Below are 53,375 nucleotides of genomic sequence, written 5' to 3' on the forward strand. Positions count from 1 at the left end.
TCGGAAACTGACGGTTCTTCCCTCTTGCTGCCACAGGTCATCCTCGGAATGCCTGTCACCGAGATTATCGTGTCTCACTCGAGGGGTGCAGTCCAGCACGTCACCGTGATTTCAGCCCGGCCACACCATCATTGCTTCAACATCGCAATCGGATGATCGAGTGCGATATCGAGCGCACTGCTCACCCCCCTCGTGAGGACATCCTGAATGCGTTGCCGGCCGAGATCGGCGTGCGAACGCCCCAAAGCATCTGCCTTGTCGGCATCCCTGGCCCTGATCGCCGCGACCATGGCGATGTGCTCGGTCAGGATCGTGTTCATGTGCTTCTGATATGCAGCCTTCGAAGCAAAATGCTCGACGTCGTAGGCGAGATACGCAATCCGCAACGCGAGCGTCAGCAGATGAAGATAGTTGCGTTCGATGAGCTTGTTGCCGCAGGCGGCGGCAATGAGCGCATGAAACCGCCAATTGCTCTCGTTCATCTCATCCGCGCGACCCGCTGCTTCATGTTGTTCGAAGGCAATCCGCTCCGCTTCTATCTCCGCGAGGTGGGCTTCGGTTCGGCGTAACGCCGCCCACCTGTTGACGACCCGCTGCGCGAGATCGAGCGCCTCGAGCATCTCCCGGACGTCATCCCAATTCAGACTCGCGACGCTTGCGCCGCGGTTCGGCAGCAGCACCACCAGCGATTCCGAGGCGAGCCTGACGAGCGCTTCGTGCACGGGTGTTCGCGAGAGCCCCAGCCTTGCAGCCAGGACAGCTTCATCAAGCGGGGTCCCGGGTCGCAGGGTGAGGGAAACGATCTCGCGCCGGAGCGCCGTGTAGGCGAACTCGACGCCCTTCCCTTTACCCGGCGGCGGAGGTGGTCTGCTGGCCATCATGAAATATCTTGCCTTGCTTTATACGCCGTGCATAAACTGTGCATGCACAACATCCTATCACGGGTGCCGCGCAATGCGAGGGCGACTGCCGGGCCGTTTTCGCGCAAGCAAAGGATCTCGTCCATGAGCATCACTGCCCAAGGGCTCGTTGCCCGCATCGACCGGCTACCTCCCTCCCGTTTCCATATTCAAGTTCTTATCATTGCTGGGCTTTCACTGTTCTTCGATACGTTGGACACGGCCGTCACCGGCTTTGCTTTCGCAGCGTTTCGAACCGAGTGGAACCTCGGCCCGCTCGCTCTCGGCGTGACATCGGCGATCGGACTCAGCGGCTATCTGCTTGGATCCCTTGTCGTCGGCTTCGTCGCCGACCGGTTCGGGCGCAAGGCCGTCATGACCTGGAGCCTCGGCCTCTACTCCCTGTTCTCCGCGTCCCGCGCGCTTTCCGGCGGCATCGAGGTCTTCTGCCTGCTGAACTTCTTCACATGGATCTTCGTGGGGATGGAGAGCTGCGTGGTGCCGCCCTATCTGGCGGAGTTGTGGCCCTCGCGGCTTCGCGGCCGCTTCAACGGCTGGATGATGGCCTTCTTCGCGGTCGGCATCGCTCTGTCCCCCATTTGGGCCCTCCTGCTGATCCCGACGGTCGGCTGGCGCTGGACGCTCGCGCTCACCTTCCCGTTCGCACTCCTGATCGGCCTGATGCGGACCTTCCTGCCGGAGAGCCCGCGATGGCTGATGAGTCAGGGCCGCACCGAGGAGGCTGAACGGATTGTCGCGTCAATCGAAGCGCGGGTCGCACGGTCAACCGGCGGGACTCTTCCACCTGTCGTTCCGGTCGCGGCGCCCGTCAACACCCGGCCGGTCAGCCGGCGCGAGATCATCGCCCCCGCCATCCTGCCGGTCACCCTCATGCTTTGGCTCGTGTGGTTCACCGAATACGGCGTCCTCTACACCTTCCAATCCGTGCTTCCGACGTTGCTCGCCATGGATGGTTTCTCCATCGTGCGATCGACCGAGTTCACCGTCGTGATCTTTTCGGGCTTCATCCCCGGCTATATTGGTGCGGGCTACTTCCTCGACCTGGTCGGCCGGAAATATTGGCTGATGATCTGCTTCGCCGGGATCGGGATCTCGAGCACGCTGTTTGGCCTTGCGAACACGCCCGCCACGATCATGGCCTGTGCATGGTTCACCGCCTTCTTCCTCGGCAACGGCTCGACCTGCATCTACACCTACACACCTGAGCTCTATCCGACCGAAATTCGGACGACGGCGATGGGAATGGCCTCGGCCTGGGGACGCGTTGGCGGCATCCTCTTGCTGCTGGCGTTCGGGATCTTCGCCGTGCTGCACGGGCGGCTCGCACTCTTCCTGGTGAGCGACGGCCTGCTGATCGCGAGCATCATCGTGGTGGCGCTGGTTGGCCCCAACACGAAGGGCAAGACGCTCGAGGCAACGTCGTCTGCGCGCGACGTTGCCGCACCGGCAAACGCCGTTGAGGCACCGGCCGAATGACGCGGACAGCAATGATTGCCGGGGCCGGCTATGCCGGCCTCGCAGCGGCCGCCGTGCTCGCACGCGCAGGATGGCGCGTCTCCGTGTACGAGGCCGATCCCGAGCCAAGAAGCGTCGGCGCCGGTCTCTATGTCCACGGCTTCGTCCATGCCGCCCTTCGCAAGACTGGTGCCTACGACGATTTCATGACTGGGGCTTTCAAGCCTGCCGCGCATTGCGTCTACATCGACGGCGCGCGGCAATCGAATGCATCCACGGACGGAAATATCGTCACGACGACGCGGGCGCTGCTTCATGTCGCGCTGATCAATGCGGCGAGGCGCGCCGGCGTCGGCATCGTCGGCGGATCGAGGGCCGTTGCGGCAGATCCGAGTGGCGTGCTGATCCTCGCAGACGGCACGCGGCTCGAAGCCGATCTGGTCATCGCCGCCGACGGCGTGAGATCGACGATCGCACAAGCTCTGGAGATTCCGATCACGCGCGTCCCACACCAGGACGGCATCACGCGGATTCTTCTCGATCGCGGCGGACTGCGCGACGACAAATGGAACAGCATTCACGACTACTATGATTACCGGGGACGTCCGTTGCGGGTGCTCTACACGCCGTGCGGCCCGGATGCTTTCTATTTCTGCCTGATGGCGCCGATCACCGATATCGAGGCGACGTCCGTTCCAATTGCCGGTGCGCTTTGGACCGCGAGATTTCCTGATCTCGCGCCGACATTGCGGCGGGTTGGCAGCGCAGGCCGCCACGACCGCTACGCAACAACGACGCTTTCGACCTGGTCGAGCGGACGCGCGGCGATCGTCGGCGATGCGGCCCATGCGATGCCCTCGAGCCTGGGGCAAGGTGCCGGCGTCAGCATCGTCAACGCCGTCGCGCTCGCGGCGGCCGTTGCCCACGCTGACGACATCGATGCCGCGCTTGGCGACTGGGAAGTCGCGATGCGCCCGATGGTCGAGGGGTGGCAGCGCCGGGTCGAGGACGTCGCCAGCCAACGCAGCCTCAGTCGCGCCGTTCGCCCGTCCGAGCAGCGGCTCGTCGAGCTCTCGTCCGAGGATTCGGATCGCAAACACGCCGGACAAGAAGGGACCAACGCATGACACTCGTTCCAAGCGAATCCTGGTACACTGACATCGTCGCCGCCGTGGACCAGCAACAAGCCGGTATCAAGGATCATCTCGGTCGGCCCTGGGCGCAGCATTTCGAGCGCGTGGCGCTCCGCCTCATCTTCCGCAAACCGGACGCAACCCGCGCCCATATCGAATCGGCCCTGCTGCACGATGCGATGATGGAGCGCGGCGGCGGACGCGAGATGCTCGATACCCTCGGGGTCAGCCGGGAAGCCCGCGAGATCATCGAGATCCAGACGCCCCCTCCGAACGCGGATTATTACCGCCGCTTCCAGGATGTCGGCCCCGCCGAATGCGCGATCTATCTCGACTACATCCGCAAGCTCTGCGCCTCCGGCAATCAGGCCGCGATCCAGATGAAGCTCGCCGACATCACCGACACCATCGAGGCCTGCCGTACCGGACGCACGCCCCTGCTGATCGACCAGTTCGTCAATCGTTACGAGCCGAGCCGGAAACTGCTCGAGCAGGCGCTGGGATCGGAGTTGGGTTAGCGGGGTGATGTGGCTGGCAGGATGACATCATGCCACTGTTTTGCCCGACGCGTCAACTGAATTTCGGAAAAACATCATCCGCCAATGACTTCGCTACTGTGCATGGGGTTGTTTTCGAAATTCTTGTCGCAATCGGTCGCCGCAGCAGCCGGCAGGCATCGATCGCACGCATGCGTCACCGACGGCCGCAGGCTCCACGCCCCCGGTCCATCCACCCGACAGATGATTTGGAAAAATTGGTCGGAGCGAGAGGATTTGAACCTCCGACCCCTAGTCTCCCAGGCGAGGGGCTACCATTGTTTTTGCTCGCCTTTTTATGGCAAAGGGCAAATTTAACGGGCGCTGAATCCACTTGCCTTTCGATTTAGCATGGCAAAGATTTCGTGGCATGCCAAATGATCCTATTCCGGGCAATGACCCGAACGAAGCCTATGACCTGGTTCATATGAAGGTTGAGCCGCACGGGCTGCCGGCCGACTGGTGGACGGCACAATGTAATGGCATCCCTGTGAGACATTTTTCCCCGGTGGCCCTCCCAGACGCGGAACGCTATTGCTCCGATCCGGAGTACCGGCAAAGCCTCGTCAAAAAGAAGCTTTGGGAACGTGGCGGCCGCTGAAACGGAGATCCGGGAGTGATTGTTATCCCGCCCGAGGCCGCCAAGGCGTTCATGAACGACTTGCGCGCCTATCACGTCACGAAGGACAAGGACAAACGGACGGCGCTAGCCGCACGCCAGGCTGAGGAGCTGACAAGGCAGACACGGACCCGCGTGACGTTGGCCGAAGTCCGAGAGCTATTCCAGCTCATGAAGAGGGATGCCAATTTTGATGGTTCGTAGAGGCAACTTGGTGGTGCCTAACACCTAGACAGACGTCAGCAAAACGCCCACAATCCCCCTGTTCGGCGAAAAGCCGCCCTCGGTGGCTCGAGGACGGCTATCAATTCGCTGAACTGGCGGGTGGTCCCGCTACCAAGCCCCTGATTCGGGCCAACCGGAAGGATGGTGGTGCTTAGTGTGGAATAACCGCACGAGAAGAGCGTAACTCTGCTGCCGCTTCGGGAAACCGGAGCGGCAGTTGCGTTTCAGGCGTGTGGTTTTTTCCACTTAGCGACCTTATTACGCTTGGCAACCTTGTCAACAAATTTGGGGAAAAAACTCCCCGAACGCGATGCCCCCCCAACAAGCGTAGGGATCGGTCGCCGGCCGATGGCGCTGGATGTAGATCGCCTCGCAGGCCGCGTAGAGCGTCACAAGGATCGCGACCGACAGCAGCAACGGCTTCAACATGCAGCGCCTCAGTGCCCCGGAGGGGCGTTCAGGTAGTGGCTTGCGAGGAGCGCGAGGCCGGCGACAACGCCGCCCGAGACGGCCGCCCATGCCGCGCCGATGAAATGTCCGACACCAGCGCCGCGCTGGTGTGCAATTTCGTGCTTGTCAACGAGCGGTGCGATACGATCGACTTCGGCGGCCTTGAGCGCGAGAGCTTCGAGCCGCGCGTAAATCTCGCTCCGGCCGGTGCTGGCGCGCCCCTGCTCCGCCAGGATCGCCGTGGTTTGCGCACCGAGCGCGCCGAGCTGGTTTTGCACCTCACCCAGCTTGTTCAGAATTTGAAACGTGATGGCGTTGTCACCGTCCGACATCAGCGCGACCCATAGTCGCGTCGGACGGTCTCGAACCACCCGAGCGAAGCGCCGGCCCGCTGGCGGAGAGCCTTGTCATCGCTCACCGTCAGTCGAAGCATGGCCCGCGTATCTTTGCCCTTGCAGCCCTTCACCCCGTACCAGGGGAAATGACAGGTGGCATCGAGATACGGCACCGGGGGCGCCTTCATGATGCTAGCGGGAGCCGGCGGAAGGTCGCGCTGCGGCGTTGACGGCATTTCCGGGGCGTGAGCGCACGCCGCCAAAAGGATCGAAGGCGCAAGCGCTGTCAGCTTCCAGAGCTTCGATATAGGCCGCATCGTCTTGGTGCCGCGCATCCGTGTCCGCCTCAATGCGATTTGCTCGCATGGCTGCATCCGTGGCCGATTTGCCCGCTATTGCAATGTCAGCCTCACGCGCCGCTAAGGTTGCGCGTAGCTTTTCCATGCTTTCCCGTTCGTCAGACGTTCGGAACCCCATCAAGAAGGAAACGGCGATCAGAACCAACACCGCGACCAAGCGCGCGACCGGGACATAAGCCCCGATCGCCGGAACGTACTTGAGCAGCGGAAACCAGCCGACTACAGCCGCGGCCGCGAGCAGCAGCCCGAGCAGCGAGAGGACGAGATCCGACGCCATGATGTCCCAAATCATTTCGTCACCTCGCAGATGAAGATCCAGCAGCGAAGCCGCGCGAGCAGCGCCTTCCACCACGGCACCGGCGGAGGCTCGGCCTTGGCTATCGGCGCAAGAGGTGTCGAGGGTGGGTTCGACACCCCCACTGGAGCGGGAGCCTGCTGCGGCGCATGCGAGGGTTCGGCCACAATGACGGGCTTGGGCGGCTTATCGATGCCAGCGATGCACTTGTCAGCATCTTTATTGCGGCGATTGATGAGGCCTGGCTGAACCACAAGCGGACCTCCGGGGCCATGCGGATGCGAGCCTATGCGCCAGCCACGCATAGCGTTGCAGCCGCCGCGGAAGTCGCCCGCATTCCATCGGCGCACCATCGGGGACGCACACACCGCACCCGATCCTGCGTTCATGGCGGTGGACATAGCCATGGCTGCGGCGCTGTCCGGAAGCTGGACGTGAATGCATTCATCCAGGTGGCGGCCATAGTCCTCCCGCAGATGCTTCTCCAACAGATCCGACCAATATTTTTCGTCGTGGGTCTCACCCATCTTCACGCCGACTGTCTCACCATAACCGCCGGTCGGAAGGTTGTTGGCGAGCTTGTCGCCCTTCACTGTGGGCCAGTAGCCCTCCGACTTCTTGATGGCCGGCAGGGCAATCGCCATGGCGCCGGCCGTCACAACCGTGACGGCGGTTTTTGCCTTGTTACCCATTGGGCGCCTCCTGCTTTGCCAGGCGCGCCAACGGAAGGATAACCAGGTTCACCACCACGCAAAGGACGAGCAGGAAATACGGGTTCAGCACCTCGCCGAAGCCAGCGATCGCCGTTGCGACGCCGGTGAACACCGCGAACCCGATGGAAAAGCGAATGCTCCAGAGCCGGTGCAATTCGCTTCCCCAATTGTCGATAAATTTCATGCCCCTCACCTCTCAGGATGGAGGGGATATCCGCGCGTGATTTGGCCGGGCGCGCAACGAGGCGACGCAGGTAGCGCGCGGCTTATGCTTCCTTTCCAGTTGGCCAAACGTCGAATGTCGAAGCGTTGCTCGATCGTTTCTGCATATTGCACGATCTGCGGTTGTAAGGCATTGTCGCCAGATGCTGGCACGTATCCTCCGACTGCTCCCCACCTCCACCATTGAAGGCTACGAACATCCCGAGCTTGTTTCGGAGATTTTCGCGAAGACTGCCGCCGCAGAGCCGGCCGGCGAGTGGCCCGAGATCCGCGGCGTCGAGACCGTCTTGGACTTTGGCGGAGCCTGCGGCATCCACTACAAGCTCGCGCGGCGCGAGGCGCCCGCTATCCGCTGGGCCGTAGTCGAAACTCCCGCCATGGTGCGCCAGGCCTCGCAGCTCGCGACGGACAACCTGCGATTTTTCGAGACTGTCAGCGACGCTGCGACATGGCTTGGCGCGGTTGACCTGGTACATTCGAGCGGCGCGCTCCAATACACGCCTGCCCCGATCGATGTAGTCCGTGAGCTTGCTGGCGTCGGCGCCTCACGTATCAGCTGGAAGCGCCTATTCCTGTCAGATGAGTCCATTTCCGAGCGTCAGCGCTCAATGCTGATCGAGAACGGCCCGAGCTTCCGTTTCTCAACGAAGGCCGTTGTCTACGAGCGCAAGAGCCTCTCCCGGACTGAATTCGAACGCGCCCATCGGGGCTACCGCGTTGAAGCGAGCGGCCCCGATTGGTTCGAGTTCGTCAGATGATCCGCAGGATCTTGTTAGCGATGATCGTTGGCTGAACCGACTTCGTCACCTGCTGGCTGGCATTCGTATATGTAACGCTGATCGAATTGTTGCCGGTCGAGGTGATCTGGCTGAGGGTTGCGAGACCGGATACCGTTCCTATCACCGAGTATGGCCCATTATTTGGCGTTTGGAGCGCATTGTTAATGTTCGGACCGCTGGGAACGTTGGTTTGCGATGACGTTACACTGATCGCTTGAGAGGCGTTCACAGAAGTCAATGACGGTATCTGATTGGCGGCAAGGTTGAAGCCTTCGGCGCCACCCGCTGACCCGAGAACCTGAGGGTTGCTTCCGAAATTTGCCGCAGTCAGGCGAGACGCGGCGCTGCCGCCCATGTCGTCCTTGCCGGCGACGACGCGCCCCCTCAGATCCGGAACGTTGAAAGTCGTCGTGCCATCGCCGGCACCATAGGTAGTCCCGACCATCGCGAACAGCGTCGCGTAAGTGGTCCGCGAAATTGCCTGACCGAAGGGCAGAGCAAAGAGGCTATTCGGTGCAGTTGCCCCGATGAAATCGATCATGCCACCCAATGGGATCAGGTACGGCGAACCGAAGAAGCCGCGGAGATAAAACGCGCCATCACCGTTGTTGTAGACTGCAACGTAAGGCGTGCCCTGGACGAGGATGCCAGCGGGCAATTCGGTCCCCGGCGCCGATCGCAGCGGCTTATTGCCAAGGCCATCAACGCTCAGGGTGACGGTCGCGCCGTTCGTCGCGTGAGGCGTGAACGCGATCTCTTTGCCGTCGAGGTGCGCAAGCGTGTCGAACTGCTGAAAGCTCGCCACGGTGTAGGCCGTGAGCGTGCCGCTGGTCACGATCGCGCCGGCGATATCGTCGCGGTACTTCGAGATCGCCGCCATCATCGCGCGGCCGCTGTCGTTCACGCTGGCCGGCGACTGCCCCTCAGCCCAATTGATGGTGCTATCAGCCGTTGCGTCCGCGGATGCAGTTTGAGACCACTTATAGAGCGTCATTTTACCCCCTCAAAGAAAACGGTGCGAGCTGGCGGCCGAGGATCAACGGCCGCTGCTGGATGGCTTGCGCTTGCGGAACGGCCGCGAGCGCGGCGATTTGGTCTGACGTGATGACGGGCGGCGCCTGCCACGTTGAAGCGCTCGCCTGCGGCTTGGCTGGCGCCTGATCCTGTGACGGAGCCGGCGAACTCGACGGCGCATCAGCGGCCCCGGCAGGCCCTGCCATCGCCATAGGCGCCGCTGCCGGCGCAGAGCCGCTACCACCGCCCATCTTGCGATCGGCCCAAGCGACGACATCGCCGGCCGACATGTTCGCCATAGTCGGGTTAGCTCTGGCGAAGCGCTGCCCGAGCACCGAGGCAGCCGGCGCGGTCGGATCGGCGTTCAGAAGCCCGACCGCGCCGCCGGGACCGGCAAAATGCGCCAGATACTGCGTTCCGTCCGTTACAGGCAGGCCGGCCTTGGACAGAATTCCGGCATTATCGCCCGCATAGGCGCCCGTCATTTCGCGCGACAACCCGGGATCGGTCTTGAGCGCGATCAGATCCGCGTCAGACTTGCCAGCGGCCAAATCCGGCCTATGTTGGCGAAGCATCGAAAGCCACGTGCTATCGATGAACTGCCCGGCCCCGCCGGCAGACGAACGGGTGTTTTGTGCGTTCGGGTTACCGCCGCTTTCGACAGTGACGATACGATCAACGAGGCCCATTTTGCGCCCTAGAATTCTGGTCTGCCTGGTTCTCTTTGCGGCCGCGATGGAGGCCGTTAATTTCGGCGCCCATCAAGTCGTCGGAAATTTCGGGGTAATCGGCGGCCTCCTGACAATTGCAGCCATGTACGGCGCCGCGCGCTGGTACGATCATCGCGAGCGCCGCCGTTCTGCCGTCATTGAGCCTTGAGCCAGCAAACCGGTTGCTTGCGAGAACCGCGGGTCCGGTAGCCGCTTCGCCTGCTGCCCATAGAACAATTCCGTAGCCTTGCGCGCGTCGTTCGCATTGCGTGCCGCGGTCACGCCCTTGTCGAGCACCGCGCCCATTGCCGCGCCAGGCAAGCCGCCATGCGTCAGGCCGAGCAGCGGGAGCAACGTCGAGCGCAAGCCGCCGGCCATGCGCGCCAGCATAGGCGCGGTCCCTGAAGGGTTTGTGGTGCCCTTCACCGGGATCATCTGTTTGTAGACGCTCGCCAGCTTGCGCATGAGATCGATTTCCTGCGGCGAGTAGAGCGTGCGCGCGAGCTGCGAGCCGCTCTCGTTCAGGAATTCGTGCAGCCGCTGCGAAAGCGCCTGAGCCTCGAACTCGATTTTTCCCTCGCCCGCGCGCGTGAGCTTCTCGAACATGCCCTGACGCACCGAAGTCCAAGCTTCCGGCGGGAGCGACGCTTTCAGCTTTTGCGCGAGCGGTACCGACATCGAGCCGGCGCCCTTGCCAGAGGCGCCGAACAGCGCGTTGACCAATTCGTTCGGCGATGCTTCGCCGTTAGCGACCTTGCGGATAAGCGACGCAACCGCGCCCTTTTCCGGTTCAACCGGGATCGAGGAGCGCAGCCGGTCGGCATACTGCGCCAGCGATGCGCGCTCACCCCGCGAGAACACGGTTTGCGCCAGGAGGCGCCCCTTGCCGTCAAGGAAGGCGCGAACGCGATCCGCGGCAACCTCCGGCTCCCCCGCAGTCAGGTGCGCGAAAAGGCCCTGCTTGTAGGCGCCGAATTCCGCCGAGTTTTCCCCAAAAATCTTCAAGATGCGTTGGGCGATTTGGACCGGCATTTGACCGCCGGGCGCGGTCGCGGAGCCATAGGCGAGCTTGACCACCTCGTCAGGCGTAGCCCGCGTGTCGGAGAACCGGCCGAGGATCTTTTCAACAGCCGCGCCGATCGTGTCGCCAGCGCCGCGCTTCGCGAATTTCGCCTTGTAGTCCGTGAACGCCGCGCGCGCCTCTTGTTGCATCTTCAAGACTGCCGGCCCATCACCGGAGAACTTGCCTTCGGCGAGCATCTTTTCAACCCGCGCGTCGAATTGATCGCGGATATGCTCCAGCGCGTGAAGATCAGAGCCCGAGCCGCCGCCGAGCATGGCGCGGCGCGCGTCGCCGTACAGCGTCGAAATCTGCTTCCGGACCTGTTCGACGTCCTTCATGGTGAAGCCAGAGCCAGCAGCCGGCGCAGCAGCATCGGCGGCCGCCTTGGTCGGCTTGACATCGCCCGGGAAAATCGCGGCGCGCGCCGCGCCCGTGGCGTCTTCCTGCTCCAGTTGCCGGAACGCATGCTCAACGGCCGTATCGGCGTCCAGGCGCTCATTCGCCATCAGCTTAACGGCGCGGTCCTTTACCTCGGGCGCCAATTCGCCGTGGCCGGCGGTGCGCAAATCATCCTCGAAACCCTGCATGTGCCGGGCAAAATCGGCCTGCTCACGTTCCGACATCGCAGCGGCTTCCCGCTTGCCAACGTGCCCCTCAAAGCCTTCCGGATAGTGCTTCTGGCCGCGCATTTCCGCGCCCATCGCGTCGAGCAGATCGTTTACGGTTGACGTTCCGTTGTGGTTTCCGCGGAGATAGCCGGCCTCCTCCGCCGCCTCGCGTGCGTAGTCGAGCGGCCAGCCGCCCTGCCTAACCAGCTTGCGACGCCCGACGCCCTCAACGTTCACGGTGTGACCGTGACCGCCGATCGCTTCCAATTCAGCGTCAGGCCCCAGGCCGCCCTTTGAGGCGATGAATTCGAGCAGGCTTTGCGCCTTCTGAGCCGATGCTTGCGAGCTCGAGCTTTTGGAGGGGCCAACATCGGTACCGGCCCGCGAATTCAACGGGTTAGCAGTCGAGGTTTTTTGCCGATCGTAAGCCGCCGCGACGTCATCGCCGAATTTCGCGCGGATGTCGGCGACGTCTTGCGCATGGCTGGTCGAGACACCCGGCAATTCGCCAGGCCGTCCCGGCGCCACCGCGTTCAGATGTTCATCAATGACACGGAGAGCGTTCAGCGCCTTCGGCGTGTTGGTCTTGTCGAGCGAGACCGCAGCCGAACGCAAGCCCTGCTCGACGTCGTTACCGAAGCCGCCGGCAGAGCCCGGCGCGAACTCACCCGGCGCTGCGTCAACGGCGGCATACTTCCCGCGATAGTCCGCCTTCGCCGTGTCGCGCGCGGCTGCCAGACGGTCGGAAAGCACTTCGCCGGCATCGATCGGCGACGCAGCGCGCAGCTGCCCATCTGGCGCTAGAGCCCGCGCCATGTCCTGGGCCTGCTGTGCGGGCGACATCGGGCCGGCATGAACGCCGGCTGCGGCCGCTTGCCCCTGCTGTTCCTGCGCTAGCAACTCGCTAGCAATCCGCTCCGCCGCATCCTGCGGCGCGGTGCGCGCGCTCTGCCCGGTCGGATCGAGGCCGGCGGCGATCGTGTCGCGCGCCTGAGAAACGCGCTCGTCCTGGAGATCCTTGAAGCCCTGTGCTTGCCCTTGCGCCGCGTCGCCGCGGCCGCCGCGCAGCATGATTTGCTCTTCGGCCGATAGAGCTGGGTTCTGCGTGATTTGCGACTGAGATAGCGGGACATCGACGCCAGCGACGCTTTCGAGGTTGCGCGCCACGGTGGCCGGCGGCCGCACGCGATCGGCAACCGCCGCAACAACCTTGCCCACGCCCCTGCCGACCGGGCCGGCGGCGCCGCCAACGATACCGCCGATCGCGGCCGCGTCGCCGATGTTCTCACCGCGCGTTGCCGCATCGGCGCCCGAGAGCGCCGCACCGGAGATCGCGCCATTCTTGACCATTTGAGGCAGCGTTCCCGTGAGGCCGAACGCTTGCGGCGCTGCCGCCATAAACGGCGCCGTCGAGGCAATGCCGCCCGCGAGTTGCGCAGCGGTATCGATCACGGGATGGTCGGTCGCAAAGCGCTTGTCCGCGCCCTCCTGGTCGCGCAGCGAATGCGCGTAGCGCTCGCCGAACGTCGGTTCCGCAAGCTGATCCTCTGGCGCAAAGAACCGATTGAGAGCCGGCGCCAGCGCGGCGTTGGTCGCCGCGTCGAGCTTGTTCATGAGGCCGCCGATGACGGGAACGCCAGTCGCAGCCGATCGCACAACGTTGTTTGTGGTGACGGGCTCCGCAGGTGCTTCCGGCGCCGCCGACGCGCCGGCGCCGATCTGCTGCGCAATGTGCGCAACGGTCGCGTTCTGCGCATCCGGCGAGAGCTTCAAGAACTCATCGCCTACCGTCACCGATTTGTCGCCGATCGTGAGTTGCGGCATTAATTGACGCTCCACTTGATTGCCTGACCGCCGACGTTCACCGATCCGGACGGCTTTGCAGTCGCAGCCGCGGGAGCGGCTGGCGGCTGATAGCCCGGGCCGGCCGCGCCCTTCATCTGATCGATGGCCGCCGAGCGGAGCGCCGCTTTCTGCTGCACCACCGCCGGAGCATCGCCGGGCTGCGGGAACAACTCTTTTTCGTAGCGGCCGAATTCGCTCTTGCTGATCGCCGCGCCGCTCTCCTGCCGAAGCAATGCGGTAATGAAGGCTGATTTCGCCGTCTCGAACTTCTGGTGATCGGTCGATTGCAGGTAGTTGCCGACAACCGGAATGCTGGACGTGATCGACTGCGTCCCGCTCAACCCCTCGTTCTGGAGCTTGGACAGATCCTGTTCGGCCTGCTGCATGCGCGCAGCGAAGGACGAGGCTTTAGCCTGCGCTTCCGTTTTCTTGCCCGTCGCGGCGTCCGCCGACGTCTCGGAAACGCGCTTGATGAAGGTTTTGCGATCGACACCAGGCGGAACCTGTATCGGCTTGCCATCTGGGCCGGTGACGGTGTTGTCACCACCGGACGCCGGTACGGTCGAGCCGGCGGGGAGCGCCCGCAGCGTACCGTCAACCTGGTTCTGCTGCATGAAGATCTTGCGTCCGTCCGCGTCCTCTCCGGTCTGCACCACGGCCCATTTGTCCTTGCCGTAATACTGATTGATCAGCGCGGACATCAGCGCAGGATTGTTCACCGCGGCCGCAGCCTCGGCCGGCGAAGCACCCTTGGACACCAGCGCTTGCGCGCTCGCGTTGACCTTCTGGCGCGCGATGGCGGACGGGTCGCTTTCCTGGCCAGTGATGAGCGAGCCGAGACCGCCAGCAATCGCGGCAATCGGACCATTGTGCAGATTGCCGATGAAGCCGCGCGCGGACTGTCCTAGCCGATCGCCGACACCACCGAGCGAGAACGGCGCCGACACGGGTGCAGCCGTTGCCGGTGCGGCTGGAGCCGGTGCGGATGGAGCCGGTGCGGATGGAGCAGGCGCCAAGGCAGGCGCGGACGGCGCAGCCGCTTGCGTGTCCGGAGCAACACCGCGACTGCGAAACGCCGGCATCTGATAGTCACCGACCGGGATAAAATCATCCGGCGCCGACGAACGGTTGACCGAACTCGCATCAGTCGGAGCCTGTGCCGGCGCGCTCGCAACAGTAGGAGCCGGAGTCGCGGCAGGAGGCGCAGCCGGAGGAATGGGAGCTGGAGCGGCGATATCGGCCGGATTGACATTCATTGAACCAGGACCGGCGAAGCCGAACGGCACCGCGCTCGCCCCGAACGTATCGGGAGCTTGATCAGGAGCCGCGGGCGCGTGCGACGCGCCGCGGAAACGACCCGCCAGCACAGCGGCTGCCGCATCGCGCGCCTGTTGCGCTTGATCCGCCTCGCCTTGCAGCGGTGACGGATAAAGCGCGCCCCACGGCGAGGCCGCGCCATTATTGCCCATGAGCATGTCGAGAAGGCCAACCATTCACTTAGCTCCCAAACGAAATCGGGCCCTTCGGCATCAGCGAGCCGACGCCGGAGGCCAGAAGCGCAAACTGCTGCGCCGGGCTCATCGTGCTTTCGCTGGTTGACGAACCGTTTTGCTGGCCGAACTGCGCAGCGACCGGCGACACCGAGCCGAGCAGCGTCGTGAGCTGCGAAGCCGGGATGTTGAACTGCTGCGCCAGCGCGTTGATGGTCGCGGTTGGCGCGGCGTTCTCCGCCGTGAGGCCGCTCGACACCGAGCCAATCCCGTTCTGGAAATTGGTGTTGGCCGCCGCCTGGTTGCCGTTGAGCATCCCATAGGTGGTGTTGCCGGCATTGTAGAGCGTGTTACCGGCGTTCAGCGCGTTGCTGACGTCGGTATTGTACTGAGCGGCGACGATGGGCGCCTGCGCCTGCGCAACGCCGCGCGCAACCGCCTGCGCATTGCCGGGCGACCCGTCGCGGCCGGCGGCGGCCCAACTCGAGTTGATGCCCTGAGACGTATCGGCCGCGACCGTATCGAGCTGCGCTTTCAGCGCCTCGTTGTTGCCGATGTTGGCACCGCTCGCGGTCTGACCGACGATGCCGTTTTGCAGCATGCCAAGGTTGGACTTTATCGCCGCGTCATTGCTCTGAGCACCGCCACCATTCAGCAATCCCGTGGTGCCTGAGGCAATCGCGGGATTGTAGTTCGGCTGACTGTTGGAGTTGGCAACAACCTGGTTGATGGCGCCCTGCTGGCCGCTTGAAAGCGTACCGGCCTGCGGCACAAGGTTGTTGATGCCGCCGAGGATGCCGCTAAGCGAACTCGACGCATCGCCGTATGGCGTGAGCTGAGACGTTTGGGTGCTTTTGGAAGTCGAAGTTCCGCCCATTAAAGCGCCCTTTCCAGAACGACGTTGGAAACGTGGTAATCGTTGAGGATCGCGGCCCACCCGAGCCGCCCCATGATCCTCAGCCTTGCTGCTCCCTCACGCCTTGCCCATGCTTCGATTTGCGGGAGCAGATCAAGCCAGCGCGCCAGGTTCTTCCCGCCTATTGCAGTGATTTGGCAAACAAGGTGCCGATCGGTGCGCATGAGCAACGTCACCGCGGCCGCGTCGATGTCGTTCCCCGACGTCGCGAGCCATAAATCGCCGTCACCTTCCAGCACGTCATGTTCGAGATCGCGCGTGTGGCCGAGATCCGTTTTCAGATAGGCCGCGCGCAGCTGATCCGCGACCAGCGGCCAGATGGTCCGCTTGAGGTGCGGCGGGACACAGAGGAGATCAGCCGATGCAGACATAGAAAAACGATCGTGCCGCCGCGCTGGCGCCGTGAGTAATAGTGAATTGCTGCTTGCCAACGGCGGAAACGTAGCAAGTGCCGGCGGCGAGTTCTGACGCCGCCGCCGCATTCTTCGGAAACAGGAGCACCGCGCATTGCGCAGCGCAGTTCTGCGCGGATACGACCGTTAAGGTGTCCGTTCCGGTGTTGAGTGAGGTCGATCCGGCCGCGTTCGATCGGCCGTTAAACAGCGATTGGATCGCGATGGCGAATTTCATCGGATCTTTTTCGGAGGTCGAAACGCCGTATCCGCTCATCGGCGCCCCGTAGGTTTGAAGCTCTGCGGTTCGAGACCGTTGATGTACGACCAGGACGAGGCCGCCGGAATGCGTGCCTTGAAGCGGCTATAGCGGGTATCCAAGAGCATGTTGCAGATGCCCGTCACCGCATTGAGGGCGCTTTCTGCACCATAGGGAGACGCCTGTTGCAGGTTCTCACGGCGCGAGGCCGAGACGAACACAGCGGGCGCGTCCGTCACCGGCCGCACGCCTCGCTTTTCGCTCACGCGGTCACCATTCGTGCCCTGTTCGGACGTCACAAGGCTTGCTTCCAGGTTCGGGCCGCGGAAGAACGATAGGGCGTTGTTGCCGTCGAACGCAGCCAACTCCGGAACAACCGCGCTCTGGAAACTGTCGAGCGATTGCGTCATGGCGTCGAGGTTCGGGAACAGCACCGCGAGTGCTTCAAGCGTGATGCCGGGCTGCGCCATCGAGAACACGAAGCGGCCGGACATCCGCAGCGGGGTGAATTTGTCGAGAGCCGGATCATAGCAAAGCGCCTTGTCAAAGCGCCCAACTACACCGTTCACCGATTTGTAGAACCATAGAACGCGCGTCGATCGCGGATCGGCGACGCCAACGAACAATTGCAGGTTCGATGCATCGAGATCGGCGAAAAACGTCCGGTCAACGCGCTCACGGCCGATCGATACCGGGACGCCGCCAGGGTCGATCCGTTGAAAGCCCTTAAGCGAATAGAAATAGACCGTTGAGCCGGCGCGGATCAGGCTATAGGGCCCATAGATGCCGAGCCCTTCGGCAATCCGCTCAATCTGGAACGTGCGGGGATCTCCGGGGAGGAAGATCATACGGCGCGTCGCCGTGTCTTGGAGGATGACGCCATAGCTGTCCCCGCCGGCAACGCCTCTGCAAACGCCCCCATCGCCGAAAGTCTGCTGATCCGCAAAATTGATGCCGCTCGTCCAAGACTGCGACGAATTGACGTCATTCAGTCCCGACCATTGAATTCCGTTCGGGCTAGAAAGAAGCCCGACTAGCACGATGAATTTGCCGACCACAGCGGCATAGCGCGCCTGCGGCGGACTGCCGAGACCATCCGCAAACGCCGTCGAGCTTGAAATATCGAATACCTGAGGAACCACATTGACCTGTCCCGCAAACACCAGGTTGTTGAATTGCAGGAACCACCAATTATCCGTGGTCGGGATCGCGGCATAAGGCCCGCCGGCCTTTGACACCTTCGCCCAAGTGTAGGTGGTGTTGTCGAGCTTATAGAGGTCGGTTGAGGTGGCGGCGAACACCACAACGCTCCCATCCGTCTTGTAGGCAGTGAAGGCGCCGCAGCAATCAGCGCCGAGCGCCGCTGAGATCGCCGAGAGCGACGGAAACGGCCCATAACCGTCCCCGCGCGGAACGACGTTCAGGACGTCGCGTTCCGTTGCTGCCTCATAATCCGAGACGTCAGGACGATACTCGCCGAACGGTATCACCGGCATCAGAAGCTATGCCCCGCCGTGGTCGCGCGCGGCGAGAGCCGGCGCGAGGTTTCCGCGTCGAGCTTGGCCTTGTGCGCCGGGATTTGCGCCTGCATCCGCGTCGCGCCAGTGTCATCCTCCAGCACGTTCGCATAGAGGAGCATCTTCGCGTGCGCGCGGATCAGCTGCTCCGCCTCGTTCAGCCAGGCATTGCTGTCGCCAGGCGCCGAGAGCGCGGGCAAGCGGTAATGCATGTGAGGGCGGATGGTGTAGGCCGCAATCGGCGTCGGCCAGAGCAGAATTTGCCCGTCAATATAGGTGAAATCGGTGGAACGGCCGGGCCCCGTGGTCGAGCCGGAGATCAGCCACTCCGCCTCCTCCGCGTTCTGCCATGTCAGGAAATATCCCGACGTGCTGTCCTTCAAGAACAGCCCGTCAAACTGGATCACGTCCGGAATTTGCGCGAGGTCCGTCCCGTCATAGGCCTGCCGGTTCGCGACGGTCTGGAAGGTCTTGGAGCGCGTGACGTTGAACCAGAACCGATCATGGGCGTAATGGTCGATCGCGTCGAGAATTGCGCTTTGGGCCTGACTTGCGAGATCGCCGCGCGTCAGATCCGACGCGATTTGATCCAGCATCGTTTGCAGGGATTTCGAGCCCATCAGTCACCGCCGCCGGTTGAGGAATAGAAACCGGGGGCGCCGGCAGTTCAGCAAGAACAACCGCCGCCCCCGCGAAGTGAAGCCAGATGTCCAAAGCTTACTGGTCGTTGTCGGGAACGTAGGCGATGACGATGGTGGCGGTGCCAGCCGTGGCCGCGGTGCCGGTCTGGGTGTACGTCACCTGGACCTGTTTGGGCGCAGCCAGCGGGCCGAGCGCGGCACCGGTGGGCTTGATGCCCTTGGTGAGCGCCACCGCTGTTTCATCGACGTCACCGGCCGCGACGATGAGGTTATTGGCGTCGCCGACCGTGCCGACCAGCAGCACGTTGGTGGTGGCAGCGTTGAACACCGCGCCGATATAGACGTCGGTTCCGAGGATCAGCGCGCCCTTGGGCAGCCACTGCTTACCGACACCGGACGCAATGCCGGCATCGTTGAAATTGACCTTGATGCGCAGGTAGTGAATGACCTGCAACGCATTCTGCCGACCGAGAGACATGCTTGCCCTTTCCGAGAGCGTTAAAACGATGGTGGAAGCAACAGCGGCGCCCTCAAGGAGCGCCGCCGCTAGGGCTTAGCGGTGAGCGACCGCGTAGGTGGTCACGGGGATCGTCGCGAAGTCGGCGCCGTTGTAGACGGACTTCTTGATGCCCCAGACGGTCTGCGCCGAAACGCCGAGCTCGCGTTCGTAGTCGAACAGCTCTTCCACCCACTTGAAGTGCGAGCCCTTGGCGAACTCCTTGCCGAAGCCGACGCCAGCCGCCTGCGCACCGCAGAACACAGAGCGACGGGTGTTGGCCTGAGCAACGCCGGCATTGGAGATACCGGCCGGCAGGCGGGACCATTCGTGCAGGATCACGTCATGGTATTCGCCGAGGCTGTCGCTGTAGATGTTGCTGTCAGCGCCAATGCCGCCGGCCAGCGCGGCCTTCTGAATATCCAGCCACTGGCCCGAGCCCGCGTCGGTGCGCAGATCGGTCACCTGGAAGTCGTGGAGGAACATCAGCCACTTCTTTTTGCCCTTGACCTTGACGGGGCGCATGACCGGCGAATTCGTCTTGGCGAGTTCCACGCAGAAGTCGATGTACTTGAGCTTCATCGTGGCGGTGGTGTCGCCGTTCACGGTCGCGTCATCCGTCGCGCTGTTCGCGCGAATGATGTTGGTCGCTACCGAAGTGGCGTTGTTGCCCGTGTACCGGGGATCGGTCACGAGGATGTTGCCGGCAAGCTGGTTTGCCATGCAGGTATCGAAGCGGTTACCGAACCAGTCCGACAGGCCTTCCTTGCCCTCCGTGCGGAGGTTGAACGGAACGCGCTGGGCGTCGATCGTGCCCTTGTTCTTGACGCGGACGGCGTGCGCGAGCTCGTTGATGGTCAGCTTGTCGTTGTAGGTGGTCAGGCTTTCTTCGTTGCCCTGGAGGGTACCGCCCTCGGTGGTGCCGTCGCCGGTGAGCTGGACGCGCAGACCGATGGTGACCTGATCGCCCGCGTTCTGGTCGAACTCGGTGCGCATCTGGATCATGTTGTTGGCGCCCTCGCCCATGAACTTACCGAAGTAAGTTTCCTTGAGCGCTTCGGCGTTGAGCTTCTTGGCCCACAGCTTGTTGGAAAGGGCGTCATTGACGCCGTAGGTGGTCGTGGTCATCTATTGCCCCGAAAAGGATGAAATTCGTGATGGGTTTGACCGCGTGACGCCGCGTGTCTGGCGCATCACCGAATTCGGAGCCTTCGGAGCGGGCTTGGCGTTTTACGACCGCCGGTCGAACGCACGGATTGAGGTTCGTGCGAAACCTTGTGCCCTTGGGGTTGGGCGAGAGAGCAGCTTAGCCGCCCATAATCCGGCGAGCCTTGGCCGGGTTCTTGTCGCACCAAGCCTCGAACTCATCCATCGGCATACTCATAAGACGTTCTGCCGTCATGTCCTGGTCGCCGGCATTTCCCCCGGTATTTGAGAGGGATTTGTTGGCCGCTTGCCCGCGCTCGATTGCGTCGAGCTTCTCGGCTCCAGAGGGGGGCGCCGCAGCATCTGCCGCGGCTGCTTCCTTCTTGGCGTAGCCGCGCTGCTTTGCCAGCCCGTAGATGATTTCCGCGGGGCTCTTACCCTTGGACATCGCCATTTGCGCGACGGCGATTTCATCCCCTTGAACAGCATCCCTGAGCGCCTTCCACGCCGCCTGCACCTGTTCGGCGCTGGCGCCGGACTGCTGGAGCTCGGTCGGGTTGTCATAGCCGATCGCGACCAACTCATTTGCCCGGGAGGAGAACAGGAAGTCATAGGCTTCCTTGTAATCGGCCTGCTTCGAGGTGAACGCCGCAGCGTCGCTCTTGTAGTTGGTGACGAACGCAGTGTGCTCAGTCGCCGCCTTCTTCTCGGCGTCCGTCGCATCCAACCGCTTGTTCAGCGCATCGACCGCGCCGAAAATGTCGTCCTCCGCCTTTGGAGGCCCCGCGGGCTGTTCGGCCTGCTGCTGCTGACCGCCCTGCAAGCGATCGATGACAGCAAATCGGCCCTCGAAATTCGCAAGCTTCTGCTGCGCTTCGCGCAACTGCTTGTCGAGATCCTTGCGGCGAGTGCGTTCCTCGTGCAACGCCGTCAGCGGAACGGTTTTGCTCGCCGCGTCGCCGCTCTTGCCCTGATCGCCAGAAGCATCAGCTGCGCCGGCATCAGCCGCGCCGCCGCCCACATCCACCGTGCCACCGGCATCGGCGCCCGAGCTCTCCGCAGGAATGCCGCTTTCGCCGCCGGTCTCGAAAAACTTGGTCTCATCGGCCGAGAGCGCAGGGCCAACAGTTGAGGTCACATCGTTCATACGTCGTCTTTCCACCGGATACGGCCGGCAACCGATGCGCGGAGCGCCGCGCGCGTGCCCGGATAATCCGGGGTTACGAAGCGAGCAGAAGGATTGCCTCCTCGTCTCGCCGTTTCTTTGCCGCTCTGGACGCGACCGCAACCGCCTCCGCGCGTTTTTGCTGCATGGCCGCCTGAGTGGCCGCGATCTCGGCAGGAATCGCCCACGGGCTTCCTGCGGCCGGCCGTGCCGCCGGCATGAACGTTGGCGCCGTCCGTCGATCGACCGGCGGCGGAATGGTGCGCGTGATCGCGGCGAGCTGCTTTGCCCGATGCATCTCCATTAGCAAGTGACCGATGCCGCCTTGCTGGAAATCGTAGTCGAAGCCCGTCCGCGACAATTGGGCGTCATTGGCGGTAACGGTGAACGCAGCCGCGCCCTCGGCCTCTAGAATGGTTTCGTTAACCGGAGTTCCGTTGAAGGTGAACGCGCCGGCCGAGACCGCTTCCGTGATCGCGAACGATGCCGCTTTTCCGGCAAGCGCGAAGGCGCCAACCGCCGCAGCCTCCGACACCGCGAAAGATGCCGCCGCCCCTGTGAGCGCGAGCGAAGCGGATGCCGCCGCTTCCTTGATGGTGAACGTGACCGGGAAGCCCGTGACCGCGAACGGGCCAACCGACGCAGCAAGATTTGCCGTTGTCGTTGAACCTCGAACCTGCCCGAGGGAAAACCGGCCAACCGCATCAAAGCCGAGCAGCGACATTAGCGCGGCCTACGGTAGCGTATATAGCCGCTAGCACTTGGGGTGCCGCCGCTGTAGGTCACCTGACCGTGAAGGTAATAGGTAGTCGGGATCGCGTTCGAGACCGGATATGGAACATGCACATGCATAACCGAGTAGTCTAATCCGGACGGCATGCGGGTGTGGTGGTTCAGCCCGTCGATCGAGTTCGCGTTTGAGATGCTGGGCGTCGAATTCGTCGATATGATCGAACTCCAATCAGAGGAGGTGATGGCACCGCCACTCTCGACCTGAACGTGAGCCATCAACTCGAGATCGCCTGCTGGGACGATTATGCTGGTCAAGTTTTTAGGCGAAGCGCTCCCGGAAAAACTGAGGCTGAACGCGACCTTTGAAGTCTCGCCGATTTCGCCAGATGCAGCCGACCCGGTACCGGGCTCACCAGGGATGTGCCCAGTCTGGCCGCGAACGAGATCCTCTGCGAGCGCGACAACGGCGACTTGTGGCACCGCCGAGAAGCTGATTTTCGCGGTGGTTCCGGCCGAGTTGAATAGCACCGCCGCGCGCGTGAGAACCCCTGCCCCGCTATTATAAACCCCAGTCCCGACCTCCCATTGCGAGAGGTCTGCGCTTTCGGCGCGGTAGCTGTATTGCGCGCCATTGACGGCGCCGGCTGCTGCCGGGCTTTGATAGCCCGTGACGGCACTCGAATAAGTCCAATCGGTGGCGCCGCCCGCGGTCGGGTTGAAGCGGCAAACGTCGATGAGGGATGAGGGCATCAGGTGATCGTAAACACGCCGTTGGTGACGTCGAAATTGACCAGGAAGCTATTGCCGTTCGTCAGCGTCAGCGACGTCCCGTAATCGTACCAACCGACGAGATTTCCCGACGCAGCGGTCTTGTTGTAGAGCACCGCATATCGAAACGGACCGATCGAGCCGCCCGCGGCCGTGATTTGCGCCGGGTTGAGCACAAATTTTTCAACGCCGCCGGTCTGGCTGTTCGCATTCGTAGTCGCGTTGAAGCCGCCGGCTACGTAGCCGTTTCCTGCCGCGAGGTCCGCAATATCGGCCTTCACCGCATTGGCTGCGACCGGCAGCGTGTTCGTCAGCATGACCGCGAATTGGTCGCTGTCGAAATTGTGCACCTTCGCGGAAACGTCGTGCACAAATGCGTTGAACTTATTGAAAGCGGCCATTTTTTACCCCTGCTGCATCGGCGCAATGCCGGTGATGTTGCCTTGCGCGTCGCGGATAAGCTGTTTCGGCGTGTTGAAGGCCGTCGCCAGCGTGTTCATGTCGCGGCGCATTTCCGTCAGAAACGCCATGATGAGCGCGGCTTGACCGCCGTCATGCTGGACCGCCATCGGCGTCCCATCCGGCCCGACAACCTGCTGCGGGGGCGCAGTGAGCGCGTCGAGCGTCGCCTTGTGGCGAGCGCCCTCCATTTCAACGTCGCGCTTGGCGGCCGCCTCCTGCCGGATGCCATCGACCTTTGCCGCCGTAAGCGCCTGATGCCCTTGAAGGTCAGCCTGCTGCTTCGCTTGCGTGAACTGCAACTCGGCGTCGCGCTTCTTCTGCTCAGGATCGCCCTGCTGCTGCGACTGCTGCATGCTGTCCGAAATGTCCTTCTGAGCGGACGTCGGAAGCGGCGAATACTTGAGCAGTGCGAGCCAGGTTGCCGGCGGCAGCATCTTGCCAATGACGGGCAAGATCTGCTGGAGGAAGCCCCAGGTCATTTCCTTCTGGTTCGCCGAGGTCGGCGCCGGGTCCACGATGACATCATAGCCTTGCACGTCATCAGGGAAGGCTTGCGCCTTGATCAGCTGCACATACTGAGCGTTTTCCGGGCCCTCGATCTTGATGAGCCGGCCGTCCGAAAGATAGTTCTCGATCAGGAACAGGAGCGCATGCCCCTGCTCTTTCCGGTAGCGCCGCAACCCGTCGAAATAGGGCTGCATCAGCGTCATGACGGCTTGCTTGCGCTGGAGATCCAGCGAGGCCGCTTGGCCGGCGCCAGTCTGCATGCCGACCGCTTCAAGGTTGATGCCGGACACGCGCCCCATCGCCCCAAAGGCGAATTGCATCATTTCGAACGAGCCTTGCGGAAACTGCGCAGCCGTCTTGGCGATCATTTTCGGGTTGGCCCCGAGCGCTCCAGGCTTGAGGAACGTCACCTGATCCTGTTTCGCCCAGCTCGCCGCGCCCTCGCCGTCATCCTCGAAGAACTGCCCGCGCTCCGCGGCAATGCCGCCCTTTGCGGTGCTGTTCATGATGTGCATCGTCTGCATGAGCCACTTGTTGGCCCAGCGCGACGGGTCTTTCATCGCCCGCACGATGCCGAAGAAGGTATTCCGGTTGCGATCGCGCTTGCCGGTCATGCACTTCATGGAGAACTGCCCCTTGATCGGGCTGTCACCGATCTCCAGGAGCACGTTCCCCAAATAGGCTTGACGATAGACCTTGCGAGTTTGCTTCACGGATTTCGGCATGGGTGCGCCAGCAATCTTCATCCGCTTCCCGAGCTCGCGGAATTCCTCCTCTTTGAGCGTGAGGATGTTGTTGCCAGTCGGGTCCGCGGGGTCGAGGACGAGCCAAACAGGGACGCGCTCGATCCATTGGATGCGGATCATCGTCACGCCGTCGTCGTCGCTTTCCTCGCCGAGCTGCTCGCCCTTGTTGTAGGTGCGGCCGTCGTTGCGGTGCGGGTTTTCGCCCTCCTCCTCGTGATCGTCTAGCCAGGTCGCGTTGTAGTCCGCATCATCAAAGGGATTTTCAGGATCGCCAGGACAGAGCGCGCGGGCCTCATCCAGCGGCACCCCGCGGCGAATGTGGAAACGGCGCTGAGTGTCCCGTAGATTGCGCTTCTTCGCCGAACTGTCCCACCCCATTTCGAGCGGGTCCATGCGTTCCGTCTTCGGATCGCCGTCCTGATTGTCCTCGTAGTCGAGCAGAGTATCAGTCCAGCCCATGCCGCAAATGATCTCGTCGCGGAAGGCGTCGCTCTCCTCGTCCTCGGCTTCCGACTGATCGCGAAACCACTTCGCCGCCGAGGTCAGCAGCTCATTCTTTTTGACGTCACCCTGCTTGCGCGGGATGAATTGCACCTCTTGCCGGTTGCCGATCTCTTGACCGGAAACGCTATCGACGTAGGTTCCGACTTGGTTGAAGATGACAACAGGACGGTTCATGTCCTTGAGCATTTGCTTGTCATCTTCCGTCAGCTGATCGCCGGCCTCGAACGCGAAATCTTCGCGAGCCTCCCGCCGCCATCGGGTCTGACCCTCGCTGTTATGGTCGCGCTTGATCTGGCCCTTGAGCTTGCGGAAGATCGCCTCCGCATCCTGGACGGTCTTGCGGGCTTCCGAGGCGGAGGCATCGCGGTCGTTGTCGGTATCGGTCATGTTTGCCTATCTATCCCGCGTAGGTGTCGATCGTGCCGCCGCCGCCATGCGTGCCAGCGTTGGCGTGCGGTTGGCAGAGGTGAATGACCGTGCCCGTTGAGGCGTTGTAATCGATGTATGCCGCGTTCAAGACGTTGAAGTTCGGTTTGCACCGAAAGCACCACATGATTGCGGTGTTGTCGGTTTGGAACGTGACAGAGGTGATCGCGCCGCCCATCGCCACGTCGCCAAGGTCGCTAGACCACGTACCCGCGCACAGCGTTTTTGAGCCATTGACGCACCGCACCGAGCCACCCCGATTGTTCGGGTAGTAGCCGCCGAGGTCCATTCCGATGCAGAGCTCGTGAGCTGTCAGGCCGTTATCCGATTGAGACGTACCGCGGCCATTGTCGGTGCCCGAGCAATTGACCGTGAGCCACTGCAAGCCGCTGGCCAGCGCGTCATGGAAATTGATGCCGTCCGTGGCGCAGGCGCTTCCCTCGCAGCCGTAGAGGTAGGCAAGCCCCTTCATGCTCTCGATGCCGAAGCCGCGCGACGTCGTGTTGACCACGCCGCCGGCATACTTGGCCGAGCAGTTCTTCGCGACGAATACCCGCTTCAGGGCTGATTGAGCGGAGAGCCGATAATCGAAGGTCGCGGCGGAGGATGCGCCTTCGGCGTCGATGCCCTCCACATAGACGTTAACCGCCTGGTTGAAATAGAACAGGAAGACGCCAGAGCGGTAGATGCGGGTGTTGGTCGGCGTCGGAACGGCGCCATCAACCCGGCGGATATAGATTTTGGTAGCGTCCGTGGCCCAAAGGTCCGAAGTCGTCGGGGCCGTCGCCTGCAACGTTGCCGGATCTGCGAGCTTGGAGTGATCCGTGTTCGTCTGGACGCCATAGGTGGCAAAACCAGACTTGGCCAGGCGGTTGCCCACCCGGTCGATGCTCGTCAGCGCCAGCGAATAGCAATTGGTGTACGTCGCATCGAGCGTGAACGTGCTGAAATTGTCAAAGGTGCCTGTGACGACGCGGCCGCCATAGGCCACAAAAGCAATATCGATCGTCGGCACGGTCCCGGCAGGCCCGAGCGCGCGGAAATACTCGCCGGCCATGACGTTGACACGCGCCGAACTCTGCCCGCTGGCATTGGCAAGCTGTATCGCCTTCGTCATCGAAGCGAGCGGCGTTGCAGGCGACAGGCCGTTGTTGCTGTCACTCGGAGCCGGCGAGCTGCCCGGGGCACCAACCCAATATTGAATGCCCGGACTGACCCTTGCCGGCGATTGCAGATCGAACAGCGCCTCAGGCGAAATGCCAGCGTCCCCGGTCGCGAGCGTCAGGCCGCCGGGATCTCGGATGGTCGGATTGATCGGCCAGGATGCCGTATCAAAGCCGAGCGCAGGCGGGACGAACACTGACACCGTCAGCGCGATAAGCGCACTCGACAGAAACAGAAGTTTCTTCGATCGCCGCATTAGGCGCTCGCCGTGATCACGGCCGAAACGTCAGCATAAACGCCCGTCGCGCTCGCAATGGCGACTTGGTAGACGCCACCCGGGATCGGAAAGGCTGCGAAGCCGTTTGCCGTGAAGGCTTGCACGTCAACCCAGGTCGAGCCGTCTGCGGCCTGCCGTTGCAGCTTGACCGAGCCGCTATTCCAAGCGGCCGCAATCGCCGTCATACCGTACTCGCCGGCCAAGAGTGGAAACGGTCCCTCCGTGGCCGAGCTGTTGCTGACGATCGCCTTGTCGTTGGCCTTCTGTAGTGACATGTAACTCCCTCAGTGAAACTTGCGGCCGTAATGGCGCCGCTCCATTGCTTCGAGCGTCGCGAGCTCAAGAGCCGCCGCGTTGACGGCATCGATCGCCGCGCAATAGGTGTCGAAATCGACCGCCTGAAAGCTCATGCGGGTTTCGCCGATCCTGTTCGAGAGCGGGACGAACCAGCCCGGGAAGATGCCCCAGTGAGAAATGATCATTGCGCGCGCGGCCTGTTGCAGAGGCTGCAATAGGCTTCCATCCCGAGCGAGCCGCAACGAGTGCACGCCCGATCAATCGCCTTCTCCGGCGCAGCCGCCGGCGCCAAGCGTCCCTTGATGAAGTCCAGCGCCTCGCCGATAGAGGAGGAGGCGAACACAGGCCTGTTGACGCGCCCGTAATCAGCAAGATCGCTGACGATAAACCCGCCATCCGGCGCATGCTCGATCCGCAGCGGATCAATATTTTTCAAGTCAGCCATCACTCCCCCTTCACCATCCAGACGGCAGGCCGCCGCCGCTAGAACCCCGGCCCGAATAGGCCTTGCGCCCCGGCCGTGCGCCCGGCGGTTCGTCGTAAACGATGCACATCAGCCCGTAGGCGTCGGCATCGTGCGAGCTCCAATCGTGGTTGGGCCCCATGCCAACGTCGCGCTCCTCAGAACGCTTTTCGTGATACCAGCCGAGGCTGTCGCGTCCGTCCTCGGTGGTGGCCTCATTGAAAAACACGCGGTTGAAGACACGGCGGGACGTCTGGATGCGCGACATAGCCGCGCCGGTCCCTTGGTTCGGGATAACCAGGACGTCCCATTCGCCGTTTGCGCCAGCGTCGCGCATAGCGCTTTCGTAGGAGGTCGCATGGACCTTATCGCCCTGGGCGCCGTCGTGAGGCAGGTAGACCGTTGCGCCCTTGTTAAACTTCTTCTCGCGCATCCACTCGGCATAGAACGACAGAGGCTGGCTCTGCGCCGTCATGTGGTCGAGGACGTTGATTTTCTGACCGATGAACTGAGCGGCCCAAATCGAGCCGGCATCGGCGCGCATGCCAGTCCCGCCGATATCGAAGAACAGCTTGATTGGTGCCAACGGATCGCGCGGCACGAAGCAAATGCGGCCTTCTTCCTTCGCGGCCGTGAGGTACTTGGCGAAATAGGCGCCGGCCACCACCGAGCGGAAATCACCGTTCCACACCCATTCGTACTGATCAGGACGGTTCGCCTTGTCGTCGAGGCGCGTCTTGTTGAGGATCTTGGGAAAGAACGGGTTGTCCCGCCAATTGAGCTCAACGATTTTCGCGCCTTCGGGCGGCGACGCGCGAAAGCGTAGATGCGTCGCGCTTTTCTTGCGATCGGGGTTCCAGGTGACCCAGATCTCCGAACCCTCCTCGCGGACGGTCGGGATGGTGATAGCCCAAGCGCCTTCCGAAACAGCCTCCGCCTCATCGACCCACAGCAGGCGAATGCGCGCTTTCGACTTGATGCTGTCGAGGTTGTGCCGCAATCCGACGAAGACGAAGCTGATCCGCCTGCACTTCGTCCGGATGTAGGTATCGCCGACGTCGTAACGCTCCGCGAGCCAAGGCGTCGAGAGAATAGCTGCCTTCACTTCGGCGAACGAGCTGTCAGCCAGCGAGTTCATGAACTCACGGCCGCAGACGATCACGCCATCCATGTTCGCTTGCGCGAAGTCCACGCCCTTAACCGCCGCCATCGTGGCAAACGAGCGCGTCTTAGCCGAACCGCGACCGCCGAAGGCGCCACGATACATCGCCTCGCCCTCGAACACGGGGACGAGCTTTGGCGGCAGCAGGATCGGCGGGACGCTGGTCATGCGCGCGCCGTCCGGACGTAACGCACCACGATCGACAGAACGCAGCCGGCCATGTCGCAACCATCGACATAGGCGGACAACATCCGCTCATCGTGGAAGTGAACCGCGATGGCGACCCTTCCGGCGATCGTGTGGAACTTCATTGAGCGGATCAGGGACCAATCCATCACTGATCACCCTTCAATGCCGGGTGATCGGGAGGAAAAGGCGCCGCAACCAGCTCGATACGCTGGATGTTCTCGCTCTTGATCGGGCCGCCATTCGCGCCGGTCTGTTCCGACCTGTCAGCCAAGCCGAGATCACGGGCGATAATGTTCGCATTGAAGAGGTCCGCCGAGGCGCCCTCAAACTTCTGCGTCCTGATCACCTCGTCCACGCGGGAACAGACGTCACCAAAATCTTGCCGGGCGCGATATTCGGTCCATGCCTGACGGGAAATATCCAGGAAGATGCAGAGGCCCGAGTTCGTCATAGCCCGCATCTTCGGAAGTCGGATGGTCTGAGGCCCATCCTTGGAGCCAAAGGCTTTGGTCTCATAGAGAGGGTTAGCCTCTACCCAATCGAAGTATTCGCAGGAGGCGAACCACAGAGCATCGGCAGACGCAAAGATAGGCGCGCGCCCGTGAGAGCTTCGCGCCTTCCAGAACTCGTTACCGACGGGAGCGGACATTCCGGTTACTTCACCACCACGGGCCGCTTGTTCAGCGTCCGAGCCTGCGCAGCCCGAGCCCGCAGCAGCCGGCGCTCAACCTTGAGCGTCTTGGCGCTGGGCTCTTTCACGAGGAGCGCCGCGCGCATCCGGGTTTGCAGATCAGGCGTAATCCGGAGATCGCTCGACATATCGACGCCGACCAACTCGAACCGCACATCCATGAACAGCGATTGACGCCACGCCGCCGGATTGGACTGATGCGAAACAGCCACCGCCTCGACCCAGGAGGGGGATAGCTTATCGAGCAGCCGGCGGGCCTCGCCCTCCACGACCCGAGCAAGCAAACCACGCTCCGCGCTCATTGCCACGGCTCAGAGACCCAAATCGTTGGTGTACTGGCCGATCAGCGCAAGGAATTCATCGCCTTCCGCGTGGACCTTATCGGCGAGCTTGCCGAGCGCGTTGACGCCTTGCAGCTGTTTCGCGAAGCCCTCCCGCATCTTGTCCATGTGCGCGCCCGTGAGATCGGCGAGCGTCTTGCGATGCTCCTCCATCATTTCGCGGAGGGACTGACCGGCCGCAGCGGCGCCAGTGACTGACATTGGGGACACTCCAGATGGTTGAGCAGCAGGAACAGGAGCCGGCGCCGGGCGATCCGGGATCAGGTTCAAAGGCGGAAGCTTCGACATCGCGCGAATGGCCGTCTCGATCTCACCGTCAGAAGCCGTTGCGCTGACCGCGGCGAGATAGCCTGCGCCCCAGCGCAGCATGATCTTTCCGCCCTCGATCGACATGGTGAGCGTTTCGATGCCCGGGATATCGGCGAGCCGCAATTTGAGATCAGCAACAGACAAGCGCGCCCCCGCGAATTTCGTTGGACGTCTCTCCGCCCTGCCTCGCCGTTTCTAGGCCGCTACCCTTCAAGCGTCGGGCGTCTTGGGCCACCGCTAAGCGTCTCGCGGTAAATATGCCGGCGCTTTCGTCCCGCCGGCTGGACCGAAGGGCGGATCATTGAGAGCGTCCCCACTCAGGGCTTTTCGCTCTCTCCCCGCCGATCGCTAGGAATTCATCACCTCGAAAGAAACGAGGGCCGGCCTGTGGCGTGATCACAAACCGGCCCTCGCGCGCCCCAACCCCAAGGAGAACAACACTCACAAATTCGATCAACGATGAAGGAGAAGCACCGCAGACCGAACGCGATTATTCATCTGCGATTTGCGCACTGACCTCAACGCGCGCGTGAAAGTGAAGCAGGGGAAACGAGGGATAAGCCGCGCGCTAAGCCGGCTCGTTCGCTGGCATCTTCCGCCCGTCCGGCAGCAATCCATATTTCGCGAGGAGCTCCGCCGATGCCTTGCAGCCAGTGAGCCCAGGCGCCGGCCCGGCATGCCGAGACCAGTAGCCGCCTTTGGCAAACATCTTCACCACATCCTCGATCGGGAATTGCGCGGCCTCGCCGCCGAGCGCTTGGAGCGCCGCGACCGCCGCGTGATCCGTCCAACGCTGTTGATTGAGCCAGGTCGAGGCCATGGGGATGAATTCCGTTCCGATCTTGTCGGCCTTGTCGGCCGCGTATTGCTTGATGGCGTCGATCAGCATTTGCGGATCGAGCCCGGTTTTCACCAGCGCGTTGAATTTTCCTTCCGCGGTCTTGCGCGGGTTGTCACCCTTGCGGCGAGGATAGGCCTTCCAAAATTCTTCAAAGCGAGAGGCCGCCTTCGGTCGCGGCGCGCTAGCGCCCGACAGAGATTCTGTCTCTGTCTCTTCCTCTCTCTCTGTCTCTTCTCTTCTCTTCTCTGGCATAGCCTCTTGCTTGCACGGCGCTAGCGGCTCGCTAGCATCGAAAAAACCTCCATCAATCAAAGGCCTTAGCGCTTCCGTGAACTCGTCGAGCGACATGCGAAGCCGCCACGCGATTTTCTGTGCCGGGACCGTGATGCACCCACCCTCGTATTCGGATGCTACAAGCCAGAGCATCGGCGCTAGCGCTTTGCTAGCGATCGGCAAGCACTGAAAATCCGCATCATCGAGCAACGCCCGATGCAGCTTGATCCATATCGGAGCCCGGTCTTTGTAGTGCTGGAACGTCTGCCAATTTTTAGGCGTCAGGCTCATTGCAGTTCCCCTTAACGACGCTCACGACAGCGCCGCCTTCCCCATCAAACGCGATTTCAACGCACGCGAGCCGGCCTCGGCCGAACCAGTCGGCTAGCTTCTTACTGTCCCACAGAGAGCCCCGAGCGCCGTTCAGTGAGGAATAGACGTTCGCCCATACCTTGAGGGGCCGCGGCGCAGTCACGCCCCTGCCCTCTCTCTGACCTCGAAGAATTTTCCGGCCTTGGAATTGCGGTTCATGAACCAGCGAGCCAGCGGCGCGGTCCAATGATCGTTCAGCTTGAACGCCGCATCGCCAAGCTCAACGTGGTGATGCCACCGCAGCCGATGCAGGATCGCGTCAGCCGAGTATTTCCGGAACCCGAGCTCGAGCAATTCGAGCGCGAGGCTCTCGAACTTGATGCACACGCTTTCCGGGATGCCATCCGGGAACGCCTTCACCGGGGGCGCCATGTCGAAGACGGGAGCCTGCACCTATGCCGGCTCCGAAAGCGTCTCGATCAGCTGGGCGACTTCCCAGCAAATATCGATGTTCTCCCGCATCAGCGCCGGAATGCGCTCGATCGCATGGATCGCAACCGAGTGATGCCGGCCTCCAAATTGATCGCTGATGACGCGGATCGAGAACCGCGTGAGATCCTTGGCGAGGTAAATGGCGACGTTGCGCGCGTGGCGAACGTGCGTCTCCCGGCCGACACCGCAGAGCGCGCGCGGGCTGACGTGGTAGAACCGCGCAACGGTGCCCTGGATGCGCGCCACGGACGGATAGGCGGATATCCTGAGCTCGTCTATCTCCTCTTCCGGTTGAGCCGGGAGCGGCACGGGCAGCGCAGCGAGCTCGCGGAGTGTCGCGCGTGCCGTCTCGACCAACTGTTCAAGATCCGGATTACGCCTCATCTTGTGCGGGAACACATTCACCGCGTGCAAAATGGTGGTGTGATCGCGGCCGCCGAACTCGCGGCCGATCACCGGCAGGCTTTTCAACGGGCAGAGCTCGTCCGCTAAGAACATTGCCGCATGGCGTGGCGTGACAAGGGCGCCTCCGCGCCGCGGCCCCTTGATGTCGGCAACCTTGATACCGAACAGCCGCGCAATAACGTCTTGAATTTCGCGGATGGTCAACGATCTCGGTTCGGTCGCATCGACCAGGGAAAGAACGGCAACAGGTGCCGGCGGATCAGGCTCCGCCGGCACCGCTTCCGGATCGACGGGAGCCGCCCGCGCCGTGACCCGAGAGAGAACGACGGCCGCCGATGCGACCGCCTTTTGTTGCGCGACGGCCGCGGCCCGTTCCGCAATCTTGCGGTGGAAATCTTTGTGCCGATCAGGAGCCGAAAGCGCCAATTCCAACTCCGAAGGTCGAACAGCAATGTTCATTGAGAAACCCCGCTCCTATCCCCCGCGCACCTCGCGAACCAAAGCCTCAGCCGCATCGACCAGATCCGCAGAAGAATCGGCGATCGCCTTGATGGTTTCGATATCCCGCCCGAGCAATTGCAGTTGCCGCTGACATTCCGCCTCATATGCCCCCTTCAACTTCATGTAGACCGACACCCCGATGTCCCGGATTGCACTGCGACGGTACCGCAACCGCCACATGGTCCAGTAATCGACCCCGTACTCTCGTTCGATCACCCGCATTGCGTTCTCGGTGTCACCAGGACCGCGAGAACGCATGCGCGTGAGGTCTTTCGACCACCGAACAGCCTGATCCAGATACGCAGATGCAGACATTTGGCACTCCAACAAACACAACTTGCACACTTGCAAATCCGCCCATGCTTCAACTCACCGCATGAACAGAGCCCCACACAACGACAACGACGAAAACTCAGTCCTTCCCTTTGAGACACTCGGCGCGATCACCGCGCGCCTAGTCGAAGGATGCGAACAACATCAGGAAGAAGGCGAGCGGGATCGATCCGACGACAGCGACGCCGCCCGCAAAGCAGAAGAACTGCGCCGCTACGTTGCGCATCGCCTTCGCGAGATTGAACGGTTTGAGCGCAGAGCGCGCGGCGACAAGGCCCGCTGGTAGATCAGGCGACGTAGCCATGTGTCTCCTCCCAGAGATAGCGATGCGGGGATTGCGGCGTTGAGGTGGTGTAATCTTCGCCAGCGTGGCCGGCTGCGCTTTGCATCTCGTTCGATTGGTCGCGTTGTTGGCGTCGCCAGGCGCTATTCGCGCGGGCCGCCCCGATCCTCTCGCGCGTCTCTTTCGAGTGATTGCCGATCATGCTGCGACCGGCTGTTGCAACCGCTCCATGAAAGCGCGGATGCGATCCATCGTCCCGAGACGCGGATTGCGGCCGTTCTTCAAGTGCCGGTAGAGGTTGGGATCTCCGATCGACAACAGGCCGAAGTCGGTCTGCGTCATGCCCTTGGCGGCAAGGAAAGCGTCAATCTCGGCGACCAATTGGGCAATCGTAGGATGCAGCTTCATGATAGGAAGCTATAATAGTACGATTGCTATTCGGTCAATAGGAAATTTCAGGCGGGATGGAAAATAGGTATTATCCTATAAACGGGGCCATGGACGTGGTTCGCAAGCTGATTCTGGAAAAGCTCGCCGACAGGCAGCTCTCAATGAAGGACGCCTCGCTGAAGATGGGGCGCGCTCACTCGTATCTATACCAGTTTTTGAAAAAGGGGCTTCCGCGCGAGCTGCACGAGCGCGACCGCATCACGCTTGCCGAGGTCTTGTCTGCGCCCGACGCGATCGTTTCCCCGGATGAACTACGGGGCCCATCTACCGTGCAGCCGAAACGCAGCTATGAAAAGAAATCGGTGCCCTCTCGTGACGGTTTAGTTGACCTAGCTTCGCATCCCACCCATCATCAATCTGGGCCTTCCGCGAGAATGGTGCCAAACGCCGAACTCTTCGGCGCAATGATGGATTTGCCTGTGTTCGGCACAGCACAGGGCGGGGCTGACGGGGCGTTGATAGTGTCGGAACTTGCAGTCGATTGGGTCGCTCGCCCTGCCGTACTTCTACGGGTGCGCGATGGCTATGGAATGATCATTGACGGTGACAGCATGTCGCCCGCTCACAAGTCGGGATCTACGGCCCTGGTGAACCCTCACCTACCCCCGAGAATGGAAGACGTTTGCGTGTTCCGGAAGCACGACGCCGATGGAACGGTGCACGCCCTGATCAAAGAGTATCGAGGCCAAACCGACTCCGAATGGAAGGTGCGCCAGTACAACCCTCCAAAGGATTTCAAGCTCAAAAAGAGCGAATGGCAGGTGTGTCACCGGACTGTCGGAAACTACTTCGCGTAAGCCCACAGCAGCCGAATGGCCGCGGCCGAGAGAGTCGCGGCCATTATTTTTTATTGCTGATAGGAATTATGCTATTGACCACCTAATAGTAATCCTACTATTGTGCTTCCTATCAGCAGGGAGCACAGCCGATGTCCGGTTCCTACTACAGCGCAAATCCCCACTACGCCGCGCCCGACTATTCGGAGCAGCGCGAGCGCGTTGAAGCAGCCGAGGAAACCGCCGGCCGCTATTTCGTCAGCGCCACCAAGGAACAGCACGCGGCCTTTCACCGCGAAATGTCTGACCTCCGCGGCCTGATCGGCCCGCGCTACGACCGCGCCGCCGCGGCTGCCACCCGCAAGTTTCGCGAGAGCACCGAGGCCGCCCGCGAACTCTGCGAGGAGACGTTCGCAGCGATCATGGAGCACGGCGAAGTGCCGGAGGAGCTTTCCTACAAGTGGGATTTGCTCGACATCGCCAACGTCATGCAGGCCGCGGAGTAACGTCGATGGCCCGCGTTTTGGTTGCCTGCGAATTCTCCGGGATTGTCCGCCGCGCCTTTGCGGCGCGCGGACACGACGCATGGTCTTGCGACCTGTTGCCGGCGGAGGATCGCTCCAACAAGCACATCACCGGCGATGCTCGCGCCATCCTCAAAGACGGATGGGATTTGCTCATCGTCGCGCACCCGCCCTGCACCCGGCTTTGCAACAGCGGCGTGCGCTGGCTGTCCGTGCCGCCCGCCGGCAAGACGCTGGAGCAGATGTGGCGCGAGCTCGACGAAGGCGCGGAGCTGTTCTCCGCCTTCTGGAATGCACCCATCGAGCGCGTGTGCGTCGAGAACCCCGTGATGCACCGACACGCCAAGGAGCGCATCGCCAACTATCGCGATCCCGCGCAATCGGTGCAGCCGTGGCAGTTCGGCCACGGCGAGGTGAAGCGGACCTGCTTTTGGCTGCGCAACCTTCCGCCGCTCAAGCCAACAAATATCGTCGCCGGCCGCACCGCGCGCGTGCACCTCATGCCGCCATCTGCCGACAGGTGGAAGGAACGAAGCCGATTTTTCCCGGGCATCGCCGAGGCAATGGCGGATCAGTGGGTCGGCCACGCCGACGAAGCGGAGGCCGCGTGATGCTCCGGGACATCTTGAAGCAGATCGACGCGACGGACATTCGCGACCTGATCGTGATCGCGGCTTTTGTCGGCGTGCTGGCGATCGGCGCGGCGCTGGGAGCCGGCGCATGAGCCACCCCAGCAACGTAGGGCCCGCTTCGGGCATCGTTCGCGAAAACTCGATGAAGCACTTTGACCAATTCCCCGCGCCCGTCCGCGCTGCCATCGCGAACGCGCGGTTCGATTGGGCGGTTGCTGCATGGCTCAAGGCGTTCAAGAGCGGCCATGTCAGGACCGGCGATCTCGTCGCGCACATCGAGAACAACGACAAGATCGAGACCGCGAAAACCCGCTTCAAGGCATGGGGCGGTGACTATCCGATTTTGCCGGGCGAGATCGCCCACATTCCCCTCACCAAGAAGAAAGGCCGCGGCCGATGAACGTTCGACCAAAATTCGATGTGACGTTTTGCAGCAACTGCGGCCGACAGTTCGGCCCCGGCGATCGTGGCTATTCGCACTGTGAGCAGCACATGACGCCGCAGCAAGCCAGCGAGATGGCGCGCGAAACCCGCGCCGAAGTCTATGCGCAGTGGATCGCCGACGACTGCGACGGCCTCTCAACCGCGCTCACCGTCCCAAGCGTTTTCCCGCACACCACCGCCGAGCTCGCCAAGGCCCGCGCGCATGTCGCGCTCGCCCTCGCCCGCATCGACCGCGCCATTGAGCGCGACAACCAGGCCCACCAGGAGAACCGTTAATGTCCGTCGCCGCCCTGCCCCAGGAGAACGTTAAGCCCATCGTCCGCGTCCCCGCCGGTCGCGCCCCGGCCGTACAGCCGCAGCAGAACGACATCGTTGCGGCCGCGCTCGCAACCGGCAACGTCGATCTGTTCCGCGAAGCGGTGGCATTCGTCCGCGAAATGAAGATCTCCGCCGCGCGCGAGGCCTTCAACAATGCATTGGCCGACACCCGCGCCGAGCTGCCTATCATCGAGAAGAACCGGCAGGTTACGGGCGACAAGGGATATTGGCATGAGGATTTGGCGCAGGTTGTTGACACCGTGACGCCGATCCTCAGCAAGTTCGGCCTGTTTCATCGCTGGAAGCTGCAAGGCAAGCCCGGCGAGCCCATCACCGTGATTTGCGTTCTCTCGCACCGCGACGGCCATCAGGAGGAGAACGAGATTTCCTTCAGCGCCGAGACGGCGGACGGTCGCACCCCCAGCCAGAACGCGAAAGCCGCAATCACCCTCTTTGAGCGCGTAACCCTGATGGCGTCTCTTGGCCTCGCCTCTCGCAAGGATGACGACGACGGCCGCAGCGTCGCGCCGGCAGCGGCGCAATACGTCCCGCCCGAGGGCTCGATTAACGCCGAGCAAGCCGAATTCATCCGCGGCGAGCTCAAGGCGAAGAACGCTAGCGAAATCGCGTTCCTCGCCGCCATCAAGCAAAAGCGGATCGACGACATTCCCGCCGCGAAATACGCCGCGGCCGCCCTCTCCCTCGCTCAGTTCAAGAAGGCTTGAGCCATGAACGCAATCGTAACCCTCGAAAGCATCCTCACGCCCGCCGCGGTCCCTCTGAGCGCGGAAACCCTTTTCGGTACCGGCCAGATTGAAACCATCGTGTCCGCGATCGAGACGCAAGTTCGCGGCGAGGTGATCGACATCACCACGGCGGCCGGCCGCGAGGCGGCGAAGTCACTTGCGCACAAGGTCGCGCGCTCGAAAGGCATCCTGGACGAGATCGGCAAAGACCACGTTGCCGAGATCAAGGCGAAGTCGGGCAAGATCGATGCCGAGCGCAAGACGATCCGGGATCGGCTGGACGCGCTCAAGGCCGAGGTGCGCGGCCCGGTGGAGCGCTGGGAAGAAGCCGACGAGAAGCGCGTTCGCGCGATCGAAGCGACGCTTGTTTGCATCATCGAGAGCCCGACCGTTCTCGCAGGTGCCAGCCCCCATTCCATCCGCGACCGCATCGCGGCCGTTACCGAGTACACCACCCGAGATTGGCAGGAATTCAAGGAGCGCGCCGACACTGCCATCACCGAAACCCTGCCAAAGCTAAACGCCATGCTTGGGGCGGCCGAGCAGCGCGAGCGCGACGCAGCCGAGTTGGAAGCCCTCCGCGCCGAGAAGGTCGCCAGAGATGCCCGGGACGCCACAGAGAAGGCCGCCCGCGAGCAGCAGGAGCGCGCCGAGCGCGAGCGCCAGGCGCAGGCTGAGCGCGACCGTATCGCCACCGAGCAGGCCGCGGAGCGCAATCGGCGGCACGCCGAGCAGTTGGAGACCATGAAGCGCGAGCAGGAGGCGCTTGCAAAGACGCGAGCCGACGAAGCCGCCGCCCGCGCCGTCGAACAGGAGCGCCAGCGCGTCGCCGCCGAGCAAGCGCAGAAGGCCGCCGCCGACCAGAAGCGCGCCGACAACAAGCGCCGTCGCGACAAGGTTCACGCCGCGATCAAGGAAAGCATAGTTGCGAGCGGCGTCGATGCCGAGACCGCCGATTTGATCGTCGCCGCGATGGCGGATGGCGACATTCCCCACGTTTCCATTACCTATTGAGGGGCAATCACCGTGCAGATTTTCGACGTCGAACAGAACACGCCTGAGTGGCTCGAAGCTCGCCGCGGCATCCCGACCGCTTCGGCCTTCTCGCAAATCCTCGCCAAGGGCGAAGGCAAGACCCGCCGAACCTACATGCTCAAGCTTGCCGGAGAGATCATCACCGGCCAGCCGATGGAGGGCTTTTCCAACGAGCACACCGAGCGCGGCCACGAAATGGAGCCCGAGGCCCGCGACCTCTACGCATTCAGCACCGGCGCCGAGCTTCGCCGCGTCGGCTTCATTCGCAACGGCCGCGCCGGCTGCTCACCTGATTGTCTGGTCGGCGATGACGGTGGCTTGGAGGTCAAGACCAAGCTGCCGCACCTTCTCATCGACCTGATGTTGAAGAACGAGTTTCCGAACGAGCATCGCGCCCAGGTGCAGGGAACGCTTTGGATCACTGACCGGTCATGGTGGGACTTGACAGTCTACTACCGCGGCGTGCCGCCATTCACCATCCGCGCCCACCGCGACGAAAAGTATATCCAGACGCTGGCAACCGAAGTCGATCGGTTCAACGCCGAACTGGACGCGGTTGTGGCGGAGATCCGGCGGCGGGACGAGGTGCTCGCAGCATGAACCGCGGCGCCCTCCTCATCCTCTCATCCCGCGAGATCCGGAAGAAGGCAATTGACTGGATCATGCGTCTTCCACCGGGAACGCGCGTCGAGTTCAAGGAGCCGCAGCGCACCCTTGATCAGAACAGCCGCATGTGGGCGATGCTGACCGACATTGCCCGGCAATGCCACATCGACGGCCGCCGGCTGACCACCGACCAATGGAAGGTGGTCTTTATGCACGAGCTCGGCCAGCAGGTTGAATTCATCCCGTCACTGAGCGGGACATTCATCCCCTACGGGCAATCGAGCTCGGACCTTGGCGTCAAGGAAATGTCCGACCTCATCGAGAGCATGTTCGCCTACGGCGCCGAGAACAGCGTGACGTGGAGCGATCCGAAGTCGAAGGAGGCCAGCCGCGATGCAGCGTGAAACATGGAAGGATCGCGCGCGGAATCACATCCGCGAGCTCACGGCCAACCTGCCGAAGGAAACGCCGTTCGCCGATCGCGTGAAGCTGCTCCGCGAGAACTACCCTTTCGCGCGCCGCCGCGGCTACGCCTACAAGTCGTGGTGCAGCGAGCAGCGCCGCTATCTGGCGCAATTCCAGCCCGAGAAAGAGCGCAAGCGCTTCCCACTCTCGCCGATGGAGCGGATGATGCTCACCTCGAAGCAGCATGACGCCTTGGTCCGCCGGCACTTCCATCTCCCGGATCCGGAATGACCGAGACCGCGCGCCGCGTCGCCGAGTGGGTCGGCAAGACACCCGACAGCGCCCCTCCGCCCCATGTGCGGCTGCGCATCTTCGAGCGCTTCAAGGGCGTGTGCCACTTCTCCGGGATCAAGATCAGGCCCGGGGATCAGTGGGATTGCGATCACGTCAAGGCTCTCATCAACGGCGGCGAGAACCGCGAAAGCAACATGGCGCCGATCCTGCGGGGCAAGCCCCACAAGGAAAAGACCGCCCAGGACGTTGCCGAGAAGTCCCGCAACTACCGCAAGCGGGCAAAGCACGTCGGCGCGATCTCGCCGACGCGCCAGAAGATCCAGAGCCGCGGCTTCACCGAGACTTCGCCGCAGCGGAAAGCATCATCACCGGTCAACAAATGGAGGGGCTTCTGAAGCGCGGAATGACCAAAGAGGAGGCCGCAGCGTATTGCGGCTGCCAGACGCTCGCCGCGTTCGATCAGTGGCGCGCGAAAGGCATCGTTCCGGACGCCATCCCCGGAACGAACCGATGGGATCGGAAGGCGATCGACCTCGCCCTAGACGCCGCGTCGGGCCTTGTGACAGAATCAGAGCGGGAGCTATCCCCATTCCAGCGTTGGGTTGCAGAGAATGCCGCGACTAAGACGCAAGCCGCTTAAGATCAAAGGCGTCAAGCGGGTTGCCATGAAGATGGCAGACGGTTCGGTGAAGATTTACCTCTATCACCGAGCCACCGGCGCCGCGCTGGATGAAACGCGCCTGGTCGAGAGCTTCGCCGAGGCCGAGAAGAAGAAGCGCCGGCCGGGCGAAAAGACGCTGACCGATCTCATTCGGTTTTGGGACACCGGAAACCCGGTCTACGATGCGTTGAGCGAGGAGAGCCGCGCGCAATATCCGTGGAAGTTGAAGCGGATCGAACAGAAGTGGGGCACCGTCCCCGAGGACACGTTCAACAACCAAGAAGATGCCGACGCCTTCGCAGCGCTCGCGCTCGCGTGGCACCTAGAACTAGGCCAGACGTCGCCCCGCTCCGCCGACAACCTCATGTCGGCACTGTGCCGCGTTCTGAGCTTTGCGAAAGAAAAGCGGCGGATCAAGTATCACCCGATCCCCTCATTCGAACGACTGTACAAGAGCGATCGAGCCGACAAGACGTGGCCGCAGGAGCTCCAACAGCAGTTCATCCAGACCGCGCGCCCTGCGATGAGAACCGCGATGGTGCTGGTCCGAAACACCGCCATGCGGGCGAAGGACATCCGCGAATTCGCGTGGACCCGCTACGACGGCCAGCGCGTTCAGATTCGATCGAGCAAAACAGGGAAGTGGCTTTGGATACCGGCCACCCGCGAACTGCGGGATTATTTGGACGGCTTGCTCCGCGTCGGCGCCCTCGTGATGCTGACCCCAAGCGGGAAGGCCTATAAGCGCCGCTATTTCAATGAGCACTGGCGCGAGGACGCGGATGCGGTTGGAGCCGGCGACCTGAATTTCCACGACAACCGAGGCACGGCCGCCACACTGCTTGCCGAGGCCGGAGCCACGGCGCCCGAGATCGCCGAGGCGCTAACTTGGACTGTGGACAAGGCTCAGAGGATTATTGACACCTACCTCGCGCGCCGCGGGGTGTTGGCGGCGAACGCCATCGGCAAGCTGGAAGCCTTCCGCGACTTACAAGAGGCCAAGAAGTAAGGCCGGTGCCCCCCTCTTGACGCACAGCCTCTGAATTGCGGGGGTGATTCGGCGACAGGTGCGCCAATCCGTTTCGGCAAGATTCAGGGATGAATTAAAAATTTCGAAACGAATCAACATGATAGTGGTTTACAACCTGTGCATTACCTGTGTATGTTCTCTTTTTGTTCTATTTTGACGAGGAGCGCTCACAGTGCTTTTTAGCGACATGGCTCAACACGCAGTCCAAAGAACGAGCCCAGGGCGCAGGTCGAGGTACTCGGCTCCAAGGGATCAGCATCAATACCTACTTCCTGACCTCTTGCAGAGGATCGGGCGTGCGGAGCTTGAGCCCAAGCAATACGACATGCTGCGCAGGGACATGAGCGGCGATCCAAGTGTTTATTATTCCGGTAACCTCGACCTGTTGGATGCACCGGCCGTATCGATAGTAGGCACGAGAGAGGTTTCCGAACCGGGTTGGAGACGCGCCTACCAACTGGCGCGCTCGCTATCTGCCGCTGGCGTTACCGTTGTTAGCGGCCTCGCGAAGGGCGTAGATACGGCAGCTCTAACCGGCGCCGTCGATAACGGCGGCCATGCAGTTGCGGTAATTGGCACTCCCCTGGACAAGGCCTATCCCGCCGAAAACGCAGAACTTCAACAGACGATTTACGCTCAGCACCTTCTGCTTTCCCCGTTCCGCAATGGCGAGCGTATTTTCAAGTCCAACTTCCCTGTGCGCAATCGCGTCATGGCGGCGATCAGTGACGCCACCGTTATCATCGAAGCGTCAGACACGAGCGGTACGCTCCATCAGGCGAGCGAGTGCGTGAAGCTCAACCGCTGGCTCTTTATCGCAAAGTCCGTGATTGATGACAGATCGCTGAAATGGCCGGCAAAATTCTTAGACTACGAGAAAACCGCTGCGTTGACCTCAGTAGAAGACGTTTTGAGCCGCCTCGAGGCTTAACCAGTCTTGCCCAACGCTGCGCAGTGCACCGCTCTTGCGCCGGCGGTGAGCAGCAATTCTTTGCAAGCTCGCAATGATCCTCCGGTGCTCACCACATCATCGAGCAATAGGACGCGACGCCCCCGAATTAGATGGGGCGACCTGACAACGATGCTCTTGAGATGGTTGTCTTTGTCGCGATTGCCGCCGTGCGCGAGCTTCGCTACCGGCTTTTGCCTAACCAGCACTTCGGTTGCATCAATGCGAGGATCGTCAATGCAGATGCGTTGCGCAAGCTCGCGTATTCCGTTGATGGTCTTTTGTGGGTCGTGAGAGGGGACGGTGACGAGCGCAACGTCCTTCCGAATTAGTGGCTCGACTAGATTGAAGAAATAGATGATGCCCCCGTTTTTCTTGTCCTTCAGATCCAGGATTCTCCCGCTATATGCTGGATAGTTCGTGTGATCGCCGCCCATGGCCTTATGCAGGCCATACGGCCGATATTGCCCGAACGCCGAGATCTCGTCGTTACCGTGATCCTGGAAGTCGTTGAGAAACCAGCGCTTCATAGCGGTCTGCCAAGTGGCGGGAAATAAGAGTTGGGGCGAACTCCGAACGGCGTCAACTATCCCGAGCAGTTATGAGCCGGCTTAGTTGTGCTGCTACGCAGCATCCATCGCCCTGAAACGAACGGCCAGCGAACAGAATTGGCAAAGATTTGGCAAAGGGCGGTTGGTGGAAAACAACCGCCCTGGAAACAGGATTGATTTTACTTTGAAAAATGGTCGGAGCGAGAGGATTTGAACCTCCGACCCCTAGTCTCCCAGACTAGTGCGCTAACCGGGCTGCGCCACGCTCCGAACGTCGTTCCATTAGCTAGGATCGCTGCTTTGCGCAAGGCAAGGTCACAGCATTTTGGCGTCCCTGCCCCGGGCACCGGAACTGCCGGCAAAGCAGGCCGAATATGCCCCTAGCCGTCCTTCAGGGACTGGTCGAGCATCTCCCGGCAGGCCACGAGGTCGGCGAGCACGCGTCCGAGGCGCTCCCGGTCGAGCGCGCTGGGGCCGGCGGGTGCGGCTTGGGTGCCGCCTTTGCGGAAGGTGGTGAGGATGTCCTCGTCGTCGACCTCGGTGAAGCGGAAGTCGATGCCCTCCTCTTCGTCGCCCTGGTAATCGTCTTCATCGGCCTCGGTGACGCCCTTGATGGGCGCGGGCGCCTCGTCGTCGGGCTCCATCAGGCTGGCGCCGATGGCGTCCTCGATGGCGCCGAACGAGACCGCGGCTGCGCCGTCGGCGAGACCCTGCACCGATTTGACGCCGTGCTCCTTGAGGATCCGCTGCACCCCGCGGATGGTGTAGCCCTCGCCGTAGAGCAGACGGCGGATGCCCTTGAGCAGGTCGACGTCGTCAGGGCGGTAATAGCGGCGGCCGCCGCTGCGCTTCATCGGCTTGATCTGGGAGAATCGGGTCTCCCAGAACCGCAGCACGTGCTGCGGGATGTCGAGTTCCTGCGCTACTTCGCTGATGGTTCGGAACGCATCCGGCGCCTTGTCCAAATGCTAAATCCTTTTGGAGGGCGGTTACGCCTCCGGTTGAACCTTGCTGCCGTCACCATTGGTGCGGTGCTGGGCGTTGATCCGCTGCTTCAGGATCGCCGACGGCTTGAACACCATCACCCGGCGCGGCGAGATCGGCACCTCGGTGCCGGTTTTCGGATTGCGGCCGATTCGCTGACCCTTCTTGCGGACCATGAAGGAGCCGAACGAGGACAATTTCACCGTCTCGCCCTTTTCGAGGCAGTCGGTGATCTCCTTCAGCACGAGTTCCACGAACGCAGACGACTCCGTCCGCGACAGGCCCACCTTTTGGTAGACGGCTTCGCAGAGATCAACACGCGTTACGGTTTTACTTTGATCGGTCATCGCCCTGCCCCACATCACGGCGAACAATTGTTGTCTGAAATTATGAGGTTACGATACGGCGGTCAACAGCGCTCATCAATGCAGACGCATCGATAATGGCGGCTAATTCCGGCAAAATTTTATCGAGTGTTGCCTTACCAGCGCACGAGCGCCGAACCCCAGGTGAAGCCGCCGCCCATCGCCTCCATCAGGACGACGTCGCCCCGCTTGATGCGGCCGTCCTTGCGCGCCACCGCCAGCGCCAGCGGGATGGAGGCCGCCGAGGTGTTGCCGTGACGGTCCACCGTCAGCACCACCTTCTCCGGCGCGATGTGGAGCTTATGGGCGGATGCGTCGATGATTCGCTTGTTGGCCTGGTGCGGCACGAACCAGTCGATACTGTCGGCATTGTGCCCGGTGGCCTCGAAAGCATCGACGATGACGTCGGTAATCATGCCGACCGCATGCTTGAAGACCTCGCGGCCCTCCATGCGCAGATGGCCGACGGTCTGGGTCGAGGACGGCCCGCCGTCGACGAACAGCTTTGCCTTGTGGCGGCCGTCGGAACGCAGATGCGTGGTGACGATGCCGCGGTCTGTCGCGGCATTGCCCGGCTGCTCCTGCGCCTCCAGCACCACCGCGCCGGCACCGTCGCCGAACAGCACGCAGGTGCCGCGGTCGTTCCAGTCGAGGATGCGCGAGAAGGTCTCGGCGCCGATCACCAGTGCGCGCTTGTAGGCGCCGGTGCGCAGGAAATTGTCGGCCGTGGCAAGCGCAAACACGAAGCCGGAGCACACCGCCTGAAGGTCGAAGGCCGCGCCATGGTTGATGCCAAGCGCGTGCTGGACGGCAACAGCCGTCGCGGGAAAGGTGTTATCCGGCGTCGAGGTCGCCAGCACGATCAGCTCGATCGACTGCGCGTCCAGGCCGGCATCGGTGAGCGCGGCCTGCGCCGCCTTGATCGCTAAGTGCGAGGTGAACTCGCCCTCGGCCGCGATACGCCGCTCGCGAATCCCGGTGCGCTGCACGATCCACTCGTCGGACGTGTCGATACGTGCCGCCAACTGGGCGTTGGTCACCACCTGCTCCGGCAGATAAGAGCCGCAGCCGAGCACGACCGAACGAATTTGAGTCACGAAACATCCTCCGGCGCGGGCTGCACTGAATTGAGCGCACCACCCTCGCGCTTGAGCATCTGATTGATCTTGTTCAGGAGATCGTAGTGCGCCATCTCATAGCCAACATCGATCGCATAGGCAAAGCCTTCGGCGCCGGTTCCGCCGTGGCTCTTGACCACGACCCCGTTCAACCCAAGGAACACGCCGCCATTGGACTTGTTCGGGTCCATCTTGTTGCGCAGGGCCTGGAAGGCGCCGCGCGCCAAGAGATAGCCGAGCCTGGACAGCCAGCTCCGCTGCATCGCCTCGCGGAGCAATTCCGCCATCTGGCGCGCGGTTCCCTCGGCGGCCTTGAGCGCAATGTTGCCGGCATAACCTTCGGTCACGATCACGTCGGCGACGCCCTTGCCGATACCGTCGCCCTCGACGAAGCCGATATAATCGAGCTCCGGCAGGTTCCGCGCCCGCAGAATTTCTCCGGCCTCGCGGATCTCCTCGTGGCCCTTGATCTCTTCGGTTCCGATATTGAGGAGCCCGACCGTGGGCCGCTTCTTGTCGAACAGCACGCTCGCCGTGGCCGCCCCCATGAGCGCGAGCGACACCAGATGGTGCGCATCGCCACCGATGGTGGCGCCGAGGTCCAGCACGATGGATTCGCCCCGCTTGGTCGGCCAGACCCCTGTGATCGCCGGGCGGTCGATCCCCGGCAGCGTGCGCAGGTGGAAACGCGACATCGCCATCAGCGCACCGGTATTACCGGCGGAGACTGCGACATGCGCCTCGCCCTGCTTCACCGCATCGATGGCGAGCCACATCGAGGAGGTCTTGCGGCCGCGCCGCAGCGCCTGGCTCGGCTTATCCGAGCCGCTGACGGCAACGTCAGTATGGATGATCGTCGAAGCGGCCTTGAGCTGGGGGTACCGATCGAGCTCGGGTTCGATCTTGGCGCGGTCCCCGACCAGCAGGAATTCGGTGTCGCGATGTCTGCCAAGCGAAATGGCGGCGCCCGGAATGACCACGGCGGCGCCGGCGTCGCCCCCCATGGCGTCAAGCGCAATGCGAACCTTGCTTGGCATAAAAGTCCTGGAAAACCTGGTCTGGTGCGGTCTTGAACGAGCGGGGCCGCAGAATGGCTTCGCCATGGACATGGCGACCGGCCTAGCGCCACGCCGCGCCCTGACCGGGGCGCGACAATAGCGTTTTGTTATCCCGAAACAACCTCTTGCCCCCAGCCTTTTGCATTCGGGGCGATCCGGCGGCGGACGCGCGGAACCCACAAGAAATACATGGAAATCAAATAGATAAATCAGGCTCTCAAACCACTCCCGCAGGCGCCTCGCGCCCCGTAGCAAAGCGGTGCTACGGGGAATCGTCAGCTACTGGCCTTTCTTCTTGTCCTGAAGCGCCTTCAGCGCCGCGAACGGATGGTCCTCCGGGTCGGGGGCGATGACCTCGGCCTCGAACACAGTCCCGGGCTTCCGCGGATAGGGATCGATCGCCAGGAACAGGGCATCGGTTGCGAGCCGGCCGAGGTCGATGATGCCATTGATAATGGCCTCCGGCGGGTCAGCGACCTCCTGCGGCTCCTCGCCGTCCCGACCCTCCTCGATCAGATCGGCCAGACGCCGCACCTCGGCCTCAGGGGCGAAAATCAGGTCCACCTTCTCCTCGATCTCGTTCTCGATCGGATCGAGCGTGACCACACAGGTTTGGCCGATTCGGGCGCGGACCCGTCCCGTGACCTGGATCCGGTTGCCGCTTTTCGGCACGATTTCGAAGTCGGCCTGGGCGGACAGGACCTCCCGCAAGCCGGCGAGCTCGGCCATTCCCTGCCGCTCAGCGGCCGATGCCTCGAGCTTGCGATGCAGGCCGGTGTCGGGAATTTGCGCAACGATCACAGGGACCCGCCAGGGATCGGGCTTGGATTCGGTGGTCGGTCGGCTCATGGCGTGACATCCTCGGGAAGCGCCGGGGGAAATTTGAAGGACGCGCACAGCAGCGCAACCTCATCGGTCCGGTCGAGATCGGCCTCCGTGGCGCGGGCGTAACCCGCGAGCCGCTGTGCCTGGTCCATTCCGGTCCCATTCAAGATATTCTTGCAGATCGCCGACGCCAGCGCCTCGCCGCCCTGGTCGTAGGCTTGGTCATAGGCTTGGACCCGGCCGTAAAAGGCCTCGCCGAAGGCCCGCATCCGCTTCGGCACGGTCTGGTCGCCGATGCCCATCTCGCGCAGATTGTCGTCCATATCCTCACAGAAGCGGTCGAACAGCGCCTGCGACAGCTCTGCGGCGCCCTGGACGGTGCGCAGGCGGCGCAGCAGCAGCCAGAGATGCAGCAGCAACAGGTCGAAACGCCCGTTAACCGTATCCGGTACGCCCAAGTCGCGGTAAAATATGGGTTCTCGCGCCTGCGTCACGATCATGCCATAGATGGCTTCAATGGTGCCCGGCGAGGGTAGCCGGGGTTTCTTGAAGTGATTGAACGGCCAAAGCATTGTGGTTTCCGCAAGCGGGCGCGCGCGATTTGCATTCAGAGCCTCCGCCCGGTACTTCAGCGCCTCGCGCGACGCAAGGGGACGGAATCAGTTCCGCTATGACCATAACGATTAGGACCAGCCTGCGCGCCAACAAGCAGCGCGGCCTTTCTGCACGCTGGCGCGGCCTGCGCATGCTCGCGGCCATCGCTCTGGTCGGCGGCGCCCTTGCGGGCTGCACCGGCGAGCAGTTCCAGAAGGGCTACATCCTGCCGCCCGGCGCGCTGGAGCAGATTCCGATCGGCGCGAGCCAGGACCAGGTGCTGATCGTGATGGGCACGCCCTCCACGGTCGCGACCCTCGACGGTGAGGTGTTTTACTACATCTCGCAGCGCTCGGAGCGCGTGGTCGCCTTCATGAACCAGAAGGTGGTCGATCAGCGCGTCATCGCGGTCTATTTCGACAAGAACCGGCGCGTGCGCCGGCTGGCGAATTACGGCCTCCAGGACGGCAAGATCTTCGACTTCATCAGCCGGACCACGGCGACGTCGGGTCAGGAGATGAGCTACCTCGCGCCGCTGTTCAAGCTGCTCAGCTTTAACTAAGCCTTCAGCCTGCGGCGTCGTGCCGCTCTCCGCGCTGCACTTCCCGTCGCGCACGACTTGCCGTTGCGCGCCGGGTTCCATACGCTCTCTGCAAAACAAGAAGCAGGGAGTGGATTCGTGCCCAAAACTTTATTGTCCCGCCGCCGCGTGCTCACCGGTGCTGCCGGCCTCTCAGCCGCAGCGATCCTGCCGCGATCGAGCCTCGCCGACTGGAAACCCACCGAAAACGTCCGCGTCGTCGTACCAGCAGCCGCCGGCGGCTCGACCGACGTCATGGGCCGGCTGCTCGCCGCTCATCTGCAAACCGCCTGGGGCCAGTCGGCCGTCGTGGAAAACCGCTCCGGCGGCGGCGGCACGATCGGCACCGCCGAGGTCGTCCGCTCAAAGCCTGACGGACACACCATCCTGATCGGCAACCCCGGGCCGAACGCGATCGCCTACAGCATCTTCAAGAACCTGAACTACAAGCCGGACCAGCTCCAGCCTGTGACCAACATGATCCGGATCCCGAACATCGTCTCGGCGCATCCGAAGACCGGCATCAAATCGGTCGCCGAGTTGATCGCCTATCTGAAGGCCAATCCGGACAAGCTCAGCTATGCCTCGTCCGGCGTCGGTCAGAGCCCTCACCTCACCGGCGCCTGGTTCCTCCAGCTCACCGGGCTGAAGATGACTCACATCCCGTTCCGCGGCGCCGGGCCTGCGCTCCAGGCCGCGCTCGCCGGCGACATCCAGATCCTGTTCGACAATCTCTATCCGAGCCTGCCGCAGGTTCAGAACGGCACCCTCACCGGCCTCTGCGTCACCACGACCGAGCGCAGCGATCTCGCGCCGAACCTGCCGACCATGCGCGAGAGCGCGCCCGAGCTCGCCAATTTCGACATCTCGTCCTGGTTCTCCGTGTTCCTGCCGAAGGGCGTCCCCGCTCCGGTCCTCGAAGCCCTGAACCTCCAGGTCAAGGCGATGCTCGAGCGCGACGACATGAAGAAGCAGATCGTCGCCATGGGCGCCCGCGCCGACTACGGCACGCCGCAGCAATTCTCCGACTTCGTGGACGCCGAGACGAAGAAGTTCGCCGGCATCATCCAGAAGGAAGGGCTGCAGATGGACGTGCAGTAGGCATTTGCGGAAGAGCTGCTAACCACCACTTCCGTCATTGCGAGCGCAGCGAAGCAATCCAGAGTCTTTCCGCGGAGGCAGTCTGGATTGCTTCGCTGCGCTCGCAATGACGAGGAGAGAGTTCGTCGAACCCAACAAAAACCCCGCGGCTCGCGCCGCGGGGTTTTGTCTTGCATCGTTTGCGCCGCTTAGTGCGCCAAGACCGCCAGCAGCAGCAGAGCCACGATGTTGGTGATCTTGATCATCGGGTTTACCGCGGGGCCGGCCGTATCCTTGTAGGGATCGCCGACGGTGTCGCCGGTCACGGCCGCCTTGTGGGCGTCAGAGCCCTTGCCGCCGTAATGGCCGTCCTCGATGTACTTCTTGGCATTATCCCAGGCGCCGCCGCCCGAGGTCATGGAGATCGCGACGAACAGGCCCGTCACGATCACGCCGAGCAACATCGCACCCACGGCCGAGAACGCCGCCGACTTGCCGGCCGCGCCGCCGCCCGCGATCGCATAGATCAGGAAGTAGACGACGATCGGCGACAGCACCGGAAGCAGCGAGGGGATGATCATCTCCTTGATCGCGGCCTTGGTGAGCAGGTCAACCGCCTTGCCGTAATCAGGCTTGTCGGTGCCCTGCATGATGCCGGGCTTCTCGCGGAACTGCCGGCGCACCTCCTCGACGATCGCGCTGGCCGCACGTCCCACCGCCGTCATGCCCATTGCGCCGAACAGATACGGCAGCAGGCCACCGAACAGCAGGCCCACAACCACGTAGGGGTTGTTGAGCGAGAAGTCCGGATTGACGCCGGCGAAGTAGGTGTGATGCGCGGAGTCGGCGATGAAGAACTTGAGGTCCTGGTTGTAGGCCGCAAACAGCACGAGAGCACCGAGACCGGCGGAGCCGATCGCGTAGCCCTTGGTCACCGCCTTGGTGGTGTTGCCGACCGCGTCGAGCGCGTCGGTCGACTTGCGCACTTCCTTGGGCAGGCCCGCCATCTCGGCGATGCCGCCGGCGTTGTCGGTCACCGGACCGAAGGCGTCGAGTGCGACGACCATGCCGGCGAGTGCCAGCATGGTGGCCGTCGCGATCGCGATGCCGAACAGGCCGGCGAGGCTGTAGGTGACGAGGATGCCGGCGATGATCACGATCGCAGGCAGCGCAGTCGACTCCATCGAGATCGCCAGACCCTGGATCACGTTGGTGCCGTGGCCGGTCACCGACGCCGCCGCAATCGACTTCACCGGGCGATAGTCGGTGCCGGTGTAGTATTCGGTGATCCAGATGATCAGCGCGGTGACGATGAGGCCGACGATGCCGCATTCGAACAGCGCCATGCCGGTATAGTCGACGCCTGCGAGCTTGCCGAAGCCGATCAGGGAGTAGATCACGCCGGCGATGCCGATCAGCGAGAAGACGCCGGTGGCAATCAGGCCCTTGTAGAGCGCACCCATGATCGACTGGCTGGCGCCCAGCTTCACGAAGAAGGTGCCGATGATCGAGGTGATGATGCAGATGCCGCCGATCGCGAGCGGCAGCGTCATCATGTTCATGAGGATCGGCGTCTTGGCGAAGAAGATCGCCGCGAGCACCATGGTGGCGACCGCGGTCACCGCATAAGTCTCGAACAGGTCGGCGGCCATGCCGGCGCAGTCGCCGACGTTGTCGCCGACGTTGTCGGCGATGGTGGCCGGGTTGCGCGGATCATCCTCCGGGATGCCGGCCTCGACCTTGCCGACGAGATCGCCGCCGACGTCTGCACCCTTGGTGAAGATGCCGCCGCCGAGACGGGCGAAGATCGAGATCAGCGAGGCGCCGAAGCCGAGCGCAACCATGGCGTCGACGACGGTGCGGCTGTCAGGTGCCAGATTCAGCCAATGGACCAGGAAGCCGAAATAGAGGGTAACGCCGAGCAGCGCGAGACCAGCGACCAGCATGCCGGTGATGGCGCCCGCCTTGAAGGCGAGCTCGAGGCCGCCGGCAAGCGAGGTTGTCGCGGCCTGTGCGGTGCGAACGTTGGCGCGGACCGAGACGTTCATGCCGATGAAACCGGTCGCCCCCGACAGAATGGCGCCGATGGCAAAGCCGAACGCCACCAGAAGCCCGAGGAAGTAGGCGAGCAGAACGAAGATGACGATGCCGACCACGGCGATCGTGGCGTATTGACGCCGCAGATAGGCCTGCGCGCCTTCGCGCACCGCTGCTGCGATCTCCTGCATGCGCGGTGACCCCGCGTCCGCACTCAACACCGAAGACGTCGCCCAAATCGCGTAGACGATAGAAAGCACTCCGCAGAGCACTATCAACCCTAATGCTGTCATGTGATTTTTGCCTCAGATCCTTGATGAACGTACCCCCGGCGCCTTTTGTTGTCCGTCAAGCGGTGCGGCGCCTTGATTTTGAACAAAGCCGCCCCAGGCGACTTCAGTCGGTCGCAAGCTTGCCAAAATCAAATTGAGGGTGCAACGCCAGATCAGGCGGAAAAAGCCGATCTCGGCGGGTATTTAGACCTAATCCTGCGCACCCGACCGCCGGCTTGGCGCAATCCCTAGAAGTGGCTGTAGGACAGCCGCTTCAAGACCAGTTCCTGGTCCTGCCCGTCCAGGAAGCGCGGTCGCTCATGACCCGCGACGATCGTGCCGATCGCCGTGACCGCAACACCGACGGCCCGCCCTGCGGCGATCAGTGCATCGCTTTGCGCCGGCGGCACGGTGCATAGCACCTCGTAATCGTCGCCCCCGGCAAGCAGCGTCTCAACGCAAACGGCGTTGCGCGCAATCAGGCCGGCCGCCACGGCCGAGAGGGGGACGCCCGCCACGTTGACCGCGGCCGAGACGCCGGACGCCGCACAGAGTTTCGTCAGATCGCCAGCGAGCCCGTCGGAGACATCCATCGCGGCGGACGCATGCTCGCGCACGGCCTGCGCCAGCACATTGCGCGGCTGCGGGATGCGATAACGCGACGCCACAGCTTCCCTTGCGGCCGGATCAGCCGCGAGCGCCGCGGCGGCCGGCCCGCCGGTGAGCACATCGAGGCCGAGCGCGGCATCGCCGATCGTCCCCGTCACCAGGATAAGATCGCCCGGCCGCGCGCCGGTACGGCCGACCATCCGCCCCTTCGGCACGCGGCCGAAGGCAGTGATCGAGATCATCTGCGGCCCCGGCGTCGAGACCGTGTCGCCGCCGAGCAGCGGGCATCCAAAGGTTTTTGCGTCCTCGCCGAGCGCATCCGCGAACGGCCTGAGCCACGCGTCCTCCTTGCTGCGCAGCGCCAGCGTCAGCACAAAACCGGCCGGGACGGCGCCCTTGGCGGCAAGATCGGACAGGTTTACCCGCAGCGCCTTGCGCGCGATGGTATCGGGCGGATCAGAGGCAAGATAATGCACGCCCTCGACCACGGCATCGGTGGTGACGACGATGTCGTCGCCAAGCGATTGCAGGATGGCAGCGTCGTCAACCAGCCCCAACGCACCGGGATCAGTCGCCAACGGCTTGAAATAGCGCGCGATGAGGGAGTCTTCGCCGGAGCTGTCGTGTGCGTTCGTCATCGGCGCCAGCCCC

At 62.7% G+C, this 53,375-nt stretch carries 69 protein-coding genes and 1 tRNA gene; 23 read left to right on the top strand and 47 right to left on the bottom strand.

Going from position 1 to position 53,375, the window contains the following annotated elements; translation table 11 throughout:
- Positions 1 to 128 precede the first annotated feature (128 nt).
- The gene (locus BMW89_RS25145) at positions 129 to 881 is read right to left on the bottom strand and encodes a GntR family transcriptional regulator (RefSeq protein WP_092029796.1); all 753 of its coding nucleotides are present in this window, start codon (positions 879 to 881) and stop codon (positions 129 to 131) included.
- 63 nt (positions 882 to 944) lie between these two features.
- Here BMW89_RS25145 and BMW89_RS25150 point away from each other — a divergent pair, with 63 nt between their 5' ends.
- From BMW89_RS25150 to BMW89_RS25165, 5 genes are all read left to right on the top strand, one after another.
- Positions 945 to 2,396 carry an MFS transporter gene (locus tag BMW89_RS25150; protein ID WP_244547675.1) on the top strand — a complete coding sequence of 484 codons (1,452 nt, stop codon included), beginning with the start codon at positions 945 to 947 and terminating at the stop codon, positions 2,394 to 2,396.
- On the top strand, positions 2,393 to 3,502 hold the full coding sequence (locus BMW89_RS25155) for an FAD-dependent oxidoreductase (RefSeq protein WP_092029801.1): 1,110 nt from the start codon (positions 2,393 to 2,395) through the stop codon (positions 3,500 to 3,502). Before BMW89_RS25150 ends, BMW89_RS25155 begins: the two co-directional genes overlap by 4 nt.
- Positions 3,499 to 4,026: a hypothetical protein gene (locus BMW89_RS25160; RefSeq protein ID WP_092029803.1), complete on the top strand. Its 528-nt coding sequence runs from the start codon at positions 3,499 to 3,501 to the stop codon at positions 4,024 to 4,026. The genes BMW89_RS25155 and BMW89_RS25160 overlap by 4 nt, the downstream gene beginning before the upstream one ends.
- 388 nt (positions 4,027 to 4,414) lie before the next feature.
- Complete coding sequence (locus BMW89_RS37460) at positions 4,415 to 4,645, top strand: hypothetical protein (protein WP_143062822.1); 231 nt, start codon at positions 4,415 to 4,417, stop codon at positions 4,643 to 4,645.
- Positions 4,646 to 4,660: 15 nt separating this feature from the next.
- The gene (locus BMW89_RS25165) at positions 4,661 to 4,867 is read left to right on the top strand and encodes a hypothetical protein (protein WP_092029805.1); all 207 of its coding nucleotides are present in this window, start codon (positions 4,661 to 4,663) and stop codon (positions 4,865 to 4,867) included.
- Positions 4,868 to 5,164: 297 nt separating this feature from the next.
- Here BMW89_RS25165 and BMW89_RS38035 read toward each other — a convergent pair whose 3' ends face one another.
- The 5 genes from BMW89_RS38035 to BMW89_RS25190 form a co-directional block, all read right to left on the bottom strand.
- Positions 5,165 to 5,317: a hypothetical protein gene (locus tag BMW89_RS38035; protein ID WP_177196302.1), complete on the bottom strand. Its 153-nt coding sequence runs from the start codon at positions 5,315 to 5,317 to the stop codon at positions 5,165 to 5,167.
- An 8-nt stretch (positions 5,318 to 5,325) separates the two neighbouring features.
- Positions 5,326 to 5,670, bottom strand: a complete 345-nt coding sequence (locus BMW89_RS25170) for a hypothetical protein (protein WP_092029807.1) — start codon at positions 5,668 to 5,670, stop codon at positions 5,326 to 5,328.
- A gap of 195 nt (positions 5,671 to 5,865) precedes the next feature.
- Positions 5,866 to 6,324, bottom strand: a complete 459-nt coding sequence (locus BMW89_RS25180) for a hypothetical protein (RefSeq protein WP_092029812.1) — start codon at positions 6,322 to 6,324, stop codon at positions 5,866 to 5,868.
- A complete protein-coding gene (locus BMW89_RS25185) occupies positions 6,321 to 7,019 on the bottom strand; it encodes a lysozyme (RefSeq protein WP_092029814.1) in 699 nt (232 codons plus the stop codon). Before BMW89_RS25185 ends, BMW89_RS25180 begins: the two co-directional genes overlap by 4 nt.
- A complete protein-coding gene (locus BMW89_RS25190) occupies positions 7,012 to 7,224 on the bottom strand; it encodes a DUF7940 domain-containing protein (protein WP_092029816.1) in 213 nt (70 codons plus the stop codon). The genes BMW89_RS25185 and BMW89_RS25190 overlap by 8 nt, the downstream gene beginning before the upstream one ends.
- A 181-nt stretch (positions 7,225 to 7,405) precedes the next feature.
- Between BMW89_RS25190 and BMW89_RS25195 the strand changes: the two genes are divergently transcribed.
- A complete protein-coding gene (locus BMW89_RS25195) occupies positions 7,406 to 8,020 on the top strand; it encodes a class I SAM-dependent methyltransferase (RefSeq protein ID WP_092029818.1) in 615 nt (204 codons plus the stop codon).
- Here the strand turns inward: BMW89_RS25195 and BMW89_RS25200 are convergent.
- The 3 genes from BMW89_RS25200 to BMW89_RS25210 all read right to left on the bottom strand — a co-directional run bounded on the left by BMW89_RS25200 (position 8,013) and on the right by BMW89_RS25210 (position 12,603).
- Positions 8,013 to 9,035, bottom strand: coding sequence for a tail fiber protein (locus BMW89_RS25200; RefSeq protein WP_092029820.1), 1,023 nt, complete (start codon positions 9,033 to 9,035; stop codon positions 8,013 to 8,015). The genes BMW89_RS25195 and BMW89_RS25200 overlap by 8 nt on opposite strands.
- A 1-nt stretch (position 9,036) precedes the next feature.
- Positions 9,037 to 9,744, bottom strand: coding sequence for a lysozyme family protein (locus tag BMW89_RS25205; RefSeq protein WP_092029822.1), 708 nt, complete (start codon positions 9,742 to 9,744; stop codon positions 9,037 to 9,039).
- A gap of 150 nt (positions 9,745 to 9,894) precedes the next feature.
- Complete coding sequence (locus tag BMW89_RS25210) at positions 9,895 to 12,603, bottom strand: hypothetical protein (RefSeq protein ID WP_143062823.1); 2,709 nt, start codon at positions 12,601 to 12,603, stop codon at positions 9,895 to 9,897.
- 213 nt (positions 12,604 to 12,816) lie between these two features.
- Here BMW89_RS25210 and BMW89_RS37470 point away from each other — a divergent pair, with 213 nt between their 5' ends.
- Entirely contained in the window at positions 12,817 to 13,263 is a 447-nt protein-coding gene (locus BMW89_RS37470; protein WP_143062824.1) for a hypothetical protein, read from the top strand.
- Here BMW89_RS37470 and BMW89_RS37475 read toward each other — a convergent pair.
- The 28 genes from BMW89_RS37475 to BMW89_RS25355 form a co-directional block, all read right to left on the bottom strand.
- Positions 13,260 to 14,774, bottom strand: coding sequence for a hypothetical protein (locus tag BMW89_RS37475; protein WP_143062825.1), 1,515 nt, complete (start codon positions 14,772 to 14,774; stop codon positions 13,260 to 13,262). The genes BMW89_RS37470 and BMW89_RS37475 overlap by 4 nt on opposite strands.
- Before the next feature lie 4 nt (positions 14,775 to 14,778).
- Complete coding sequence (locus tag BMW89_RS25220; protein WP_092029829.1) at positions 14,779 to 15,648, bottom strand: hypothetical protein; 870 nt, start codon at positions 15,646 to 15,648, stop codon at positions 14,779 to 14,781.
- Positions 15,648 to 16,058: a hypothetical protein gene (locus BMW89_RS25225; protein ID WP_092029831.1), complete on the bottom strand. Its 411-nt coding sequence runs from the start codon at positions 16,056 to 16,058 to the stop codon at positions 15,648 to 15,650. Before BMW89_RS25225 ends, BMW89_RS25220 begins: the two co-directional genes overlap by 1 nt.
- Positions 16,042 to 16,356 carry a hypothetical protein gene (locus BMW89_RS25230; protein WP_092029833.1) on the bottom strand — a complete coding sequence of 105 codons (315 nt, stop codon included), beginning with the start codon at positions 16,354 to 16,356 and terminating at the stop codon, positions 16,042 to 16,044. Before BMW89_RS25230 ends, BMW89_RS25225 begins: the two co-directional genes overlap by 17 nt.
- Positions 16,353 to 17,834, bottom strand: coding sequence for a hypothetical protein (locus BMW89_RS25235; RefSeq protein WP_092029835.1), 1,482 nt, complete (start codon positions 17,832 to 17,834; stop codon positions 16,353 to 16,355). Before BMW89_RS25235 ends, BMW89_RS25230 begins: the two co-directional genes overlap by 4 nt.
- Positions 17,834 to 18,475 carry a phage adaptor protein gene (locus BMW89_RS25240; protein ID WP_092029838.1) on the bottom strand — a complete coding sequence of 214 codons (642 nt, stop codon included), beginning with the start codon at positions 18,473 to 18,475 and terminating at the stop codon, positions 17,834 to 17,836. Before BMW89_RS25240 ends, BMW89_RS25235 begins: the two co-directional genes overlap by 1 nt.
- Positions 18,476 to 18,572: 97 nt before the next feature.
- Positions 18,573 to 18,974 (bottom strand): hypothetical protein, encoded by a 402-nt coding sequence (locus BMW89_RS25245; protein ID WP_092029841.1) that lies wholly within the window; start codon positions 18,972 to 18,974, stop codon positions 18,573 to 18,575.
- A 75-nt stretch (positions 18,975 to 19,049) separates the two neighbouring features.
- Positions 19,050 to 20,120 carry a N4-gp56 family major capsid protein gene (locus tag BMW89_RS25250; RefSeq protein WP_092029844.1) on the bottom strand — a complete coding sequence of 357 codons (1,071 nt, stop codon included), beginning with the start codon at positions 20,118 to 20,120 and terminating at the stop codon, positions 19,050 to 19,052.
- Between the two features lie 178 nt (positions 20,121 to 20,298).
- Positions 20,299 to 21,285, bottom strand: coding sequence for a hypothetical protein (locus BMW89_RS25255; protein ID WP_092029846.1), 987 nt, complete (start codon positions 21,283 to 21,285; stop codon positions 20,299 to 20,301).
- A gap of 73 nt (positions 21,286 to 21,358) precedes the next feature.
- Positions 21,359 to 22,027, bottom strand: coding sequence for a hypothetical protein (locus BMW89_RS25260; RefSeq protein ID WP_092029848.1), 669 nt, complete (start codon positions 22,025 to 22,027; stop codon positions 21,359 to 21,361).
- On the bottom strand, positions 22,027 to 22,785 hold the full coding sequence (locus BMW89_RS38040; protein WP_177196303.1) for a hypothetical protein: 759 nt from the start codon (positions 22,783 to 22,785) through the stop codon (positions 22,027 to 22,029). The genes BMW89_RS25260 and BMW89_RS38040 overlap by 1 nt, the downstream gene beginning before the upstream one ends.
- Positions 22,785 to 23,204, bottom strand: a complete 420-nt coding sequence (locus BMW89_RS25270; protein WP_092029851.1) for a hypothetical protein — start codon at positions 23,202 to 23,204, stop codon at positions 22,785 to 22,787. The genes BMW89_RS38040 and BMW89_RS25270 overlap by 1 nt, the downstream gene beginning before the upstream one ends.
- Positions 23,205 to 23,207: 3 nt before the next feature.
- Positions 23,208 to 25,409 carry a portal protein gene (locus BMW89_RS25275; RefSeq protein WP_092029854.1) on the bottom strand — a complete coding sequence of 734 codons (2,202 nt, stop codon included), beginning with the start codon at positions 25,407 to 25,409 and terminating at the stop codon, positions 23,208 to 23,210.
- A 10-nt stretch (positions 25,410 to 25,419) separates the two neighbouring features.
- A complete protein-coding gene (locus BMW89_RS25280) occupies positions 25,420 to 26,868 on the bottom strand; it encodes a hypothetical protein (RefSeq protein ID WP_092029856.1) in 1,449 nt (482 codons plus the stop codon).
- Entirely contained in the window at positions 26,868 to 27,164 is a 297-nt protein-coding gene (locus tag BMW89_RS25285) for a hypothetical protein (RefSeq protein ID WP_092029859.1), read from the bottom strand. Before BMW89_RS25285 ends, BMW89_RS25280 begins: the two co-directional genes overlap by 1 nt.
- Positions 27,165 to 27,173: 9 nt before the next feature.
- Entirely contained in the window at positions 27,174 to 27,371 is a 198-nt protein-coding gene (locus BMW89_RS25290; RefSeq protein WP_092029863.1) for a hypothetical protein, read from the bottom strand.
- Positions 27,368 to 27,634, bottom strand: coding sequence for a hypothetical protein (locus tag BMW89_RS25295; protein WP_143062826.1), 267 nt, complete (start codon positions 27,632 to 27,634; stop codon positions 27,368 to 27,370). Before BMW89_RS25295 ends, BMW89_RS25290 begins: the two co-directional genes overlap by 4 nt.
- A 7-nt stretch (positions 27,635 to 27,641) precedes the next feature.
- Positions 27,642 to 28,979, bottom strand: coding sequence for a PBSX family phage terminase large subunit (locus BMW89_RS25300; RefSeq protein ID WP_244547676.1), 1,338 nt, complete (start codon positions 28,977 to 28,979; stop codon positions 27,642 to 27,644).
- Positions 28,976 to 29,146, bottom strand: a complete 171-nt coding sequence (locus BMW89_RS38045; RefSeq protein WP_177196304.1) for a hypothetical protein — start codon at positions 29,144 to 29,146, stop codon at positions 28,976 to 28,978. Before BMW89_RS38045 ends, BMW89_RS25300 begins: the two co-directional genes overlap by 4 nt.
- Entirely contained in the window at positions 29,146 to 29,649 is a 504-nt protein-coding gene (locus BMW89_RS25305) for a terminase small subunit (RefSeq protein ID WP_092029868.1), read from the bottom strand. Before BMW89_RS25305 ends, BMW89_RS38045 begins: the two co-directional genes overlap by 1 nt.
- A 5-nt stretch (positions 29,650 to 29,654) precedes the next feature.
- Positions 29,655 to 29,993, bottom strand: a complete 339-nt coding sequence (locus tag BMW89_RS25310) for a hypothetical protein (protein ID WP_092029871.1) — start codon at positions 29,991 to 29,993, stop codon at positions 29,655 to 29,657.
- Positions 29,994 to 30,002: 9 nt separating this feature from the next.
- Entirely contained in the window at positions 30,003 to 30,464 is a 462-nt protein-coding gene (locus BMW89_RS25315) for a hypothetical protein (RefSeq protein ID WP_092029874.1), read from the bottom strand.
- Positions 30,465 to 30,909: 445 nt separating this feature from the next.
- Positions 30,910 to 31,746 carry an LvrA C-terminal domain-related protein gene (locus BMW89_RS37480; RefSeq protein ID WP_143062827.1) on the bottom strand — a complete coding sequence of 279 codons (837 nt, stop codon included), beginning with the start codon at positions 31,744 to 31,746 and terminating at the stop codon, positions 30,910 to 30,912.
- Between the two features lie 180 nt (positions 31,747 to 31,926).
- The gene (locus tag BMW89_RS25330) at positions 31,927 to 32,220 is read right to left on the bottom strand and encodes a hypothetical protein (RefSeq protein ID WP_092029881.1); all 294 of its coding nucleotides are present in this window, start codon (positions 32,218 to 32,220) and stop codon (positions 31,927 to 31,929) included.
- A complete protein-coding gene (locus BMW89_RS25335) occupies positions 32,221 to 33,123 on the bottom strand; it encodes a helix-turn-helix domain-containing protein (RefSeq protein WP_092029883.1) in 903 nt (300 codons plus the stop codon). It lies immediately after the preceding gene.
- A 15-nt stretch (positions 33,124 to 33,138) separates the two neighbouring features.
- Entirely contained in the window at positions 33,139 to 33,480 is a 342-nt protein-coding gene (locus BMW89_RS25340) for a hypothetical protein (RefSeq protein ID WP_092029886.1), read from the bottom strand.
- A 139-nt stretch (positions 33,481 to 33,619) separates the two neighbouring features.
- Positions 33,620 to 33,802: a hypothetical protein gene (locus BMW89_RS25345; RefSeq protein WP_092029888.1), complete on the bottom strand. Its 183-nt coding sequence runs from the start codon at positions 33,800 to 33,802 to the stop codon at positions 33,620 to 33,622.
- A 177-nt stretch (positions 33,803 to 33,979) separates the two neighbouring features.
- Positions 33,980 to 34,189 (bottom strand): hypothetical protein, encoded by a 210-nt coding sequence (locus BMW89_RS25355; RefSeq protein WP_092029894.1) that lies wholly within the window; start codon positions 34,187 to 34,189, stop codon positions 33,980 to 33,982.
- An 89-nt stretch (positions 34,190 to 34,278) separates the two neighbouring features.
- Here BMW89_RS25355 and BMW89_RS25360 point away from each other — a divergent pair, with 89 nt between their 5' ends.
- The 14 genes from BMW89_RS25360 (at position 34,279) to BMW89_RS25425 (ending at position 42,633) form a co-directional block, all read left to right on the top strand.
- The gene (locus BMW89_RS25360) at positions 34,279 to 35,028 is read left to right on the top strand and encodes a S24 family peptidase (RefSeq protein ID WP_177196305.1); all 750 of its coding nucleotides are present in this window, start codon (positions 34,279 to 34,281) and stop codon (positions 35,026 to 35,028) included.
- A gap of 131 nt (positions 35,029 to 35,159) precedes the next feature.
- The gene (locus tag BMW89_RS25365) at positions 35,160 to 35,513 is read left to right on the top strand and encodes a hypothetical protein (protein ID WP_092029899.1); all 354 of its coding nucleotides are present in this window, start codon (positions 35,160 to 35,162) and stop codon (positions 35,511 to 35,513) included.
- A 5-nt stretch (positions 35,514 to 35,518) separates the two neighbouring features.
- Positions 35,519 to 36,142, top strand: coding sequence for a hypothetical protein (locus tag BMW89_RS25370; protein WP_092029902.1), 624 nt, complete (start codon positions 35,519 to 35,521; stop codon positions 36,140 to 36,142).
- A 163-nt stretch (positions 36,143 to 36,305) separates the two neighbouring features.
- Entirely contained in the window at positions 36,306 to 36,563 is a 258-nt protein-coding gene (locus BMW89_RS25375) for a DUF6525 family protein (RefSeq protein WP_092029905.1), read from the top strand.
- On the top strand, positions 36,560 to 36,883 hold the full coding sequence (locus tag BMW89_RS25380) for a hypothetical protein (RefSeq protein WP_092029907.1): 324 nt from the start codon (positions 36,560 to 36,562) through the stop codon (positions 36,881 to 36,883). The genes BMW89_RS25375 and BMW89_RS25380 overlap by 4 nt, the downstream gene beginning before the upstream one ends.
- Positions 36,883 to 37,650, top strand: coding sequence for an ERF family protein (locus tag BMW89_RS25385; protein ID WP_092029909.1), 768 nt, complete (start codon positions 36,883 to 36,885; stop codon positions 37,648 to 37,650). The genes BMW89_RS25380 and BMW89_RS25385 overlap by 1 nt, the downstream gene beginning before the upstream one ends.
- A 3-nt stretch (positions 37,651 to 37,653) precedes the next feature.
- Complete coding sequence (locus BMW89_RS25390; protein ID WP_092029912.1) at positions 37,654 to 38,685, top strand: hypothetical protein; 1,032 nt, start codon at positions 37,654 to 37,656, stop codon at positions 38,683 to 38,685.
- Positions 38,686 to 38,697: 12 nt separating this feature from the next.
- Positions 38,698 to 39,306, top strand: a complete 609-nt coding sequence (locus BMW89_RS25395) for a lambda exonuclease family protein (RefSeq protein WP_244547677.1) — start codon at positions 38,698 to 38,700, stop codon at positions 39,304 to 39,306.
- Positions 39,303 to 39,716 (top strand): recombination protein NinB, encoded by a 414-nt coding sequence (locus BMW89_RS25400; RefSeq protein ID WP_092029917.1) that lies wholly within the window; start codon positions 39,303 to 39,305, stop codon positions 39,714 to 39,716. The genes BMW89_RS25395 and BMW89_RS25400 overlap by 4 nt, the downstream gene beginning before the upstream one ends.
- Positions 39,706 to 40,008: a hypothetical protein gene (locus tag BMW89_RS25405; protein WP_092029919.1), complete on the top strand. Its 303-nt coding sequence runs from the start codon at positions 39,706 to 39,708 to the stop codon at positions 40,006 to 40,008. The genes BMW89_RS25400 and BMW89_RS25405 overlap by 11 nt, the downstream gene beginning before the upstream one ends.
- Positions 40,005 to 40,406 (top strand): HNH endonuclease, encoded by a 402-nt coding sequence (locus BMW89_RS25410; protein ID WP_092029921.1) that lies wholly within the window; start codon positions 40,005 to 40,007, stop codon positions 40,404 to 40,406. Before BMW89_RS25405 ends, BMW89_RS25410 begins: the two co-directional genes overlap by 4 nt.
- 8 nt (positions 40,407 to 40,414) lie before the next feature.
- Entirely contained in the window at positions 40,415 to 40,651 is a 237-nt protein-coding gene (locus BMW89_RS25415; protein WP_244547678.1) for a hypothetical protein, read from the top strand.
- A gap of 25 nt (positions 40,652 to 40,676) precedes the next feature.
- Positions 40,677 to 41,681: a tyrosine-type recombinase/integrase gene (locus BMW89_RS25420; protein ID WP_244547679.1), complete on the top strand. Its 1,005-nt coding sequence runs from the start codon at positions 40,677 to 40,679 to the stop codon at positions 41,679 to 41,681.
- A gap of 346 nt (positions 41,682 to 42,027) precedes the next feature.
- A complete protein-coding gene (locus BMW89_RS25425; RefSeq protein WP_244547680.1) occupies positions 42,028 to 42,633 on the top strand; it encodes a DNA-processing protein DprA in 606 nt (201 codons plus the stop codon).
- Here BMW89_RS25425 and BMW89_RS25430 read toward each other — a convergent pair.
- The 8 genes from BMW89_RS25430 to BMW89_RS25465 form a co-directional block, all read right to left on the bottom strand.
- Positions 42,630 to 43,181 (bottom strand): ComF family protein, encoded by a 552-nt coding sequence (locus tag BMW89_RS25430; protein WP_092029928.1) that lies wholly within the window; start codon positions 43,179 to 43,181, stop codon positions 42,630 to 42,632. The genes BMW89_RS25425 and BMW89_RS25430 overlap by 4 nt on opposite strands.
- Positions 43,182 to 43,394: 213 nt before the next feature.
- Positions 43,395 to 43,472, bottom strand: a tRNA-Pro gene (locus BMW89_RS25435).
- Positions 43,473 to 43,582: 110 nt separating this feature from the next.
- Complete coding sequence (locus tag BMW89_RS25440) at positions 43,583 to 44,167, bottom strand: MerR family transcriptional regulator (RefSeq protein WP_092029931.1); 585 nt, start codon at positions 44,165 to 44,167, stop codon at positions 43,583 to 43,585.
- Positions 44,168 to 44,191: 24 nt separating this feature from the next.
- On the bottom strand, positions 44,192 to 44,533 hold the full coding sequence (locus BMW89_RS25445) for an integration host factor subunit alpha (RefSeq protein WP_026311906.1): 342 nt from the start codon (positions 44,531 to 44,533) through the stop codon (positions 44,192 to 44,194).
- A gap of 134 nt (positions 44,534 to 44,667) precedes the next feature.
- Positions 44,668 to 45,648: a beta-ketoacyl-ACP synthase III gene (locus BMW89_RS25450; RefSeq protein WP_092029933.1), complete on the bottom strand. Its 981-nt coding sequence runs from the start codon at positions 45,646 to 45,648 to the stop codon at positions 44,668 to 44,670.
- Complete coding sequence (plsX, locus tag BMW89_RS25455) at positions 45,645 to 46,706, bottom strand: phosphate acyltransferase PlsX (protein WP_092029935.1); 1,062 nt, start codon at positions 46,704 to 46,706, stop codon at positions 45,645 to 45,647. Before plsX ends, BMW89_RS25450 begins: the two co-directional genes overlap by 4 nt.
- A gap of 300 nt (positions 46,707 to 47,006) precedes the next feature.
- On the bottom strand, positions 47,007 to 47,576 hold the full coding sequence (locus BMW89_RS25460; protein WP_092029937.1) for a YceD family protein: 570 nt from the start codon (positions 47,574 to 47,576) through the stop codon (positions 47,007 to 47,009).
- Positions 47,573 to 48,124, bottom strand: a complete 552-nt coding sequence (locus BMW89_RS25465; RefSeq protein ID WP_092029940.1) for a ubiquinol-cytochrome C chaperone family protein — start codon at positions 48,122 to 48,124, stop codon at positions 47,573 to 47,575. Before BMW89_RS25465 ends, BMW89_RS25460 begins: the two co-directional genes overlap by 4 nt.
- A gap of 98 nt (positions 48,125 to 48,222) precedes the next feature.
- On the opposite strand from BMW89_RS25465, the gene BMW89_RS25470 reads away from it, so the two are divergent.
- Together BMW89_RS25470 and BMW89_RS25475 are read left to right on the top strand one after the other, a co-directional pair.
- On the top strand, positions 48,223 to 48,708 hold the full coding sequence (locus BMW89_RS25470) for an outer membrane protein assembly factor BamE (protein ID WP_092029943.1): 486 nt from the start codon (positions 48,223 to 48,225) through the stop codon (positions 48,706 to 48,708).
- A 117-nt stretch (positions 48,709 to 48,825) separates the two neighbouring features.
- Positions 48,826 to 49,827, top strand: a complete 1,002-nt coding sequence (locus BMW89_RS25475; protein ID WP_092029946.1) for a Bug family tripartite tricarboxylate transporter substrate binding protein — start codon at positions 48,826 to 48,828, stop codon at positions 49,825 to 49,827.
- A gap of 188 nt (positions 49,828 to 50,015) precedes the next feature.
- On the opposite strand, the gene BMW89_RS25480 is transcribed toward BMW89_RS25475, so the two are convergent.
- Both BMW89_RS25480 and thiL read right to left on the bottom strand, forming a co-directional pair.
- Positions 50,016 to 52,136, bottom strand: a complete 2,121-nt coding sequence (locus BMW89_RS25480) for a sodium-translocating pyrophosphatase (RefSeq protein ID WP_092029949.1) — start codon at positions 52,134 to 52,136, stop codon at positions 50,016 to 50,018.
- Positions 52,137 to 52,363: 227 nt separating this feature from the next.
- Positions 52,364 to 53,362, bottom strand: coding sequence for a thiamine-phosphate kinase (gene thiL, locus BMW89_RS25485; RefSeq protein ID WP_092030470.1), 999 nt, complete (start codon positions 53,360 to 53,362; stop codon positions 52,364 to 52,366).
- Positions 53,363 to 53,375: the final 13 nt, after the last annotated feature.

The organism is Bradyrhizobium sp. OK095 (assembly GCF_900109945.1).
Taxonomy (GTDB): Bacteria; Pseudomonadota; Alphaproteobacteria; order Rhizobiales; family Xanthobacteraceae; genus Bradyrhizobium.

Coding starts and splice junctions, on each gene's coding strand:
- BMW89_RS25145 (WP_092029796.1), bottom strand. CDS start 881: ATGATGGCCAGCAGACCACCTCCGCCGCCGGGTAAAGGGAAGGGCGTC.
- BMW89_RS25155 (WP_092029801.1), top strand. CDS start 2,393: ATGACGCGGACAGCAATGATTGCCGGGGCCGGCTATGCCGGCCTCGCA.
- BMW89_RS25160 (WP_092029803.1), top strand. CDS start 3,499: ATGACACTCGTTCCAAGCGAATCCTGGTACACTGACATCGTCGCCGCC.
- BMW89_RS37460 (WP_143062822.1), top strand. CDS start 4,415: ATGCCAAATGATCCTATTCCGGGCAATGACCCGAACGAAGCCTATGAC.
- BMW89_RS38035 (WP_177196302.1), bottom strand. CDS start 5,317: ATGTTGAAGCCGTTGCTGCTGTCGGTCGCGATCCTTGTGACGCTCTAC.
- BMW89_RS25170 (WP_092029807.1), bottom strand. CDS start 5,670: ATGTCGGACGGTGACAACGCCATCACGTTTCAAATTCTGAACAAGCTG.
- BMW89_RS25180 (WP_092029812.1), bottom strand. CDS start 6,324: ATGATTTGGGACATCATGGCGTCGGATCTCGTCCTCTCGCTGCTCGGG.
- BMW89_RS25185 (WP_092029814.1), bottom strand. CDS start 7,019: ATGGGTAACAAGGCAAAAACCGCCGTCACGGTTGTGACGGCCGGCGCC.
- BMW89_RS25190 (WP_092029816.1), bottom strand. CDS start 7,224: ATGAAATTTATCGACAATTGGGGAAGCGAATTGCACCGGCTCTGGAGC.
- BMW89_RS25195 (WP_092029818.1), top strand. CDS start 7,406: ATGCTGGCACGTATCCTCCGACTGCTCCCCACCTCCACCATTGAAGGC.
- BMW89_RS25200 (WP_092029820.1), bottom strand. CDS start 9,035: ATGACGCTCTATAAGTGGTCTCAAACTGCATCCGCGGACGCAACGGCT.
- BMW89_RS25205 (WP_092029822.1), bottom strand. CDS start 9,744: ATGGGCCTCGTTGATCGTATCGTCACTGTCGAAAGCGGCGGTAACCCG.
- BMW89_RS37475 (WP_143062825.1), bottom strand. CDS start 14,774: ATGGTTGGCCTTCTCGACATGCTCATGGGCAATAATGGCGCGGCCTCG.
- BMW89_RS25220 (WP_092029829.1), bottom strand. CDS start 15,648: ATGGGCGGAACTTCGACTTCCAAAAGCACCCAAACGTCTCAGCTCACG.
- BMW89_RS25225 (WP_092029831.1), bottom strand. CDS start 16,058: ATGTCTGCATCGGCTGATCTCCTCTGTGTCCCGCCGCACCTCAAGCGG.
- BMW89_RS25230 (WP_092029833.1), bottom strand. CDS start 16,356: ATGAGCGGATACGGCGTTTCGACCTCCGAAAAAGATCCGATGAAATTC.
- BMW89_RS25235 (WP_092029835.1), bottom strand. CDS start 17,834: ATGCCGGTGATACCGTTCGGCGAGTATCGTCCTGACGTCTCGGATTAT.
- BMW89_RS25240 (WP_092029838.1), bottom strand. CDS start 18,475: ATGGGCTCGAAATCCCTGCAAACGATGCTGGATCAAATCGCGTCGGAT.
- BMW89_RS25245 (WP_092029841.1), bottom strand. CDS start 18,974: ATGTCTCTCGGTCGGCAGAATGCGTTGCAGGTCATTCACTACCTGCGC.
- BMW89_RS25250 (WP_092029844.1), bottom strand. CDS start 20,120: ATGACCACGACCACCTACGGCGTCAATGACGCCCTTTCCAACAAGCTG.
- BMW89_RS25255 (WP_092029846.1), bottom strand. CDS start 21,285: ATGAACGATGTGACCTCAACTGTTGGCCCTGCGCTCTCGGCCGATGAG.
- BMW89_RS25260 (WP_092029848.1), bottom strand. CDS start 22,027: ATGTCGCTGCTCGGCTTTGATGCGGTTGGCCGGTTTTCCCTCGGGCAG.
- BMW89_RS38040 (WP_177196303.1), bottom strand. CDS start 22,785: ATGCCCTCATCCCTCATCGACGTTTGCCGCTTCAACCCGACCGCGGGC.
- BMW89_RS25270 (WP_092029851.1), bottom strand. CDS start 23,204: ATGGCCGCTTTCAATAAGTTCAACGCATTTGTGCACGACGTTTCCGCG.
- BMW89_RS25275 (WP_092029854.1), bottom strand. CDS start 25,409: ATGACCGATACCGACAACGACCGCGATGCCTCCGCCTCGGAAGCCCGC.
- BMW89_RS25280 (WP_092029856.1), bottom strand. CDS start 26,868: ATGCGGCGATCGAAGAAACTTCTGTTTCTGTCGAGTGCGCTTATCGCG.
- BMW89_RS25285 (WP_092029859.1), bottom strand. CDS start 27,164: ATGTCACTACAGAAGGCCAACGACAAGGCGATCGTCAGCAACAGCTCG.
- BMW89_RS25290 (WP_092029863.1), bottom strand. CDS start 27,371: ATGATCATTTCTCACTGGGGCATCTTCCCGGGCTGGTTCGTCCCGCTC.
- BMW89_RS25300 (WP_244547676.1), bottom strand. CDS start 28,979: ATGACCAGCGTCCCGCCGATCCTGCTGCCGCCAAAGCTCGTCCCCGTG.
- BMW89_RS38045 (WP_177196304.1), bottom strand. CDS start 29,146: ATGGATTGGTCCCTGATCCGCTCAATGAAGTTCCACACGATCGCCGGA.
- BMW89_RS25305 (WP_092029868.1), bottom strand. CDS start 29,649: ATGTCCGCTCCCGTCGGTAACGAGTTCTGGAAGGCGCGAAGCTCTCAC.
- BMW89_RS25310 (WP_092029871.1), bottom strand. CDS start 29,993: ATGAGCGCGGAGCGTGGTTTGCTTGCTCGGGTCGTGGAGGGCGAGGCC.
- BMW89_RS37480 (WP_143062827.1), bottom strand. CDS start 31,746: ATGAGCCTGACGCCTAAAAATTGGCAGACGTTCCAGCACTACAAAGAC.
- BMW89_RS25335 (WP_092029883.1), bottom strand. CDS start 33,123: ATGAACATTGCTGTTCGACCTTCGGAGTTGGAATTGGCGCTTTCGGCT.
- BMW89_RS25340 (WP_092029886.1), bottom strand. CDS start 33,480: ATGTCTGCATCTGCGTATCTGGATCAGGCTGTTCGGTGGTCGAAAGAC.
- BMW89_RS25345 (WP_092029888.1), bottom strand. CDS start 33,802: ATGGCTACGTCGCCTGATCTACCAGCGGGCCTTGTCGCCGCGCGCTCT.
- BMW89_RS25355 (WP_092029894.1), bottom strand. CDS start 34,189: ATGAAGCTGCATCCTACGATTGCCCAATTGGTCGCCGAGATTGACGCT.
- BMW89_RS25360 (WP_177196305.1), top strand. CDS start 34,279: ATGGACGTGGTTCGCAAGCTGATTCTGGAAAAGCTCGCCGACAGGCAG.
- BMW89_RS25365 (WP_092029899.1), top strand. CDS start 35,160: ATGTCCGGTTCCTACTACAGCGCAAATCCCCACTACGCCGCGCCCGAC.
- BMW89_RS25370 (WP_092029902.1), top strand. CDS start 35,519: ATGGCCCGCGTTTTGGTTGCCTGCGAATTCTCCGGGATTGTCCGCCGC.
- BMW89_RS25375 (WP_092029905.1), top strand. CDS start 36,306: ATGAAGCACTTTGACCAATTCCCCGCGCCCGTCCGCGCTGCCATCGCG.
- BMW89_RS25380 (WP_092029907.1), top strand. CDS start 36,560: ATGAACGTTCGACCAAAATTCGATGTGACGTTTTGCAGCAACTGCGGC.
- BMW89_RS25385 (WP_092029909.1), top strand. CDS start 36,883: ATGTCCGTCGCCGCCCTGCCCCAGGAGAACGTTAAGCCCATCGTCCGC.
- BMW89_RS25390 (WP_092029912.1), top strand. CDS start 37,654: ATGAACGCAATCGTAACCCTCGAAAGCATCCTCACGCCCGCCGCGGTC.
- BMW89_RS25400 (WP_092029917.1), top strand. CDS start 39,303: ATGAACCGCGGCGCCCTCCTCATCCTCTCATCCCGCGAGATCCGGAAG.
- BMW89_RS25405 (WP_092029919.1), top strand. CDS start 39,706: ATGCAGCGTGAAACATGGAAGGATCGCGCGCGGAATCACATCCGCGAG.
- BMW89_RS25410 (WP_092029921.1), top strand. CDS start 40,005: ATGACCGAGACCGCGCGCCGCGTCGCCGAGTGGGTCGGCAAGACACCC.
- BMW89_RS25415 (WP_244547678.1), top strand. CDS start 40,415: ATGACCAAAGAGGAGGCCGCAGCGTATTGCGGCTGCCAGACGCTCGCC.
- BMW89_RS25420 (WP_244547679.1), top strand. CDS start 40,677: ATGAAGATGGCAGACGGTTCGGTGAAGATTTACCTCTATCACCGAGCC.
- BMW89_RS25425 (WP_244547680.1), top strand. CDS start 42,028: ATGCTGCGCAGGGACATGAGCGGCGATCCAAGTGTTTATTATTCCGGT.
- BMW89_RS25430 (WP_092029928.1), bottom strand. CDS start 43,181: ATGAAGCGCTGGTTTCTCAACGACTTCCAGGATCACGGTAACGACGAG.
- BMW89_RS25445 (WP_026311906.1), bottom strand. CDS start 44,533: ATGACCGATCAAAGTAAAACCGTAACGCGTGTTGATCTCTGCGAAGCC.
- plsX (WP_092029935.1), bottom strand. CDS start 46,706: ATGCCAAGCAAGGTTCGCATTGCGCTTGACGCCATGGGGGGCGACGCC.
- BMW89_RS25460 (WP_092029937.1), bottom strand. CDS start 47,576: ATGAGCCGACCGACCACCGAATCCAAGCCCGATCCCTGGCGGGTCCCT.
- BMW89_RS25465 (WP_092029940.1), bottom strand. CDS start 48,124: ATGCTTTGGCCGTTCAATCACTTCAAGAAACCCCGGCTACCCTCGCCG.
- BMW89_RS25470 (WP_092029943.1), top strand. CDS start 48,223: ATGACCATAACGATTAGGACCAGCCTGCGCGCCAACAAGCAGCGCGGC.
- BMW89_RS25480 (WP_092029949.1), bottom strand. CDS start 52,136: ATGACAGCATTAGGGTTGATAGTGCTCTGCGGAGTGCTTTCTATCGTC.
- thiL (WP_092030470.1), bottom strand. CDS start 53,362: ATGACGAACGCACACGACAGCTCCGGCGAAGACTCCCTCATCGCGCGC.